This window comes from Pseudonocardia sp. TRM90224 (genome assembly GCF_021245725.1).
Taxonomy (GTDB): Bacteria; Actinomycetota; Actinomycetes; order Mycobacteriales; family Pseudonocardiaceae; genus Pseudonocardia.
Genome location: NZ_JAJGSX010000019.1, coordinates 1 through 55,793, shown reverse-complemented (window position 1 = coordinate 55,793; position 55,793 = coordinate 1). Strand labels below are relative to the sequence as shown.

Genomic DNA, 55,793 nt, shown 5'->3' with positions numbered 1-55,793 from the left:
CGTCGCGCAGCACATGGGCGTGCTCGACCGGGTCGCGTGCGTCATGAATTGGCATCAGCACTCCGAGCCTCATCGCCCTGTAGGCCGCCATCATTGCCCAGGTCACGGCCCGCAGCAAGGCGACACGTTGTGCGTGCAACGTCTGCGCAACGTCGCACTCCGTAGCTTCGCCGCATCACTTACGGCCCCCGAACGGAAATGTGAGGTTGCCGTGACGACCGACGCACTGCTCGATTCGCGCACACCGGTGCAGGGCTCCGGCTCTGTTCCCCCCGTCGTTCGCCGGACGGCGCGCGTGCTTCTGGTCGACGCCGAAGCCATCGTCCGGTTCGGGCTCCGCCAGCTCTTCGCCTCCGACCCGCAGCTCGCGGTGGTCGGCGAAGCCGCGTCGCCGCGCGACGCGCTGGTCGTCGCCGATCGCTGCCCGCCCGACCTGGTGATCATCGACATCGACCTCGGCCGCGGTGACGCCGCCGGCGTCGAGCTGGTCCGGATGCTGCTGGAGCGCCACCGCGGCGTGAAGGTGCTCGTCCTGACCGGATGCCGCGACCGCGACGTCATGATGCGCACCGTCCGCCTCGGCGTGCACGGCTACGTGCGCAAGAACGCCGAGACCGCCGACATCACCCGTGCCGTGCACGCGCTGCTGCGCGGCGAGAGCGTCTTCGACTCGCGCGCCAACGCCGTCGTCGTCGACGTCATGCGCGACGACGACCGCCCCGTCGCCCGCTCGCTCGGCGGCGCGATGCTCACCGAACGGGAGAACCAGGTGCTGCGCCTGCTCGCGGTCGGCATGTCCAACCGCGAGATCGGCCGGCGGCTGATGATCAGCGAGGCCACCGTCAAGTTCCACGTGCGCAACCTGCGCGACAAGCTCGAGGTTCGCCGGCGCACGGAGATCGTCTACACGGCGACGCGCCAGGGGATCGTCTAAGCGTCGACGACGACGTTCTGGCTGTTTGTGAGCGCTAACAACAGCCAAAACGTCGTTGTCGACGGGATCGGCGGCCCGCCGGATACGCTGCGCTCGTGGAGCTGCTGCCGATGGTGATGGCCAGCGGGTGGGCGAGTGGGGTCAACGCCTACCTGTGTGTCGTCGTGCTCGGGCTGTTCGGCCGCTTCGGTGGGATCGAGGCCGTTCCCGAGGCGCTGACCAGGACCGACGTCCTGATCGTTGCGGGCGTGCTCTACGCGCTGGAGTTCATCACCGACAAGATCCCGTACGTCGACTCGGCGTGGGACACGATCTCCACGCTCATCCGCCCGACCGCCGGAGCGGTGATCGGGCTGCTGATCGCGGGCGACGCGTCGTCGCTCGAACAGGCGGTGCTCGCGACGACGGGCGGTGGGGCCGCGCTGGTCAGCCACCTCGTCAAGGGCGGTCTGCGGCTGATCATCAACACCTCCCCGGAACCGGTGACGAACATCGGCGCGAGCATCGGCGAGGACGTCGCGGTTGCCGGGGTGGCGACGCTGACGGTGGTCGCGCCCGAGGTGGCGGCGGTCGTCGCCGGCGTTCTGCTCGTGCTGGGGATCGTGCTGCTCGTGCTGCTGTGGACGCGCGTGCGGCGCGGCTACCGCCGGTTCAAGGCGTGGCGGGAAAGGCGCGCGGCGATAGCTCTCGAGTAGTGGTCCTCAGGGGTGACCCTGAGCCGAAAGTAGGGGTCCGGGAGGACTTTCCACCGATGCCGGTGACCACGTGGCTGAATAACCTCGGATACATGATCGACGTCCTGCGGCAGCTGCTCGAAGGCACCATGGCATCGCCGTGGCTGCTGCTGGTCATCATCGGGATGGCCGTGATCGACGCGCTGATCCCGATGGTGCCGAGCGAGGCCTTGATCATCACGGCCGGCGTGGCCGCGGCCGCAGGCACCCAGGACCTCGCGCTGGTGGTGCTTGCCGCCGGCTTCGGGTCGTTCGTCGGGGAGTTCGTCGCCTACGCCATCGGCCGCCGGTTCGGGCCCGCCGTGCGCAAGCGCATGGTGCCCGGCACCGCCCGCGCGACGACGTTCGGGCACGTCGAGCGCACGCTGGAGACGAGCGGCGGGCTGATCCTGCTGACCGCCCGCTACATCCCGGCGGGCCGCACGGTCGCCGCGCTGGCCGCGGGTGTCACCGGCTTCCCGACCTCGCGGTACGTCGGCTACAGCGCCGTCGGCGCGGTGATGTCGGCGGCGTACGTAGCGCTGCTCGGCTACCTCGGCGGCGCCGCGTTCGCCGGCGACCCGCTGGTCGCGCTGCTGTTCAGCCTCGCGGTCGGCACCACGATCACCGCGGTCGTGGGCCTCGTGCGCCGCCGCCGCGCCGCGGCTCCGGCCGCTCTCGCTACGCCCGCCACGCAGCAGCAGCACCGCGTGCCCGCGCTCGCCGGCCACTGACCTGACGACGTCACACAGCCCGTGGTGCCGTCACACAAGTCATGACCTGTGTGAAGACACCACGGGCTTTGTGCGTTCGGCTCAGCCGAAGAAGACCTCGGCCTCGGCGTAGAGCGACGGGTCGACCGTCTTGAGCTCCTTGGTCGCCTCGGAGAGCGGCACCATGACGATCTCGGTGCCCTGCAGCGCCGTCATGTGGCCCCACTTGCCGGCCGCGACGGCGTCGATGGCGTGCAGCCCGAAGCGGGTCGCGAGCCAGCGGTCGCGGGCCGTCGGCGTGCCACCGCGCTGGACGTGCCCGAGCACCGTGGTGCGGGCCTCCTTGCCGGTGCGGGCCTCGATCTCCCTGGCCAGGTAGTCGCCGATGCCGCCGAGCCGGACGTGCCCGAAGGCGTCCTTGTCGCCGGTGAGGAGCACCTCCTCACCCTCCTTCGGCTTCGCGCCCTCGGCGACGACGATGATCGGCGCGTAGTCCATCCGGAAGCGCGACTCGACCCACTGGCACACCTGCTCGATGTCGAAGCGCACCTCGGGGATGAGGATCGCGTTCGCCCCGCCGGCCATGCCGGAGTGCAGCGCGATCCAGCCGGCGTGGCGGCCCATGACCTCGACGATCAGCGCGCGGTGGTGCGACTCGGCGGTGGTGTGCAGCCGGTCGATCGCCTCCATCGCGATGTTGACCGCGGTGTCGAACCCGAACGTGTAGTCGGTGCCGGAGAGGTCGTTGTCGATCGTCTTCGGCACCCCGACGACGTTGACGCCCAGCTCGTGCAGCTTGGTCGCCACCCCGAGGGTGTCCTCGCCGCCGATCGCGATGAGCGCGTCGACGCCGAGGTTCTGCAGGTTCTGCTTGATCCGGTCGACACCGCCCTCCACCGAGAACGGGTTGGTGCGGGACGAGCCGAGGATCGTGCCGCCGCGGGGCAGCAGGCCGCGGACGGCCGGGATGTCCAGCGGCTTGGTGAGCGCCTCGAGGGGCCCCCGCCAGCCGTCACGGAATCCGAGGAACGAGTAGCCGTACTCGGGGACGCCCTTACGGACGACAGCACGGATGACCGCGTTCAGTCCGGGGCAGTCGCCGCCACCGGTGAGCACGCCGACGCGCATGGGTTCTCCATCGATGCAGAAGCTCAACGAAGGGCTCACGGTAGCGGCAACGTCCCTGCGCCGCGACGCGGCCCGGTCGTGCAGCTCCCGCCTACCGCGAGACGTTCACGTTCCCGCCACGTGGTCGACGATCCCGTACGCCTTCGCCTCCTCGGCGGTGAACCAGCGGTCGCGGTCGGAGTCGGCGGTGATGGTCTCGAACGACTGCCCGGTGTGCGTCGCGATCAGCTGCGCGATCTCCCGCTTCATGTCGCCGTAGACGCCCGCGCGGATGGCGATGTCGGTGGAGTTGCCGCCCATGCCCGCCGACGGCTGGTGCATGAGGATCCGCGTGTGCGGCAGGGCGTGCCGCTTGCCGGGTGTGCCGGCCGAGAGCAGGAACTGCCCCATCGACGCGGTGAACCCGACGGCCCACGTCGCGACGTCCGGCCTGATCAGCTGCATCGTGTCGTAGATCGCCATGCCGGCCGTGACGGATCCGCCCGGCGAGTTGATGTAGAACGTGATGTCGCGCTCGGAGTCCTCGGCGGCGAGCAGCAGCAGCTGCGCGGTGATGCGGTTGGCGATCGTGTCGTCGACCTCGCTGCCGAGGAAGACGATCCGCTCGGCGAGCAGCCGCTCGATGACGGGGTCGCCCGCCGCCTGGGCGGTCGCCGCGTCCATCACGAGGCCGCTCGGCGCCTGCACCGGTGGTTGCGGGGTCGGGTGCTTCGGGACCGGGCGGTGCGGCAGTGGGAACGGCTCGGGCCGGGTCGAAATCATCATTCTTCGACGGTAGGCAGCCAGCCGGACGTCCAGGAGCGGTGTTCGCTGTCAGCGGCGGCTGTTCGCCGAGAGCTGCACGGCGATGTCCCCACCGTTTTGCCCATCTACACGGCCGATTCGGCGTGCAAATAGACAAAACGGTGGGGAACTCGGCGACTCACCGGCAGCGTTGCGCCACCGGGTCGCCGTCGGGGGAGCGGTGCTCGAACGACACGTGCACGTGGTCGAAGTGGTTCTCGGTGTCGCTGCCGCGGTCCTCCATCCGCTCCCAGCCCTGGCCGTAGTTCATCCGCTGCTTCCAGATGACGTACTCGACGCCCAACTCGTCCTTGTTGGCCAGCGCGCAGTCGGCGATCCGGTCGCCCTTCGCGCCGCGGGTCATGAGGTCGACGGCGTGCCCGCTGGTGTGGTCGGACGGCCTGCTGCGCTGCGCGACGCCGATCAGCTCGGGGTCGTCGTAGAGGCACGAGAGGAACGTGGCACCTGCACGCACCCACGGCTTCACCCGCCCGAGCCCGTGCGGCTCGCTGTCGCAGTGCGCGATGCGCGGGTCGTCGAGCAGGCCGCTCGCCTTGATCAGGTCCTGCACGTCCAGCAGCTCCGGCGGCTCCGGTTCGGAGGTGACCGGGACGAAGCTCGCCAGCATCGCCGTCGCGCCCGGCGCGTCCTCGTGGCTTTCGTCGGCGGCCAGCCGCATGGCGGCCGTGCCTGTATCGGCGGCCTGCGCGCCGACGACGAGCGCGGGGGCCAGCGCCGCGACCACACCACCGGCGACGGCGGCGCTCATGCCGCGGTGCACGGCGACCTCCGCGCTGTGCCGCGCGCCTCCGGCCCCCACGACGGGTCGGGGCCGGAGGCGGGGCGCACCCGCCACGAGGTGCTGCGGGGACGGCGCGGCGCGCGGGATCGTCCGCGAGCCGTGCCGACCGCCGCTGGGGGAGCGGTGCCGAGACACGTCCTGCCTGTTCCGATCGTGCGGCCCGGGCGGACGCGCCGGTCGGGGGGCCGGCGATGGATCGGGGAATCCAGGTCCGGCGGGGGAGCCGGGTCGCTGGTGCAGAACGTAACGGCTCAGTTACGGCCAGTCAGGCCACTGTCACGGGGTGTGAGATGGACGGCACGCTGCGTGCGGCGAGTTGCTCCGTTCGGCCTATCGGCAGCCGATCTGCGAGGACGGACTCCGGAGTCGGTCGCCGAGCGGTCGACGGGCTGTCGTAAACGACGAGCAGCCGCGACGGCGCGTCGTCGGCGAGCAGCGCAATCCCCTCCGCGTGGTCGACGCCCGCACCGTGCGGCAGCTCCCGCTCGACGCTGATCTCCGCACCGCGCACGACCCGCGACGTGTCGGTCGTGGCCGCGCCGTGCCACCGGTAGACCCGCACCGGGCCGGAGAGCGCCATCGACGGGCCCGCGAGCACCAGCAGGTCGTCGCCGTCGGGGCACAGATCACGCACGCCGAGGCCGTTCAGGTCCAGCAGGTGCTTGCGGAAGCGGACACCCTCCGGGAAAGCACCGAGCAGCAGCCGCGTGTCGTCGGTCGGGTCGGGCTGCGGCAGCACCTCGAGGACGACCGCCCAACCGCGCAGCACCGGGCCGCGCAGGCCGACGTAGAGCGTCTCGCCGTGCACCGCGAGCCCCTCGACGTCGAGCCCGTTGTCCTTCGACGGGATCGCGAGGAACGGGCCGAGGTGCTCGTCGGCGGCCAGCAGATCGGCGAGGTTCGTCGTGCCCGGCGCGCCGATGATCGCCGACTGCCGACCGTCGGGCGTGCGGCGCATCAGCTCGGGTCCGTCCTCGCCCTGGTGCACGGCCAGGCGGGCGATCACGAACCGGTTCGGTTCGCGGCGCACCTTCGCCAGCCTCCGGTAGGCCTTCGCGTCGTTGTGGTGCGGCTTGATCTGCTTGCGCACGAGGCTGTGCGAGCCGGTCGCCCAGAGCCAGCCGCCGGAACGTGCGATGCCTTCGAGGTCGGCCTCGGCGTCGGGCGGGCCGGGCAGGTCGACGAGGTCGTGCAAGAAGAAGCTGCGCTGTCCCTCGCCGACGGTCGGTGCGCTAGCGGAGTCGAGCGTGAGCCGCTCGAGCGTTGCCGTCTCGTCGCCGGCGAGCCAGAGGTGGCGACCCTCCGTGCGGATCGCGGAGAGGTTCACGTGGTTGCCGGTCTCGACCACGTGCCCGCTGAAGTGCAGGTGCACCTGCCCACCGAGCTCGCTGACATCGTTCATGGCACCGTTCTACCGTGCCGATCGCGACCACTGACATCACCAAAGAGACAGATCTCTGTATCTCGCTGGCCGCGCGCCCGAGCAACCTCGGAACGCGCTTCCACAACTTCCTGTACGCCGAGCTGGGCCTCGATTTCGTCTACAAGGCGTTCACGACGACCGACATCACGGCGGCGGTCGCCGGCATCCGCGCACTCGGGATCCGCGGCTGCGGGGTGTCGATGCCGTTCAAGGAGGACGTGATCTCGCTCGTCGACGAGCTGGACCCGTCCGCCGCGGCGATCGCCTCGGTCAACACGATCGTCAACACCGACGGGCACCTGCGCGCCTACAACACCGACTACCTCGCGGTCGCCGCGCTGGTCGACGGCGCGCCCCGGGACGCCGCGCCGGCCGTCCTCGGCAGCGGCGGCATGGCGAAGGCCGTGGTCGCGGCGCTGCGCGACTCCGGGTTCCCGCCAGGGGTCGTGGTCGCCCGCAACGAGCGGACGGGCCGGGCGCTCGCCGAGCAGTACGGGTTCACCTGGCAGGCGGCGCTCGCCGGCGAGCGGCCGCGGGTCCTCGTCAACGCCACGCCGGTGGGGATGGGGGGCGGCCCCGAGGCGGCGGACCTCCCCGTTGCGGCCGAGATCGTCGATTCCGCCGAGTTCGTGCTCGACGTCGTCGCCGTCCCGCCGGACACCCCGCTCGTGCGACGCGCGACCGCGGCCGGCGCGACCGTCGTCACCGGCTCGCAGGTGATCGCGCTGCAGGCGCTCGAGCAGTTCGTGCTCTACACGGGCGTGCGGCCGGACGCGGAGCTGGCCGAGCGGGCGCGGGAGTTCTCGCAGCGGTCGTAACCCTGGGTCTCCCCGGTGCTGGGGAGGGCAGGAAAGCCACTTTGCTGCCCTGTGAGGGCCGGAAAGTGGCTTTCCTGCCCTCGCGCCGGAGGCGTGGGGCCGAGCGGCGCCGTCCTCAGCAGGTGATCGGCTTGCCGCCCGCGCCGCTGCCGAACGAGACGTGCACGTGGTCGTAGTGGTTGGCGGTCGGGCTGCCCCGGTCCTCCATGGCTTCCCAGCCGCTGCCGTAGTTGATGCGCTGGCGCCAGATCACGTACGTGATGCCGAGCTCTTTCTTGTTGTTCAGCGCGCACTGGGCGAGCTGGTCGCCGGCCGCCCGGCCGATCATGAAGTCGATCGCCTTGCCGCTGGGGTGGTCGGACGTGCCGGCGCGGCCGGCGACGCCGTGCATCGCGGACGGCTCGTACTGGCAGCCGAGGAAGTTGGCCGCCGTGCGGACGTAGGACTTGACCGCGCCGAGTCCGCCGGTGGGCAGGCTGCAGTTGAGCTTGGCCGCGCGCTCGGCCTCGGCCTTCGCAGCGGCCGCCTTCGCCTCTGCGGCCTTCTCGGCGGCCTTCTTCGCGACCTCGGCCTCGGCCTGCTGCGCGGCTTTGACCAGCGCGGACGCGTCGGCCACCTGAGGCTCCGGGTCCTCGGGGACGACAGGCTCGATGGACGTGGTGATCTCGGAGATGGCGTCCTCGACGCCCTCGGTCAGCGACTTGCCGTCGCCATCGCCGTCGCGGTTCTCGCCGTCGCGGTCGGCGCGCTCGGCCGAGTCGCCGTCGAGCGCGAACGACGTCCCGACCGACTGCGCGGTCGGGACGATCGGCGTTCCGGTGAGCGGGAACGCGACAGCCGCGGCGCCGACCAGCGTGAACGCGCCGCCGGCAGCGGCGACGACCGCGGTGCCCCGCGTCAGCGGGACCGAACTCTTCGTGCTGGCCGAACGGCGCGCACCATGCCTGCGTCCGCCGGGGCGTGGAGCCACGAGCGGTACGGGCTGATGCGTGCCTCGGCCCCGGGGGGAGCGATGCCGAGCCACGACCTGCCTTCCGGATCGACGGCCTGGTTGGACGTCCGGCTTCGGGGAGCCGGCGGGTGGGGAGTCCCGTGTCCAGTTCGTGACCCTGCCGTCACTGATCCGAGAACGAAGCTAAGCAACCGGGGCGTTGGTTGCACGTCCCACGCGTGGTGATTGGGACGAATGTGCGGTGCGGCGCGACGAGCGGCGGGTTTTGTCATCCGCCAGGGGGAAGATCAACCGCTCGTCGCTGCGCCGTCCGGGGGCGGGACGAAGGGTCAGCTCTGCTCGTGCAGGCTGACCACCCGCCCGGCGAGCGGTTGCAGAGCCCGCGCGTCACCCTTGGGGAACAGCGACCGGAACCGCTCGATCGTCTCGCCCGCGATCGAGACGTGCTGCCGCAGCACCATCCACGAGATGTGCTCGGTGTAGGGGCTGGTGGTCAGCGAGCCGTCGTAGCGGAACGTCGTGAGGTCGTCCGGCAGCCCGGACGCGATGTCGACGCCGTCGACGTGCTCCTCCTCGCCGCACTCGACGGGCATCCGGTGCAGCACGCGGTCCTGCATGGTGTCGCCGTCGCCGCCGGCCTCGACGAACAGGCCGAGCACGAGCGTCTGACCGTCGGGGCCCTTGTGCACGAAGTGCTGCTCCAGCGGGAAGCGTCGGCGGTCGAGCACGTGCTCGGACGGCGTGTGGAAGTGGAACTGCGCCAGCTCGTAGCGCACGTCGTCGAGGTACACCGCGGCCGCGCCGCTGGGCACCTCGGCCTCGACGGTCTCCTCGCGGCCGCGATTCCCGCAACCGCTCGGGTCACCTTCGGGATCGCGGCTGACGTAGCGGACCCGCAGGGTGACATCGGAGGGATAGTCGACGACGAGGTCGGGCAGTTCCGGTGCCGGGCGCGAGCGGGCGACCCGCAGGTGGATGGGGCTCTGGTGGCGGGGGTGCGCCGGTTCTGCTGCTGCCGGGGTGGCGAGCCAGACCGGCGCGAGCAGTGCGGCGGCGCCGCCTGCAACGAGGAAGGTACGGCGGGGGTGCGGCATGTCGCATTCTCCTGCTCGGAGCGACTGATCAACGATCACGTTAGCCCCGTGCCGTCAGGTCGATCACGCAGGTATGCCAGCACCGCGAGCACCCTGCGGTTGTCGTCGGCCGCAGGTGGGAGCAGCAGTTTCGCGAAGATGTTCCCGGCGTGTTTGGCCACCGAGATCTCGCTGATGCGCAGGGCCGAGGCGATCGCCCCGTTGGTGCGGCCCTGCGCCATCCCCTCCAGCACGTCGGTCTCCCGCGGCGTGAGCGCTGCCAGCGGCGATGCGTCGCGGCGGGCCGCTAGCAGCCGCCGCACGACCTCGGGATCGATGACGACCGCGCCGCCGGCGACCCGCTCGACCGCCGCGACGAACTGCGGCACGTCCGCCACGCGGTCCTTGAGGAGGTAGCCGACGGCAGTGGTCGCGGTCTCCAGCAGCTCGGCGGCGTACGTCCGTCCGACGACGTGGCTGAGCACGACGATCGGCAGGCCGGGGTGGCGGCGGCGCAGCTCGACGGCGGCGGCGAGCCCTTCGTCGGTGAATGCCGGCGGCATCCGGACGTCGGTGACGACGAGGTCCGGCGCGTGTGCGGCAACGGCGTCGAGCAGCTCGGCGGCGTCGCCGGCGCCGGCGACGACCTCGTGGCCGGCGTCGGCGAGGATGTGCCGCAGGCCCTCGCGCAGGAGCGCCGAGTCCTCGGCGACGACCACCCGGAGGCCCTTCACACCTGGCACGGGACTTCCAGCACCAGCCGGGTCGGGCCGCCCGCGGGGCTGGCCAGCCGCAGCGTGCCGCCCACCGCGGCGGCCCGGTCGGCGAGCCCCTGCAGGCCGCCGCCGTCGACAGCGCTCGCGCCGCCCAGGCCGTCGTCGCCGATCTCGACGCGCAACCGCCCGCCGCCGACCCGCGCGGCGACGTCGACCGTCCGCGCCATCGAGTGCTTCGCGGCGTTCGTGATCGCCTCGCTGATCACGTAGTAGGCGCAGGCCTCGACGGACCGGCCGAGCCGGCCCGGCAGCACGAGGTCGGCCCGCACCGGGACCGTCGATGTGCCCGCGAGCTCGTCGACCGCCGCCACGAGCCCGCGGTCGGTCAGGACGTGCGGGTGGATGCCGTCGACGACCCGGCGCAGCTCGGCGAGCACCGTGGTGGCCTCCTCGTGGGCTCCGGCCAGCAGCGCGGCGACGGGCGCCGTGGCCGCGGTGGCGGGCAGCCGCGAGCGGGCGATCCCGAGCTGCACGGCCAGCCCGAGCAGGCGACCCTGCACGCCGTCGTGCAGGTCGCGTTCGATCCGGGCGCGCTCGGTGTCGAAGCGGTCGACGATCCGCGTCCGCGAGCGGCTGACCTCCTCGAACTCCGCGGTGCAAGCGTCTGACCGCGCACCGAGCACCACGACGGTCAGCCGCGCCCGCACGCCGGCCGCCGCCGTCAGCACGTACGCCGAGAGGAGTGCGAACAGCAGCCCGATGGGCGGGGCGAGCCACAGCCACCCGGCCACCGCCAGCTCGACCGCGGCCGGGAACGCCGCGGGGAACAGCGCCGCCAGCAGTGGCGCGAGCAGCGGGAAGCCGGTCATCAGCACGCACGACACCGTCACGATCAGCTCGAACGGCCACAGCACCGTGCAGCTGAGCACGGCGTGCGCCAGCTCGCGCCGGGTGCGCGGATCGCGCAGGCGGGCGCCGACCCAGGCCGTGACGCCCGGCCGGGACGGCGCGCGGTGCTCGGCCGACTCCACCGGGGTGCCGAGCCACGCCACCCGCCGACGCTCCAGCGCCGCGTGCCCGCCCGCCACCAAGAACAGGGCCACGAGCAGCGGGAACCCGGCCAGGAACGGCGAGAGGGCGAGCCCGGCAGCGACGGCGACCAGCAGGGCCGCGAGGCACAGCAGGTCGCACACCGCGCCGGACGCGAGGTAGCCGAGGCCGCGCAGCGGTCGGCCGGACCGCAGGAGCCGCACCGGCGCGTGCCACGGGATCTGCGCTCCAGGCACGAACAGGACGCTACGGCGGAGCTGCGGCCGGGACCATCCTGCTGGCCCTACCTCCGCCGGGAAGCTGGCTCCACCACACAACCCCCATCTCGCCGTGTTCCGGCAGGCAGCGACCATGGCGAGGCTTTCGGCATGGTCAGGAGAATCGGACGCAGGGGCAAGCACGTGCTCGACGTGCTGCACTACACGACATCCCTCGGCTGGCTGGGCGTCGGCTGCTGCCAGCTCACGCTGAACGTCGTCGCGCTCGTCACCGGCGATCCCGCGCTGCGGCACGCGGCGCACGAGATCACCCACATGTTCGACCGGTACCTGCTGATCGCGCTCGCGGTCGGGTCGATCACCAGCGGGGTGCTGCTGGGGATGAAGACGAAGTGGGGGCTCGTCCGGTACTGGTGGGTGCTGGTGAAGCTGGTGCTCTGCGTCGCGATGCTGATCTTCACGCCGATCTGGATGGGCGGCTGGATCGGCGACGCGGTGGCGCTGACCGCCGACCCGTCGGCGCTCGCCGACCCGGAGTACCTCGTCGTGCGACGGAGCCTGTTCACCGGCTCGGTCAGCATCGTCACGACCTTGCTGCTGATCACGGTGATCTCCGTGGTGCGGCCGTGGGGGCGGGTCCGCCCGAACCGGCGACCGCCGGTGCTGACACGGGGCCGGATCGCTGCGTAAGGTCGAACGTGGTTCTGGAATTCGTCGTTCACGGGGGGTAGCGATGACGCAGACGGCCGACACCGGGCTCGGGTTCGACCCCGACGCACTGCGCGCCAAGTACCGCGAAGAGCGCGAACGCCGCCTGCGCCCCGACGGCAACGACCAGTACCGCGAGCCGGACGGCGAGCTGGCGCGCTACCTGGACGACCCGCACGCCGACCCGACGTTCGAGCGCGAGCCGCTCACCGACCGCGTGGACGTGATCGTGATCGGCGGCGGCTTCGGCGGCCTGCTGACCGCGGCGCGGCTGCGCGAAGCGGGCGTCGCCGACGTCCGGATCATCGAGAAGGGCAGCGACTTCGGCGGTACCTGGTACTGGAACCGCTACCCCGGCGCCGCCTGCGACATCGAGTCCTACATCTACCTGCCGCTGCTGGAGGAGACCGGCTACCTCCCCGTCGAGAAGTACTCCCGCGGGCCGGAGATCCTCGCCTACAGCCGGATGATCGGCGAGCGGTTCGACCTCTACCGCCTAGCGTGCTTCCAGACCGAGGCCGTCGAGATGCGCTGGGACGAGGCCGGCGCCGAGTGGACGGTCACGACCAACCGCGGCGACCGCATGCGGGCCCGGTTCGTCGTGACGGCGGGCGGGCCGCTGCACCGGCCGAAGCTGCCCGGCGTGCCGGGCCTGGAGACGTTCGGCGGGCACAGCTTCCACACCAGCCGCTGGGACTACGACTACACCGGCAGCGCCGAGGACGGGCTGCCCGGACTCGCCGGCAAGCGGGTCGGCATCATCGGCACCGGCGCCACCGCCGTCCAGTGCGTCCCGCACCTCGGCGCGGCGGCCGGCGAGCTGTACGTCTTCCAGCGCACGCCGTCGTCGATCGACGTGCGCAACAACCGGCCGACCGACCCGCAGTGGGCGGCGCAGCTCGAACCCGGCTGGCAGAAGCGGCGGATGGAGAACTTCAACATCCTCGTCTCCGGCGGCCAGCAGGACGAGGACCTGGTCGGCGACGGCTGGACCGACATCATCCGGAACCTGTCGTTGATCGCGGTCCGCAAGGCGGGCGGCGACACCGACGCCGCGGAGCTCGTCCAGCTCGCCGACTTCACCAAGATGGAGCAGATCAGGTCCCGGGTCGACGCGGTGATCAGCGACCCGGCGACGGCCGCCGCGCTCAAGCCGTACTACAACCAGTTCTGCAAGCGGCCCTGCTTCCACGACGAGTACCTCGACACGTTCAACCGGCCGTCCGTCACGCTCGTGGACACCCGCGGGCAGGGCGTCGACCGGATCACCGAGCGCGGGGTCGTCGTCAGTGACCGCGAGTACGAGCTCGACGTGCTGATCTACGCGACCGGGTTCGAGGTGGGCACCGGGTACACCCGCCGGACCGGCCTCGAGGTGCACGGGCGCGACGGGCTCGTGCTCGGCGAGAAGTGGGCGGACGGGCCGGAGACGCTCCACGGCATGCACAGCCACGGGTTCCCGAACTACTTCATCGTGAGCGTCACGCAGTCGGGCCTCGCGCCGAACTTCCCGCACATGCTCGCCGAGCAGGCGGTGCACATCGCCTACATCGTGCGGCACTGCGCCGAGCACGACGTGCGGACGGTCGAGGCGACCGCGGAGGCCGAGGCGGAGTGGGTGGCGACGATCGTGCGGCTCGGCGAGCTGCGCAGGTCGTTCCAGGAGGAGTGCACGCCCGGCTACTACAACAACGAGGGCAAGGCGTCGCCGTCGGCGGCGAAGAACTCGCCGTTCGGCGCCGGCTCGGTGCGGTTCATCGAGATGCTGGAGAGCTGGCGGGCCGACGGCTCGCTAGCCGGTCTGCAGCTGCGCTGAAGGCGGCACCTGGGCGCTACTGATGGCCGCGCGCCGCGCCGCGCCCGGTGCGACGCCGATGACCCGCTTGAACGCTCTGCTGAAGGCCGCTTCCGAGCGGTAGCCGAGCCGCCCGGAGATCTCGCCGACCGTCATGGTGTCGTCGGCGAGCCAGGTCATCGCCGTGTGCATGCGCCAGCGGGTGACGTAGTGCATCGCGGCCTCGCCGACCAGTTCGGTGAACCGCGCGGCGAACGCCGAGCGCGACATCGACGTCTCCGCGGCCAGCGCGGCGACCGTCCACTCGCGGGCCGGGTCACGGTGGATCAGCGTCAGCGCCCGGCCGATCTGCGGGTCCTGCAGCGCGCCGAGCCAGCCGGTGCGGGCCGCCGGGTCGCTCTCGATCCATGCCCTGATCGCCTGGATGACGACGATGTCCGACAGCCGGGTGATCACCGCCTCCCCGCCGGGCCGCAGCTGCGTGACCTCGGCGGCGAGCAGGCCGAGCGTGCCCGACAACCACTCTGCTCCTGCGTTTTCGGTGGCGCCGATCCGGATCACCGGGGGCAGCAGCGCCACGAGCGCGCGGGCGGCCGGGTGGTCGAAGCGGACGGCCCCGCACACCATCGTCGAGCGTTCGCCGCCGCCGCCGTGGCGGAGCACGGCGTACCGCTCGGAGAGGAAGTCGTGCGGGATGTGGGAGGCGGAATGCATCGGAGCATCCGGGGCGCTGCGCAAGCCGTGGCCGGCGCCGTGCGGGACGAGCGCCAGCCCGCCGGGGGCGAGCGGGACGTCCTGCTCCCCGGTCGGTGGGAGCACGATGGCCGCGCTGCCGTGAGTCACGACGTGGAACCAGAGGGTGTCGGGCATCGGTGGGATCTCGATGCCCCACGGCTCGGAGAACTCGGCCCGGAAGTAGAACGTGCCGGTCATCCGCAGCAGGTGCAGCGCCTCACCCATCGGGTCGGACCAGGTCCAGAGCTCCGAGGCGGGCAGCATGCGGAGAGTCGAACACGGGAACCCCCAGACGTCCAGCACAGTGCGTCCGGCACCGGACGTCCAGCACGCCGGTACGATGCGGCACCTTTCCGACGGGAGACGACGTGCGAGCAGACGAAGGGCAGCCGGACGGCCCGCAGTACCCCGGCAGCGGCCGCGGGTCGTGGACCTGGAGCCGCACGGCCGAGACCCGCCGCGTGATCCTGGACGCGGCCCGCGACGTCTTCGCGGAGGTGGGGTTCGCCGACGCCAGCGTCGCGCGGGTCGTGGAGAAGGCCGGGTCGAGCGTCGGGAGCCTCTACCACCACTTCGGTGGGAAGGCGGAGCTGTTCCTAGCGCTGTACGAGGAGTGGCAGGGCAGCCAGGAGCACCGTGCGGCGTCGGCCGTCGCGCAGGCGAGACACGAGGGTGAGACGCGTCCGCTCGCGCTGTTCATCACCGGCGCGCGGGCCTTCCTCGCCGGCTCGTGGGAGGGCCGCGGCCTGGCCGACCTGTTCCTGGAGAAGGACGGGCCGCCCGGCTTTGAGCTGATGCGGCGCACCCGCGCGCACGCGTGGCTGCGACAGAACTCGCTGCTGCTGGAGGTGGACGACGACCCCATCGGCCGGGTCACCGTCGCCGTCCTGACCACGATCATCGGGGAGGCCAGCCGCGAGATCGTCACGAGCACGACCCGCGACGACGCCGACCGGATCACCGACGCCGCCGTCGCGATGATCGAGCGCCTGGGCGTCTTCGACACGGCGTAGGAGTTCCCCACCGTTTTGTGCACCTGCGCGCTCCCAGAGCGCGCAAATGCACAAAACGGTGGGGAAGTTCGGGGTCAGTCGCCGGCGACGGGGGTGGCTGTCGCCGGAGTGGTGGCCGGGATGCGCCGCCAGGGGCCCTTGAAGAACACGATCGCGATGCCGAACGCCGCGAGGCACACCATCGTCACGACGAGCCAGCCGTCCCAGCCGACCGCCGCGACGACGTGCGGCGAGACCAGCAGCACGCCCACTGCGATGATCTTGGTGGCGAACGAGAACAGCCCCCACGCCGTGCCCTGCAGCCGCGGGTCGATGTCCTCGGCGTTCTCCGAGTAGTTCGCCATCCACGGCGCGTAAGCCATCGCCAGCGCGCCGCCGAGCAGGCTGCCGGTGATCATGAGCGCGGGCACGGACGTGCTCTGCGGGTTCGCGGTCATCCAGATCAGCACGGCCAGCACCAGCAGCCCGAGAGCGGTACCCGCCACGGCGAACGGCTTGCGCAGCTGCAGGCGGTCGGAGATCCGCCCGATGACGATCAGCATGACCAGGTCGAGGATCCAGAACGCCATCATGATCTGCGACGCCTCGGCGGGCGTCACGCCGAACGTCGCCACGAGCATCGTCTGCCCGAACACCAGCAGCGTGATGTACAGGACCAGCCAGGACGAGATGCCGAGCAGGTGTGCCCAGACGACCGGGCTGCGCAGCAGGTCGGACATCCGCGCCGGCCGCGCGACGTCCGCCTCGCCGACGGCGTGCTGCTCGGTCTGGCGGATCGTCGCCTGCAGCGCTGGGGAGAGCTCGGCGATGTTGAACGCGATCACGATCGAGATGACCAGCGACAGCGTCCCCATGATGATGAACTGGGACTGCCACGTGCCGAAGTACGCCAGCGTCGCGCCGGCGATGGCAGCGGAGAGGAAGTTCGCGCCGACCGGGCCCCACGTCCAGAACCCGAACGCCGTCGCACGGCCCATGCGCGGCGAGAAGTCGCGCACCAGCGGCGCGGTGGCGGCCACCGCGATCCCGTCGACGAACGACAGCACGATCCGGGTGGCGAGCAGCTGCCCCGGGGAGTCCACGAACGCCATCGCGAAGCACAGCAGCGACGTGATCAGCATCGTCGGGACCAGCAGCCGGACCCGTCCGACCTTGTCGGTCCAGCGGCCCGCGATGATGCCGGCGATCGCGCCGGAGAGCGCCGAGGCGGCCGAGATCGCGCCGTACGTCGGTAGTGTCATGCCCAGGTCGGGGAGCAGCAGCGGGACAACCGGCGCGATGGCGGCCTCGTAGTTGATGATGAGGCTGGCCAGCACGGCCATCCCGAGCAGGAACGTCCTGCGCCGGCCCGTCGGGTATTCGTCGAGCTCTCGGACGTAGGACAGCTTCACGTCGCCTCCCGGGAAGTCGTCGTCGACCTGCTGAGGATGTGACCTACGTCTTAGAACGCTTTTCTAAGATCCAAGGCGCTGGTGGAGAAGTCAAGAGGAGTTGGAGATCGCATGGCACGGGTCGTCGGGCTCGTCACGTACCCGGTCAAGGGGTGCGCAGGCGTGCCGCTCACGGAGGCCGACCTGACCGAGGGCGGGCTGGTCGACGACCGGACGTTCATGGTCGTCGACGACGGCTACGTGTTCCGCACCCAGCGTCGCGACCCGACGCTCGCGGTGATCCGCCCGCGGGTCGAGGACGGCGGGGAGATCCTCGTGCTCGACGTCGCGGGACACGACCCGGTGACGGTCGAGGTCGACACCGACGGGCCCCGCCGCGACGTGCAGCTCTTCAACAACCAGTACCGCGGGATCGACCAGGGCGAGCCGGTGGCGCAGTGGCTCACCGCCGTGCTCGGCGTGCCGTCGCGGCTGGTCAGGGTGCCGTCCGAGCACCACCGCGTGATGCCGGGCCACGTCCCGGCTCGCTGCGGCTACGCCGACAGCGGCGCGACGCTCGTGATATCGGTGTCATCGCTGGAGGAGCTGAACACCCGCATCCCCGCGGGCGGGCTGCCGATGGACCGGTTCCGGCCGAACGTGATCGTCGACGGCTGGCCGGAGGCGCACACCGAGGACCGCGCCCGCACCATGACCATCGGCAACGCCGAGCTCGGCTACCAGAAGCTGGCGATCCGCTGCGCCGTGACCCGCGTTGACCAGTCGGCCGGCGTCGTCGCGGGCCCCGAACCGATCCGGACCCTCGCCTCCTACCGCCGCGCCGCCGAGGGTGGTGTGGCCTTCGGCGCGAAGTTCTCCGTGCTGCGGACGGGCAAGCTCGCCGTCGGCGACGACGTGACGGTGACGGAGTGGGCGGCGTCGGAGCTCTAGACCGGGGCGGGCCAGGTCGAGAGTGCCGGGAAAGCCACTTTCCCGGCCGGTGGCGCTGGGAAAGTGGCTTTCCAGGCAACGTATGCGTCGCGCACCTACTCCGAGCGGGCCGCGCGCCCCCTCACCCGCCCGCGAACACCGTCCGGTGCCAGCTCTTGCGCGCCTCGCCCGTGTTGTCGCTCATCACGTGCTTGACGGAGGTGTACTCCTCCAGCGCGTAGCTCGACATGTCCTTCCCGTACCCGGACGCCTTGACGCCACCGTGCGGCATCTCGCTGACGATCGGGATGTGGTCGTTGATCCAGACGCAGCCGGCGGCCAGCTCGCGCGACGCCCGGCCGGCCCGGTAGACGTCGCGCGTCCAGGCCGAGGCGGCGAGGCCGTAGCGGGTGTCGTTGGCCAGCGCGAGCCCGTCGTCGTCGCTGTCGAACGGCAGCACCACCAGCACGGGCCCGAACACCTCGTCGCGCACGATCTCCGCGTCCTGCGCGGCGCCGACGACGAGCGTGGGCTCGTGGAACGCACCCTCCGGCGCCCGGCCGCCCACGATCCGCGCCCCGGCGGTGGCCGCCCTGCTCACGAAGCCGTGCACCCGCTCGGCCTGCGCGCGGGAGATCAGTGAGCCGAGGTCGGTCGCCGGGTCCTCCGGGTCGCCCATCCGGACCGTGCCGAACAGGTCGGCGACCCCGTCGACGAACGCGTCGTAGAGCGGGCGCTGCACGTAGGCGCGGGTGGCCGCGGTGCAGTCCTGCCCGCCGTTGATCAGCGCGCCCGCAACCGCGCCGTGCATGGCGGCTTCGAGGTCGGCGTCGTCGAACACGACGAACGGCGCCTTGCCGCCCAGCTCCAGGTGGACGCGCTTCGGGGCCTGCGCGGCGAGCTGCGCCACCCGCTTCCCGACGGCGGTCGAGCCGGTGAACGACACCATGTCGATGCCGGGATGGCTCACGAGCGCCTCGCCCGCGACGGGCCCGGTGCCGACGAGCACCGTCAGCACGCCGTCGGGCAGGCCCGCTTCCGCGCACAGCTCGGCGAGACGCAGCGTGGTCAACGGCGTGATCTCGGCCGGTTTGATCACCACGGCGTTCCCGGTGGCCAAGGCCGGGAAGAGCTTCCAGCCCGCCATCTGCAGCGGGTAGTTCCACGGCGCGATCGACCCGACGACGCCCACCGGGTCGCGCCGGATCGCCGAGGTGTGGTCGGCCGAGTACTCGGCGGCCGCCTTGCCCTCCATCGCGCGTGACGCGCCGGCGAAGAAGGCGGCGTTGTCGGCCGTCCCGGGCACGTCGAACTCGCGGGAGAGCCGGATCGGTTTGCCGCACTGGCGGGTCTCGGTGAGCGCGAGCTCCTCGGCGTGCGCCTCGATGAGCGCCGCCACCCGCAGCAGGACGGCCGCCCGCTCCCCGGGCGCCGTCGCGCCCCACTCGCGCTGCGCCTTGCGGGCGCGGCCGACGGCGGTGTCCACGTCGGCCGCGGTGGCCGCCGGCAGCTCGGCGAGGACGTCGCCGGTTGCAGGGCCGGTGACGGTCAGCAGCTCGGTCATGCCGGCGATGCTGTCAGCCCGAGCGGTGGTTCTCAACAGTTTCCTCAGTCTCAACCGCTTCAGGCAACGGAAAAGGTTGTTCCTGGACGAGCGCCGTGCGATAAAGGGAGTGTCGCGCCGTCGCATCGAGTGGAGAGTCCTGTGACCGACCCCCAGACCGCCCTCTGGCCGCACTTCTCGAAGCTGGCGGCGATGCGCAACGGCTCGCTGCCGGTGATCACCCGCGGCGAGGGCGCGTACATCTACGACGAGACGGGCCGGCGCTACCTCGACGGCCTCGCCGGGCTCTTCGTCGTGCAGGCGGGGCACGGCCGCGAGGAGCTTGCCGAGGCGGCGGCGCGCCAGACGCGCGAGCTCGCCTACTTCCCGCTCTGGTCGCACGTCCACCCGGCCGCCGTCGAGCTGGCCGAGCGGATCGCCGCGACCGCGCCGGGCGACCTGAACAAGGTCTTCTTCACCACCAGCGGCTCGGAGGCCGTCGAGACGGCGTGGAAGCTCGCGAAGCAGTACTTCAAGCTCACCGGGAAGCCGGGCAAGTACAAGGTCGTCAGCCGCGCCAGCGCGTACCACGGCACGACGCACGGCGCGCTGACGATCAACGGTGTTGCGCCCTACCGCGCGCCCTTCGAGCCGCTCGTCCCCGGCGGGATCAAGGTCGCGAACACCAACTTCTACCGCGCTCCGGAGCACGGCGACGATCCCGCGGCGTTCGGCGTGTGGGCCGCCGACCAGATCGAGGCCGCGATCCTCGCCGAGGGCGCCGACACCGTCGCGGCCGTGTTCCTCGAGCCGGTGCAGAACTCCGGTGGCTGCCTCACCCCGCCGCCCGGCTACTTCCAGCGGGTCAGGGAGATCTGCGACCGCCACGACGTCCTGCTCGTCTCCGACGAGGTGATCTGCGCGTGGGGCCGCCTCGGGTACGCGTTCGGCGCGCAGCGCTACGGCTACCAGCCCGACATCATCACCTGCGCCAAGGGCCTGACCTCGGGGTACGCGCCGCTCGGTGCCGCGATCATCAGCGACCGGCTGGCCGAGCCGTTCCAGGCCGAGGACGCCGTCTTCCTGCACGGGTACACGTTCGGCGGTCACCCGGTCGCGTGCGCCGTCGCGCTCGCCAACCTCGACATCTTCGACCGCGAGGACCTCTACGGCGCCGTGCGCAGCCGCGAGGGCGCGTTCCGGTCGACGCTGGAGAAGCTCTCCGACATCCCGATCGTCGGCGACGTCCGCGGCGACGGCTTCTTCTTCGCCGTCGAGCTGGTGAAGGACAAGGTCACGAAGGAGTCGTTCACCGAGGAGGAGTCCGAGCGCGTGCTCAGCGGGTTCGTCTCGGCGGCGATCTTCGAGGCCGGGTTGTACTGCCGGACCGACGATCGCGCCGATCCCGTCATCCAGTTCGCGCCGCCGCTCATCTGCGGGCAGCGCGAGTTCGACGAGATCGAGAGCATCCTGCGTGACGTTCTCTCGAAGGCGCACGCGATGCTGTGACCCGAGCCGGTCCCGCGCGGGGGCCGCGCGGTGTCCGACACAGGGAAGTGGCGTTATGACCGGAGCAGCGCGCCAGCGGACCGACGACCAACGCGGGTCGCGCGGTCTCGACGGCACCGACCGCACGCTGATCTCGCTCCTGCAGCGGGACGGTCGGGCGTCGTTCACCACGCTGTCCAGAGCCGTCGGGCTGTCCGAAGGCGCGGTGCGCCAGCGCGTGCAGCGGCTGCTCCGCGACGGGACGATGCAGATCGTCGCGGTCACCGACCCGCTCGACGTCGACCTCGCCCGTCAGGCGATGATCGGCATCAAGGTCTCCGGCGACGTGCACGCCGTCGCCGAACGGCTCGGCGAGCTGCCCGAAGTGTGTTACCTCGTGCTCTGCGCGGGCCGGTTCGACCTGCTCGCCGAGGTCACGTGCAAGGACGACGCGCAGCTGCTGCGGGTGCTGAACGACAGCGTCCGGGGCATCGAGGGCATCACGAGCGCCGAGACGTTCATGTACCTCAAGTTGGCCAAGCAGACCTACGCCTGGGGGACGTTGACGGAGTGATCAGCGTCGGCCTGGCGTTCTGGCCGATCGCTCGTCGACATCGTTCCCGGTGCGCTGGGCCGGGACCTGGAGCGCAGGAGCCAGCGCCGGTGTGAGCTGCGGCGCGTGTCCCCGCCGGCGCCGTTCGAGGTGCGCACCCGCTGCGCGCAGCATCGGGCGGCCGAGCCGCCGCGCGAGCCGGCGGGGCGGGCTGACCAGCGTCAACCAGTCGCGGGCCGCACGTACGCGCTGCTTGATCCCGCTGTCGTGCACGCTGCGGTACGCCACCAGCCCGTACCCGAGCCCGCCCACCGAGACGAAGCCCGCGCGCCGCAGCTCGTAGGTCGCGCGCAGGTCGTCGTCCTGCAGGTGCCAGACGGTCTCCGGGGCCTCTTCGCGGATGTCGAAGTTGGCGATCAGCACCCCGCCGGGGCGAAGCGCGGCGTGCAGCTCGCGGCCCGTGCTCGCCAGGTCGGGGACGTGCGCGAGCGTGTCGATCGCGGTGATCACGTCGTACCGGTCGTTCGGCAGCGCCTCGGTGCCGAGATCGAGGTAGGAGGCGCTGACGCCGCGGCGTTCCAAGCGGAAGCGGGCGAAGCCGAGCAGGGTCGAGGAGAGGTCGGCGAGGGTGGTCTCGTAGCCGCAATCGGCGAAGAGCTGGCTCGTGACGCCCACACCGGAGCCGAAGTCGAGGTGCTTGCGGCTGTCCAGCGAGTAGTCGGTGTGCTGCCGCAGCCAGCGCAGCGCGATGACGTGCGAGGGGTCGGCGTGCCCCGTGGCTTGCAGATATGCCCACCACAGCAGGTCGAAGCCCCAGGACTGCATCGTGCGGTAGAACGCGACGGGGTCCTCCACGGCGGCCCATTCGGCGAGGCTGTCCTGCTCCCAGTCGAGGCAGCGGGCGCGGGCCTCCTCCGGGGTGATCCCGTGGAAGGTGGCGAGGTCGTCGAGCACCGAGGCGCGCACGTCGCGGTCGTCGAGCCGCAGGCCGGCGCGGAACGTCTCCATCTCCGGGCTCTCGATGGCCGCGGTGCACGTGGCCCCCCACGCGGACGGGTCGGGCGCGGGCTCGTCGATCGGGTCGATGTGCCGCCCCTGTTCGGCCTGCGGGACGGCTGCGGCGATGGCTGTCCGCAGCTTCCGGCGCAGTGTCGTGGTTACCCCCATACCACGAACGCTACGGTCAGCATAGTTATCAGAGCCGCTCGAAAAGGCAAGCTGATGGCAAAACATTTGCGCTTGCCTTGACGCCGGCGGCAAGGTTCTAGCGTCGCGGCATGTCGACCCGACCCGATGCCGCGATACCGGCCCCCACCAGCGGATCCGTCCCGCTTTGGCTCGGCTGCCTCGCCCTGCTGACCTTCGCCATCGGCACCGACGATTTCGTGATCGCGGGTGTGCTGCCGGCCCTCGCGACGGATCTTGCCGTCACCGAGCCGGCCGCAGGGCAGCTCGTCACGGCGTTCTCGCTGACGTACGCGCTGAGCGCTCCGGTGATGGCGGTGGTGACGGCCGGGCTGCCGCGCCGCGCGGTGCTGATCGGCGGGATGGCGGTGTTCACGGTGTTGAACGTCGCCGCGGCGCTCGCGCCGACCTACCCGCTGCTCATGGCGATCCGCGTGCTTGCGGCCGCCACGGCGGCGATGATGACGCCCGCCGCCTTCGCCACCGCGGCAACGCTCGCCCCGCCGGGCCGCACCGGCCGCAGCATCGGGGTGCTCACCGTCGGGCTGACGCTCTCGCTGGTCGCCGGCGTTCCGGCCGGCACGTGGCTCGGAGGCACGGTCGGCTGGCGCTCGACGATGGTCTTCGTGGCGGCGATCGCCGTGCTGGTGACCGTCGGGCTCGCGGTGTCGATGCCCGCGCTCGAACGGGCACCGCGCCAGACCGTCCGGGCGCGGCTGGCGCCGTTGCGGCAGCCCACGGTGCTGATCGGGCTGGTGGCGATGACGGTCGGTGCGGCCGGTGGGTTGATGCCGTTCGTCTACATCGCGCCGATCGCGGCCGCTCTGTCGGGCGCGGGCCCCGCGGAGCTGGCGGTGCTCATCGGCATCGCTGGTGTGGCCGGGTTCGCCGGCGCGCTGCTCGGTGGCCGCGGCACCGACCGGTTCGGTGCGGAACGCCTGCTCGTTGGCGCACTGGGCGGTCAGACCGCGGTCGTGGCTGCGCTGGCCGTCGCGGGCTGGGCGTGGAGCGGCGCCGTCCCGATCGTCGTGATCGGCGCGCTGATCGGTGGGTGGGGCGTCTGCGGCTGGGCGTTCAACCCGCCGAGCCAGGCCCGGCTGATGGCGGTCGCGGGCGAGTCGGCGACCGAGGCGATCGCGCTGAACACGAGTGCGATGTACCTGGGCATCTCCGTCGCCGGTGCGGCCGGTGGCGCGGCACTCGCGTGGTTCGGCGCGGCCGGCGTGCTCACCGCGAGCGCGGTGCTCGGGCTGGTGTCGCTGGCGATCTTCCTGGTGTCGTTCCGGGTGGGTGGGCGACGATGACGGACATGCGCATCGGCGAGCTCGCCCGTCGGACCGGCACGACGACCCGGGCGCTGCGGTACTACGAGGAGCAGGGCCTCCTGCACTCCGCGCGGGCGGCCAACGGCTACCGCGACTACGCGCCGGAGGCCGAGACGCAGGTCGCGAACATCAGGATGCTGCTGGCTGCCGGCCTGACCTCGGACGACATCCGCAGCGTCAGCGGGTGCCTCGCACACGACCTGGCCGGCGAGCCGGCGTGCGCCGAAGCCGTCGAGCTCTACGCGCGCCGGCTCGACGCGGTCGAGGACCGCGTGGCGGCGCTCCTGCACGTCCGCGGCCGGCTCCGGGCCGAGCTGCGCCGCCTGCAGGACGCCGATCAGACGTCCGCGAGTGCCCGGACCGGGGCCTCCACCGCGTCGGCGACGTAACGCAGGAAGCCGCCCGCGGTGCCGCCGTCGCACACGCGGTGGTCGAAGACGAGCGACAGCTGCGTGATGTGCCGCGGCACGATCGTGCCCTCGACGACCCATGGGCGCTCGATGATCCGGCCGATCCCGAGTATCGCGACCTCCGGGTGGTTGATGATCGCCGCGCTGCCGTCGACGCCGAGCACGCCGTAGTTGTTGAGCGTGAACGAGCCGCCGGACAGGTCGGTGGCGGTGGCGCTGCCGTCCCTGGCCGCGGCCGTCAGCCTGCGGATCTCGGCGTCGAGCCCACGGATGCTGAGCTCGTGGGCGCCGCGGATCGAGGGCACGAGCAGGCCGCGGTCGGTCTGTGCCGCGATGCCGAGGTTGACCCCGTCGAGGTGCTGGATCTCCTCGCGCTCGGTGTCGACGCGGGAGTTCAGCTCGGGGAAGCGGGCCAGCCCGGCGACGACGAACCGCGCGAGGATCGCCAGCATGCCCGGCGGCCGCTCGTCGCCGACCGCCATCGCGGCGCGCATCTCCAGCAGTGCGGTCGCGTCGACGTCGACCCAGGTCGTCGCCTCCGGGATCTCCGAACGGCTGCGGGCGAGCGTCTGCGTGACCGCCTTGCGGACGCCGCGCACCGCCACCCGTTCCTTGATCGGCAGGCCGGTGCGGGCATCGGTGGACGTGTTGGCCGGGGGTGTCTCCGGCGTCGCAGCGCGCTCGACGTCCGCCCTGGTGATGAGGCCGTCCGGGCCCGTTCCGGGCAGCGTCGCGAGGTCGATGCCGTGCTTGCGGGCCAGCTGGCGGACCAGCGGCGAGCGCACCCGGGGACGTTCCGCGCCCGCGGGCCGGGCCGGTGCGTCCGCGCGGCGGGCGCGGCGGCCCCGTCGGCCGGCGGGGGGCGCCGACGTCCCGTAGCCGATGAGGACGTTGCCGGAACCGGCCCGCTCCTCCTCGACGTAGGTCGCGGCAGCGGTGTCGGTGTCAGCTGCGACCGAGATCAGCGGCGCGCCGACGTCGATCGTCGAGCCCTCGGTGCCGTGCAGCTCGACGACCACACCGGCGAACGGTGTCGGCACCTCGACGCTCGCCTTGGCCGTCTCGACCTCCGCGACCACCTCGTCGATGGCCACGGTGTCGCCGACCTTCACCAGCCAGCGGACCAGCTCTGCCTCGGAGAGGCCTTCGCCGAGGTCGGGCAGCGTGAAGACCTGCGGGCTCACGATTCCTCCCACTGCAGGTCGTCGACGGCGTCGAGGATCCGGTCGACACCAGGCAGCTGGTGGCGCTCCAGCTTCGGAGCGGGGAACGGGATGTCGAACCCGGTGACCCTGCGCACCGGCGCCTCCAGGTGGTGGAAGCAGCGCTCGGTGACCCGCGCGGCGATCTCCGAAGCGACCGAGGCGAACCCCGGCGCCTCCGCGACCACCACCGCACGGCCTGTTGCGCGTACGGCCGCGCAGACCGTCTCGTCGTCGAAGGGGACGATCGAGCGCACGTCGACGACACCCACGTCGCGGCCTTCCGCCGCGGCCTGCTCCGCCGCGGCGAGCGCGACCGGCACCGAAGGGCCGTAGGTGATCAGTGTGGCGTCGCGGCCCTCGCGCCGGACTACCGCGCGTCCGATCGGCGGGACGGGGGCGGTGACGTCGACCTCCTCCTTGCTGAAGTACTGCTTCTTCGGCTCGAGGAAGATCACCGGGTCGGGGCTGTCGATGGCCGCGCGGAGCAGGCCGTACGCGTCGGCGTTCGTCGCCGGTGTGACGACGAGCAGGCCGGGCGTGTGCGCGTAATAGGCCTCCGACGAGTCGCAGTGGTGCTCGACCCCGCCGACCCCGCCCGCGTAGGGCACCCGGATCACCATCGGCAGCCGGACCTTGCCGCGCGTGCGGTTGGCCATCTTGGCCACGTGGCTGACGATCTGCTCGAACGCCGGGAACGCGAACGCGTCGAACTGCATTTCGATGACCGGGCGCATGCCGTTCATCGCCATCCCGATCGCCATGCCGACGATCCCGGACTCCGCCAACGGCGTGTCGAAGCAGCGGTCCTCGCCGAACGACGCGGTGAGCCCGTCGGTCACGCGGAAGACGCCGCCGAGCGGGCCGACGTCCTCGCCGAAGACGACGACGCGGTCGTCGGCGGTCATGGCGTCGCGCAAGGCGGTGTTGATGGCCTGCGCCATAGTGATCTTGGGGGTGAGCGTCGTCGTGCTCATCGGGCCGCCTCCAGGTCCGCCGTCAGCTCGGCTGCGAGCAGCTCGGACTGCTCCCGCAGCTGCGGTGTCGGCTCCGCGAACACGTGCCGGAACAGCTCGCTCGGATCGGCCGTCCCCTCGCCGGCCGATCCGGCCCTGACGTGCGCCGCCATCTCCTCGGCGACCTGCGCGAACGCGGCCTCCCGCTCGGCGTCGAGCACACCCTGCGCGGTCAAGTAGGCCTTGAGCCGCAGCAGCGGATCGCGGGGCAGCCACTTCGCGACCTCGTCGTCGTTGCGGTAGCGGCTGGCGTCGTCGGCGTTCGTGTGCGCCTGGATGCGATAGGTGTCGGCCTCGACGAGCGTCGGGCCGCCGCCGCTGCGGGCACGTTCGACGGCGGCCGCGAGCACGCTGGTGAGCGCGGCGAGGTCGTTGCCGTCGACCAGCTCGGCGGGGACGCCGTAGCCGACCCCCTTCGCGGCGAGCGACGGCGCGGCCGACTGCCGGGCCAGCGGCACCGAGATCGCGTACTTGTTGTTCTGCACGAGGAAGACAACGGGCGCGCGGAACACCGCGGCGAAGTTGAGCGCCTCGTGGAAGTCGCCCTCGCTCGTCGCGCCGTCGCCGCAGAGCGCCATGACCACGGTGTCCTCGCCCTTCAGGCGGGCCGCGTGCGCCACGCCGACGGCGTGCGGCAGCTGCGTCGCGAGCGGCGTGCACTGCGGCGCGACGCGCGTCGCGACCGGGTCGTAGCCGCAGTGCCACTCGCCCGCCAGCAGCGTCAGCACCTCGACGGGGTCGACGCCGCGGGTGACGACCGCGGCGCAGTCGCGGTAGGTCGGGAACAGCCAGTCGTGCTCGCCGAGCACGGTCGCCGCGGCGACCTGGCAGGCCTCCTGGCCGTGCGAGGAGGGGTAGACCGCGAGCCGACCCTGCCGGACCAGCGCGCTCGCCTGGTCGTTGAACCGCCTCGCGACGACCAGCGCGCGGTAGCCGTCGAGCAGGTCGGCGAGCGGGGGGAGCGTCGCCGGGTCGACGCCCTCGACGACGTTGCCGTGCTCGTCCAGCATCCGGGACAGCGAGTCGCTCACGGCTACCTCCTCGATGAAGACATCAGGAGCAAATAGTCCGCCGGATGCGGCAGTTCGACCAACATCCACATGGAAGATGAGATGGTTGTCGTGAAGCTGTGCTGGGTGCGTGCAGGATGTCCACCGTCGAGTGGATGCGGGTGTGAGGAGCGAGACAGATGGCCGACGTGCTGGACGACATCGACCGGCGGATGCTCGCCGAGCTCCAGGTGGACGGGCGGATGTCGGTGCGGACGCTGGCGGAGCGGGTGCGCGTCTCGCGGGCCAACGCGTATGCGCGGCTCGACCGGCTGGCCGCCGCCGGCGTGATCGTCGGCTACACGGTGATCGTCGATCCGGTGAAGGCGGGCCTCGCCACCTCGGCCTACGTGTCGCTCTCGATCCAGCAGAGCTCGTGGCGGCGGCTGCGCGAGCGGCTCAAGGGGATCGAGGAGGTGCGGCACATGGCGCTCGTCGGTGGCGACTTCGACGTGATGCTGCTGGTCCGCGCGGCCGACAACGCCGCCCTGCGGAGGGTGGTGCTCGACCAGCTCCCCGCGATCCCCGAGGTCATCGCCAGCCGCACGTCCCTGATCTTCGAGGACCACGAGAACAGGTGAGTCGCGCACTCCAGAGCGGTGAGTCGCGCGCCGCAGCACGCGAGTCCCACGTCTCAGCGGGCGAGTCCCCCGTTTCGGCGGGCGAGTCCCCCGTTCCAGCGGGCGAGTCCCGCGTTTCGGTGGGCGAGTTCTCCGTTTCCGCGGGCGAGTCCCACTTCCTGGGAGCCGTAACGGAGACTGGTGCCGTGCGTGTGGACCTCCCGATCACCGACGCGCGGCGCGAGTTGCGCGCCGACTGCGAGCGCTGCTTCGGGCTCTGCTGCGTGGCGCCGGCGTTCGCGGCGTCGTCGGACTTCGCGATCGACAAGCCCGCCGGTCAGCCCTGCCACAAACTGCAGGACGACTTCCGCTGCGGCATCCACAGCCGGCTGCGCGAGAGCGGCTTCGCCGGGTGCACGGTGTTCGACTGCTTCGGCGCGGGCCAGCACGTCGCGCAGCGGACGTTCGGCGGGCGCAGCTGGCGCGACGAGCCGGCTACGGCGCCGCAGATGTTCGCGGTGTTCGCGGTGGCCCGCCAGCTCGCGGAGATCCGCTGGTACCTCGTCGAGGCGATCGAGCTCCCGGCGGCCGCGGCGCTGCGTCCCGAACTGCAGGCAGCCGCCGCCGAGAACCGCAGGCTGCTCGATCTCGCGGCGGGCGAGCTCGTCGACGTCGACGTGGACGAGCACCGTTCCGAGATCAACACCCTGCTCCTGCGCACCAGCGAGCTGGTGCGGGCCGGCGCCCCGCGCGAGGGCGTCGACCGCAGGGGCGCCGACCTGATCGGCAAGCGGATGCGCCGCGCCGACCTGCGCGGGGCGAACCTGCGCGGCGCCTACCTCATCGGCGCCGACCTGCGTGAGGCCGACCTCCGCATGGCCGACGTCATCGGTGCCGACCTGCGCGGCGCCGATCTGCGTGGCGCGCGGCTCGACGGTGCCGTCTTCCTCACGCAGTTCCAGGTCAACGCGGCACGCGGGGACTCCCGCACCACGCTGCCCGCCGCACTGCTCCGCCCGCCGCACTGGGCGTGACGGAACACGCCACTCGCCCGGGAGAACGCGGGACTCGCGCACCGAGACGTGGGACTCGCCCGTTGAGACGTGGGACTCGCGCGCTGGAACGTGGGACTCGCCGCTGGCGCCTTACGTGCTCGGGTGGGTTGCGTGGATGCGTTCCTGCAGGAACTCCTGCTCGGCCGCGTTGCCGGAGAGGTCGAGGGCCGCGCGGTAGGCGCGGACGGCTTCGGTGTCGCGCCCGAGGCGGTGCAGCAGCTCGGCCTTCGTGGCGTGCAGGTACCGGTAGCCGCTGAGCCGGCCGTCGGCTTCGAGCGCCTCGACGGCGACGAGCGCGGCGGCCGGCCCGTCGACCTCGGCGACGGCGACGGCCCGGTTCAGCGCCACCACGGGCGACGCCCAGACCTTCAGCAGCTCGTCGTACAACACGAGGATCTGCGGCCAGTCGGTCTCGGCGTAGCTCGGCGCCTGCGCGTGCAGCGCCGCGATCGCCGCCTGCAGCGTGAACCGGCCGGGCGGGCCGGCGCGCAGCGCGGCGACGACGAGCCGGTCGGCCTCGGCGATCAGGTCGCCGTCCCACCGCGAACGGTCCTGGTCCTGCAGCCGCAGCAGCCGGCCCTCCGGATCGGTGCGGGTGGCCCGCCGCGCGTGGTGGACGAGCAGCAGCGCCAGCAGGCCGCCGGTGTCGAGCACCCCGGGCAGCAGCTGGTGCAGCATGCGGGCCAGGTCGAGCGCGCGGCCGGTCAGCTCGTCGCGCACCAGCTCGGCGCCGCTGTGCGCGGTGTGCCCGGCCGCGTAGAGCAGATGGATCACGGTCAGCGCCGCGTCCACCCGCGCGGGGAGGTCGGCGGCGTCCGGCACCACGTACGGGATGCGCGCCGTCGCGATCTTCTTCTTGGCCCTCGTGATCCGCGCGGCCATCGTCGTCTCGGTGACGAGAAATGCTTGCGCGATGTCGGGCGTCGCCACCCCGCAGACGAGCCGCAGCGTGAGCGCGACCTGCGCCTCCTCCGCCAACGCCGGGTGGCAGCATGTGAAGATCAACCGGAGCCGGTCGTCCTGGATCTCCGCCGCGGGCTCCGGTTCGAGCGCCTCCTCCGGCTCCAGCAGCAGGGGCAGCTTGCGCTCCAGCGTCCGCCTGCTGCGCAGCACGTTCAGCGCCCCGCGGCGCGCGACCGTGGTCAGCCACGCGCCGGGACGCTCCGGCACCCCGTCGCGGGCCCACGTGCGCAACGCCTGGAGGTAGGCGTCCTGGACGACCTCCTCGGCCTCGTCGAGGTCGCGGGTGATCCGCGCGGTCGCGGCGAGCACGAACGCCCACTCGCTTCGGTGCGCCTCCGCGACCGCGCTCTCGACGCCCGGGACCTCGACGGGCCCGGTCATTCGTCCGGCGTGACGTGGAAGCCCACGAGCGGCCGCACCTCGACGCCGCCGCTGACGATCGGCGTCAGCTTGGCGAGCGCCAGCGCGTGGTCGAGGTCGCGCGCCTCCAGCACGAACACCCCGGCGAGCGCCTCCTTCGTCTCGATGAACGGGCCGTCGGTGATCACGTCGCCGCGCAGCGATGTCGCCGTCGCGTTCGGTTCGAGCGCCATGCCTGCGACGATGCGGCCGCCGCGCTCGGCGACCCGCGCGGGCAGGTCCATGTGCGCCTGCAGAACCTCCGGCGGCAGGTCGGGCGCACCGTCGGCCGTCTCGCGCTCGAAGATGAGCACCGCGTACTGGGCCATCACGCCATCCTCCCGTCGGCGAAGACGCCGGCCAGCCACTGCGACCAGCCCTTGCCGTCGGTGCCGTCGTACAGGTGGTGCGCGACACCGGCCGGCCACCCCCAGTGGTCGCGGCCGTAGAAACGGTAGAGCGCGTTCGCGCTGCGCACGCCGAGGAAGACGGGCGTGGCGTAGTCGACCACACCGTCGATCGGTTCCATGCCCTCGGGGGTCAGCCGCACGGTGTCGCCGACGGCGGCACCGTCCGGGACGCCCAGTGCCCGCCGCATCTCGGCGAACCCGCCCTGCGCCGACGACTCCGGCCCGTCCGCCGCGACGTACGTGGCGCTGCGCCCCGCGAAGTGGCGCACGTACTCGCCGAGCGAGTGGTAGTAGAAGTCGGTGTGCTGCTTGCAGGCGTCGAGGTTCGTCTCGAAGTCGGTGGCGAACACCCCGCGGTGCGTGTAGCGCAGGTACGTGCCGCCGTTGCGCGGTTCGAGCACGTAGTCGAGCTCGTTGGTGCCGTCCGGCTCCGCCGAGCTGGTGGTGAAGTGCTGCTCGGGCTCCCACACCGTGACGGTGCCGGGCTGTCCGCCGAGCCCGTGTTCCGTGCCGCCCTCCCGCGGTTCGAACTCGATCGGCCACAGCCATCCGTCGGACCGCTCGGTGATCGCCGTCCACACCTCCCGCGGTGTCGCCGCGAGCTGCCTGTCCCACCGGATCTCGAACTTCTCGGCCATCTCAGCCTCCGTGTTGTCGTCGACCCTTCTACCGGGCCTTCTACTGGGCCGACACGCCACACCGACGGGAATCGACAACCCCGGCAGAAAAATCTCAGCGGGGCGGGCCGGCGTCGACGACCGCCAGCGACAGCTCGAGCGGGTCGAAGTGGATCAGCGACTCCAGCCACCACGTCATGCCGGCCTCGACGAGCCCGGCGAGGTCGACGTCGATCGGCTCGTTCCACGCGGGGCTGGCGTTGCCCCGTACCGCGACGTCGAGCGGCGATCCGGCCGGGCGACCGGCGGCGTGCACGGCCGCGACGGCGGTCGCCACCTCGTCCGGCGTGAGCACGTGGTCCTCGGGGTTGGGGAAGATCCCGTCGCACCCTGCCGCCCGGCGCGCGCCGGAGGCGCTCGGCACGCTGCTGCCGCACCAGATCGGGATCGGGTGCGGTTCCGGCGGCGCGGCGGCCAGTTCGACGTCGTAGCGGCCGCGGTGCCGACCAGGAGCCCCTGACCACATCGCCTTGACCAGCCCGATCCCCTCGTCGAGCAACACAGCGCGCTCGGCGACGGCGGCCGGCTCGCCGAAGCGGCTGAAGTCGCCCGACTCGTCGGATCCGAGGCCGACGCCGAGCACGAGCCGCCCACCGGAGAGGCGGCTCACCGTCGAGGCCTGCCGGGCGACTACCCACGGCCGTCGCCGGGGCAGTGGGGTGACCATCGGACCGATCGTGATGCGACTGGTGGCCTGCGTGATCGCGGCGAGCACCGACCACGAGTCGACGATCGGCAGGGCCGTCGTGACGACGTGGTCCCACAGGAACAGCCCGTCCCAACCCGCCGCCTCCGCGCGGACCGCGAGATCGACGAGCCCGGCCGGGTCGCCGAACGGCCCGAACGGGGGCAGGTAGAGGCCGTACCGGAGACCGTCGTCGGGCATGCGGCGGATGCTGCCAGCCGCCGCCCGACGCCTGTGAATTGGCCGGTCATGCCGGCAGCAGCCCGATCGCCTCGCGAGCCAGCGCAACCTTCGCGCCGGCCAGCTCCCGCGCCCGTTGCGCACCCGCGCGCAGCACGTCGCGGACGAGATCGGGCTTCTCCGCCAGCTCGAGACAGCGCTGCCGCACCGGCTCGACCACGTCGACGACGGCATCGGCGACCGCGGCCTTCAGCTCGCCGTACCGGTCGAACGACCGCGCCAGCCCGTGCGGGTCCGCGCCGGTGCACGCGCCCAGCACGGCCAGCAGGTTCGAGACGCCCGGCCGCCGCTCCGGGTCGAACACGACCTCGCCGGAGTCGTCGGTGACCGCCCGCATGACCTTCCGGCGCAGTACGGCGGGCTCGTCGAGCAGCCGCAGCGACCCGGCCGCCGAAGCCGTCGACTTGCTCATCTTCGCCGTCGGCGTCGCCAGGTCCATGATCCGCGCGGCGACGGGCGGGTTCACCGCGGTCGGCAACGTGAACGTCTCGCCGTAGCGGCTGTTGAACCGCGCGGCGATGTCCCGCGCGAGCTCGACGTGCTGGCGCTGGTCGGCCCCGACCGGCACCTCGTCGGTGTCGTAGATCAGGATGTCGGCCGCCATCAGGATCGGGTACGTCAGCAGCGACATGCGCACGTGCTGCTGCTGCCCGGCCTTCTCCTTGAACTGGATCATGCGTTGGGCCTCGCCGAAGCCGGTGGCGCATTCGAGCAGGTAGTGCAGCTCGGTGTGCTGCGGGACGTGCGACTGCACGAGGAACAGGCACGCGTCGGGGTCGGCGCCCGCCGCGAGCAGCAGCGTCGCGAACTCGGTCGTGCGCCGTCGGACCTCGGCGGGGTCGTGGTCGAGCGTCAACGCGTGCAGGTCGGAGACGAAGACGACGGTGTCGGCGGTGTGCTGGCGCTCGACGATCGGGCGGATCGCGCCGACGTAGTTGCCGAGGTGCAGGCTGCCGGAGGGGGTGAACCCGGTCAGCCGGCGAGTGGTTCGTGCGGACATGGAGGTGCTCCCTGGTGGTGCAGGAGCCGCCCCGGGCCGGGCGAAGGTGCGCGAACGCGAACGGCCGCCCGGTGGGGGCGGCCGCGTGGTGGATCGAGCAGTGGATCGAGACGCGGATGTGTGGTGCCGCCCGTCAGGGGCGCCACCAGCCGAGAGGTGCACCGGTCATCCGCATGCCACGAAAGTACCAGCGTCAGGCGTCGAGGCGCGCCGCTCTTTCGTTGAGGAAGCGCTGGTGTCGCAGGCTCGTCGTCAGCCGCGCGGCGGCGCGGTAGGCGTCCTGCGCGGCCGCGTGCGCGCCGGAACGTTCGAGCAGGTGCGCGCGTGCGGCGTGCAGCCGGTGCCCGCCGGCGAGCCGCTGGTCGCCGGCCAGCCCGTCGAGCAGCGCCAACCCGGCGGCGGGGCCGTCGACCATCGCGACGGCGACGGCGTGGTTGAGCGCGACCACCGGGTTGTCGCTGATGCTGCGCAGCACCTCGTAAAGCGCGCGGATCTGCGGCCAGTCGGTCGCGTCGGCGGTCGGCGCCTCGTCGTGCACGGCGGCGATCGCGGCCTGCAGCTGGTACGGCCCGGTCGTGCCGTGCGGGAGTACCGCGGAGATCAGTGCGATCCCTTCCTCGATGGCCGCGCCGTCCCAGCGACCGCGGTCCTGCTCGGCCATCGGCACGAGCTCGCCCGCGGGGCCGATCCGCGCCGCCCGGCGCGCGTCGGTGAGCAGCATGAGCGCGAGCAGGCCGGCCGCCTCGCCGTCACCGGGCAGCAGTCGGTGCAGCGTGCGGGCCAGCCGGATCGCCTCGGCGCACAGCTCGGCGCGATCGAGGCTCGTGTAGCCCTCCGTGAAGATCAGGTAGAGGACGTGCAGCACGGCCCCGAGCCGTGCCTCCCGCTCCTCGGCAGGCGGCATCCGGAACGGCACGCCGCTGTCCTTCACCGCCTGCTTCGCCCTGGTGACGCGCCGGGTCATCGTTGCTTCCGGCACCAGGAACGAGCGCGCGATCTGCGCCGTCGTGAGTCCGCCGACCGCCCGGAGGGTCAGCGCGATCTGCGACGCGGGGGAGAGCGCGGGGTGGCAGCACAGGAACAGCAGGACGAGGGTGTCGTCCTGCGCCACCGGCCGGTCGGCGGGCGGTGCGAGCCGGTTCTCCGGGAGCGTCCACTGCGTGACGGTGTCCTCGCGACGGCGCCGCGCCTGCTCGCTGCGAAGCAGGTCGGTGAGCCGCCGGGAGGCGACGGTGATCAGCCACGCACGCGGGTCGTCCGGCACGCCGTCGACGGGCCAGTGGGTCGCGGCGGCGAGCAGCGCCTCCTGGGTGGCGTCCTCGGCGGAGTCGAAGTGCCCGTACCGCCGCACGACCGCACCGAGCACCTGCGGCGCCAGACGGCGCAGCAGGTGCTCGACGGACGTCTCGCGGTTCACTCCTCGAACTCGGGAGCACCCTCGGCGATCGGACGGATGTCGACGTACAGCTCGTGGGTGAACTTCGCGCCCTCGGGATGCGGCTCGTTCGCCAGCTGCGCCGCGATGTCGGTCGCGCGGTCGAAGCTCTCGCACTCGACGATCGTGTAGCCGACGAGCACCTCCTCCGTCTCCGGGTAGGGCCCGTCGGTCACGACGGGCACACCCCCGCGCAGGGTCACCCGGCGTGCGTGCGCCGGTGCGCTCAGCCCGCGGGCCTCGACGAACTCGCCGGAGTCGACGAGCGCCTGGTTCCACGCACCCATGAACTCGTGCAGCTTCGCGGCAGCCTCCGCGGTCCACACCTGGTCCGGGGCGCCGTGGGCGGTCAGCGCGTCGATGTCCTGCTGCGATCCGTAGAGCATGATCATGTACTTCACGGCTGGTCCCTTCTGTCGGTCGTTGCACAGGAGACGACGGAGCCGGTGGTCGAACCCGGACACGAGTCGGGGGCCAATTGTGCGCTCGGTGGCCGGGGGAGGTCAGGAAAGCCACTTTCATGCAACGACGTTGCATGAAAGTGGCTTTCCTGACCCTGCCGTGCGCCCTCAGGAGGGCAGCGGCGCCTCCTTCGGCTGCGTGAGCCGCCAGTGGTTGCCGAACGGGTCGCGGAAGGCGGCGTCGATCCCGTAGAACCGCTCCTCCGGTTCCTCGATGAACTCGACGCCCTTCGCGGCCAGGTCCTTGTACGTCGCCCAGCAGTCGTCGGTGCGCATCGCGCCCGGCCCGAGCAGGCCGGTCGCGACGAGCGAGCGCATCTGCTCGCCCGTGGCCTCGTCGGTCACCGGCGGCCCGGGGACCACCAGCATCAGCGGCGTCTCCGGCTGGGCCGGCGGATAGACGACGAGCCAGCGGAACCCGTCGCGCACCATGTCGATGCTGACCTCGAAACCGAGCTTCCCGACGTAGAAGTCCTTCGCCTCGTCGAGGTCGAGCACGTTCACGCACACCAGCGCAAATCCGGTGATCATGGGATCTCCTCCGTTCAGAGCCAGCGAGGCCGGGAACCCGAGGCACACGGGTCTCAGCCGGTCAGGAAATCGCGGACGGCCGGCGCAAGCACGTCGCCCGCGACGTTGTGGTCCTGCCCTTCGAGCACATCGAACTGCGCGCCGGGGATCACGCCTGCAACGGCCTGCGCCGCTTCGCGCATCCACGCGGGGCTGGACGAGCCCGCCAAGAGCAGAGTCGGGGCGGAGATGGTTGCGAACAGGTCGGTCGGGACGGTTGCGTCGCCCATCACGGCGGCGTCGTAGGCGAGGGTCGGCGCGAGCCGTTCGCCGAGCGCCCAATACGGCGAGTGCCGCATGCCTTCGATCATCTCGTCGGGCAGTCCGACCCGCCGCATGAAGTGCTCGACGGCGTCGCCGTACCGCCCTTGCGCCAGCAGCGTGTGCAGTTGCTGCGTGTACTCCTTCGTCTCCCGCGCGCTGTCGGGATCGAGCACGAAGGGCGGCTCCCACAGCACGAGCGCGCTGATCGGCAGCCCGGCCGTGGCGGCGTGCGCGGCCAGTGCCGCACCGGACGAGAGCCCGAGCACGACGGCCGAGCCGCCGGCGGCGTCCAGGAGTGCCGCGATGTCCTCGATCTCCCGCTCGACGGCGAACGGCAGCGTGTTGCCGCTGTCGCCGCGTCCCCGACGGTCGTAGTTGAGCACCGTGAAGTGCTCGGCGAGCCCCTGGGCGATCGGCGCGTCGACGCCGCGGTCGCACGACGCCCCCGCCACCAGCACCAGCGGCGGGCCGGCCCCGATCTGGTCGAACGCGATGGTCGTCCCGTCCTGTGAAAGCACCGTTCGCATGTCCTCGCTCCTTCGCTCGATCTGCTGAGCAGGACGCTATTGCCGCAGGTGGGGCGGATGCTTCTCGAAAACTGATCAGCCGAGCGGGCGGGTCCACCGGCGCACGTAGCAGCCGGGGAGCAGCGCGAGGTCGGCGTGCCCGTCGCGCGCGCGGTAGGTGCTCGGGCTCTCGCCGACGAACCGGCGGAACTGCGTGCTGAACGATCCGAGGCTGCTGAACCCGACGGCCATGCAGACGTCGGTGACCGACAGCTCGCCGGCCCGCAGCAACGCCTTCGCCCGCTCCATCCGCCTGCTCATGACGTACTGGTGCGGCGTCTCGCCGAACGCGGCCTTGAAGCTGCGGCTGAAGTAGGCGGGCGAGACCGCGGCGCTGCGGGCGAGCGCGGCGATGTCGAGCTGCTCCGCGTAGGCGCGGTCGATCAGATCGCGCACGCGCAGCAGGTGCCGCGAGAGCGGGATCGCCGGACGGTGCACGCTGTCATCATCGCTGTTCCGACGGGGGCGGGGAGGGCAGGAAAGCCACTTTCCTGCCCTCACAGGGGCCTGAAAGTGGCTTTCCTGCCCTCCCGGCGGAGCCGGGAGCGCCACCACCTCAGGCCCGCCGCCCGGCCGTGCTCTCCCGCACCTCCAGCACGAACGGCGTCTGGATGAACGCCGACTCGTGCGGCAGCCCGGTGTCGATGCGTGTCGTGAGCCGCTCGACGGCGCGCTCGGCGATGGCGGCCTTGTCCGGCGCGATCGAGGTGAGCGTCGGGGTCGAGTAGGCGCCTTCCTCGCTCCCGTCGAACCCGACGACGGCGAGGTCGGCGGGCACCTGCACCCCACGTTCGGCCGCCGCGCGCAGGGCGCCGACGGCGAGCATGTCGTTGAAGCAGAACACCGCGTCGGGCGGGTCGGGCAGCTCCAGCAGTGCACGCATCGCCTCGGCGCCGTCGCGGCGGTGGTAGTTGACCGCAGGCGCGACCAGCTCGGCATCGGCCGGCATCCCGGCGTCGGCGAGCGCCTCGCGGTAGCCCTGCAGCCGCATCGCGGACGTGCCGCGGCGCGGGTTCTCACCGATGCACGCGATCCGGCGCCGGCCCAGCCGCACGAGGTGCTCGACGGCGGTGCGCGCGGCGAGCACGTTGTCGATGGCGACCCGGTCCAGCCGCGCCTCGACGGCGTGCTCACCCACCATCAGCACCGGCACGTCGGGCCCGAGCAGCGCGAAGTCCTCCGCCTCCAGGGCCTCCGGGCTGAGGATCGCGCCGTCGACGAGGTGCGGGCCGAGCGACGCGAGCGTCGACCGTTCGAGGTCGCGCTGGCCCCACGTCTGCTCGATCAGCACGTTGCGGTCGCGCTCGTGGGCCGCCGTGATGATCATCGCGGCCAGCTCGCCGAAGTACGGGATGCCCAGCTCGGGGACCATCAGCGCGAAGAACCCAGTGCGGCCGCGGCGCAGGTTGCGCGCGCCGATGTTGGGCCGGTAGCCGGTGGCGACCAGCGCGTCCTCGACGAGCTTGCGGTTGGCCGGCTTGACGAAGCTGTATCCGTTCACGACGTTCGAAACGGTCTTCACCGACACGCCGGCGAGCGCGGCGACGTCCTTCAGCGTGACGGCCATGCGATTCCTCTCTTGGCGAGCGCCGCACCGGCGTGGGGCGGGAGTGTAGCTAGCACGCACTTGCCTTTACAACGTTGCTCCAACGATGTAAGAAGTGGCGTCCGGGTCGCGCAGTGACCGTCGTCACGCCGACCGGGCTGCTGCAGCATCGGCCGAAGGAGTCCCATGTCCCTGCATCCACCGGCGCCGTCGAACCTCTTGATCCCGCGGGCGCGACGACGTGCCCGGGCCACCGTGCTCGCGGCGGCATCGCTGGCTGCCGTGCTCGCGGGCTGCGCGAACCCGGAGAGCGCGCCGAGCGCCCCCAGCGGATCGGGTCCGGCCGCGACCGCCGCCGCCGACCAGGCCGGCGGCCCGACGTGCAACCTCTCCCGCACCGGCTACGCCAAGGTCGACCTCTCCACCGCGATCGTCGGGTTCTCGCAGTCGGAGAAGGAGGGCAACCCGTTCCGGATCGCGGAGACCCAGTCGATCAGGGACGAGGCCGCCAAGCTCGGCATCCCGGCCGAGCGGCTGCTCGTCACGAACGCGCAGAGCGACCTGAACAAGCAGGTCAGCGACATCAAGTCGATGCTCGCGCAGGGCGCGCAGCTGCTGATCGTCGCGCCGCTCAACTCCGACGGCCTGCAGCCCGCGCTCGATGCGGCGCGCGAGAAGAAGGTCCCGGTCGTGACGATCGACCGCAAGGTCACCTCCACGCCGTGCACCGACTACCTGACCTTCATCGGCTCCGACTTCGTCGAGCAGGGCAAGCGCGCCGGCGCGGAGATGATCAGGGTGACGGGCGGCACCGGGAAGGTCGCGATCCTGCTCGGCTCGTCCGGCAACAACGTGACGACCGACCGCACCAAGGGCTTCAAGGACGCCATCGCCGGCACCCCGGGCCTCACCGTCGTCGCCGAGCAAACCGGCGAGTTCGAGCGCGCCAAGGGCCAGTCGGTGATGGAGCAGCTCATCCAGGCCAACCCGGACATCAGCGCCGTCTACGCCGAGAACGACGAGATGGGCATCGGCGCGGTCAACGCGCTCAAGGCCGCGGGCAAGAACCCCGGCACGGACGTCAAGATCGTCTCGATCGACGGCACCCGCAACGCCGTCCAGCTCGTGGCCGACGGCAGTTTCAACGCCGTGATCGAGTCGAACCCGCGGTTCGGCCCGCTCGCGTTCGAGACGCTGAAGAAGTTCGGCGACGGCCAGGAAATCCCGGCCTCGGTGATCATCTCCGACGACCAGTACAACGAGACCAACGCGACGCAGAAGATCGGCAACGCGTACTGACATGAACGCACCGGTACTGGAGCTCGTCGACGGGACGAAGCAGTTCCTCGGGACCCGCGCGCTCGACGACGTGTCGTTCGCGCTGCGCCCCGGTGAGGTGCACGCGCTCGTCGGCGAGAACGGTGCCGGGAAGTCGACCCTGATCAAGGTGCTGACCGGGGTGTACCGGCCCGACGGTGGCGAGCTGCGCCACCGCGGGTCGCCGGTGGTGTTCCAGCGTCCGGTGCAGGCGCAGCAGGCCGGGATCTCCACGATCTACCAGGAGGTCAACCTCGTCCCGCTGCGCAGCATCGCGAGCAACGTCTACCTCGGGCGCGAGCCGCGCCGGCTCGGCCTGATCGACTGGCGGCGCACCAACGCCATGGCCGCCGAGCTGCTCGCCGGCTACGGGATCCACACGGACGTGCGGCGCCCGCTCGGGACGCTGGGGATCGGCTCGCAGCAGATGGTCGCGCTCGCCAGGGCGGCCTCGACGGCGGCCGACGTCGTGATCATGGACGAGCCGACGTCGTCGCTGGAGCCGCGTGAGGTCGAGACGCTGTTCTCGGTGATCGAGCGCATGCACGAGGACGGCGTCGCGATCCTCTACGTGAGCCACCGGATGGACGAGCTCTACCGCATCTGCGACCGGGTGACCGTCCTGCGTGACGGCAAGCTCGTGCACACCGGGCCGCTCGCCGAACTGCCCCGCATCGAGCTGGTCTCGAAGATGCTCGGGCGCAGCGTCGGCGACCTGCGCGCGCACGGCGCGACCGAGTTCAGTGGCAATCACTTCGGGGGCGACCACACCGCCGCCGCCGAGCCGCTGCTGCGCGCCGAGCACCTGACCAGCACGCCGCGGCTCAGCGACGTGTCGCTCGACATCCGGCCCGGCGAGGTCGTCGGGCTGGCGGGGCTGCTCGGCTCGGGTCGGAGCGAGACGGCCCGCGCGATCATCGGCGCCTTCCCGCTGGACGGGGGCACGGTCCTGCTCGCCGGCAAGCCGGTGCCGACGAGCGTGCCGGGTGCGGTGCGCGCCGGGATCAGCATGCTCGCCGAGGACCGCAAGGCCGACGGCATCATCCCGGCCCTCTCGGTGCGCGAGAACATCGTGCTCGCCGCGCTGCCGCGGCTGTCCCGTTTCGGCGTGGTCAGCAGGGCGCGGCAGGACCGCGTTGTGGCGACGTTCATGGAGCGGCTGCGGATCAAGGCGTCGAGCCCCGACCAGCCCGTCGCGGAGCTCTCCGGCGGCAACCAGCAGAAGGTGCTGCTGGCCAGGTGGCTGTGCACCGAGCCGAAGGTGCTGCTGCTCGACGAGCCGACCCGCGGCATCGACGTCGGCGCGAAGGCCGAGGTGCAGGCGTTGATCGACGAGCTGGCCACCGACGGGCTCGGCGTGCTGCTGATCTCGTCGGACATGGAGGAGCTGATCGACGGCTCCGACCGCGTGGTCGTCCTGCGCGATGGCGCGGTGGTGGGCGAGCTGTCGGGCGACCAGGTGAACGAGGACGCGGTGCTGGCCGCGATCGCGGCGGTGGACGAGGGGGAAGCACCATGAACTCCACCGTCGCGGTGGTCGAGGGGTGCCGGGAAAGCCACGTTGCCGGCGCCAGCCGCCGGGAAAGTGGCTTTCCCGGCGAACGGGGGTGGGCGCTGTGAGCGTCCTCCCGGCTCGGCGGGTGGAGCGCGCCGTTGCCGCCCGGTGGCTGCAGGACTACGGCGTCTACGTCGCCGTTGCCGTGCTGGTGCTGTTCAACGTGCTGTTCACGGCCAACTTCGTGTCCGGTGCGAACCTGCGCACGCAGCTCATCCAGGCGGCGCCGGTGCTGATCGTCGCGCTCGGGATGGCGCTGGTGATCGGCACCGAGGGCGTCGACCTGTCGGTCGGCTCGCTGATGGCGCTCTCGGCGGCGCTCGTGCCGCTCTACCTCGGCTACGGCGCGCTGCCGGCGGTTGTGGTTGCGCTGGTCGTCGGGCTGGCTGCGGGCGCGTTCAGCGGCGTGCTCGTGGCCTACGTCGGCATCCAACCGATCGTCGCGACGCTTGCGCTGCTCGTCGGCGGCCGCGGGCTGGCGCTGGTGATCGCGCAGGGGCAGCTGCGCGACATCCGCGACCCGGCGTTCCTCGTGATCGGCACCGGCGACCTGCTCGGCATCCCGATCGGGGTGCTGCTGGCCGCGGTGCTCGCCGCGGTGATCGGGCTGGTGGTGCAGCGCACGGCGTTCGGGCGGCGGATCGTCGCGATCGGGGGGAACCGGCAGGCCAGCACGCTCGCCGGGCTGCCGGTGCGGCGCGTGCTGGTGGGCGTCTACGCGATCAGCGGGGTGCTCGCGGCCACCGCCGGCGTGCTCGCGACGGCGCGGCTCGGCGCGGGCGACCCGGCCAACACCGGCCTGCTGATGGAGCTCTCCGCGATCACCGCGGTGGTCGTGGGCGGCACGCCGCTCTCCGGCGGGCGGGTGCGCATCCTCGGCACCGTCATGGGCGTGGTGCTGATGCAGCTCGTCCGCGCCACGCTGATCAAGAACAACCTGCCGGACTCGACGGCGCAGATGATCCAAGCGGTGATCATCATCGTCGCCGTCTACGCGGCGCGCGATCGGAGCGGGCGATGACGATCACCAGAGCCGACGCTCCCGACCAGCCGGCGGCTGCGGCGCCGGAGGTCCGCCGCCAGCTGCTCGCGAGCGTCGTCCAGCGGCAGGGGGCCGCGGTCGTGCTGGCGCTGGTCGTGCTCGTCGCATGGCTGGTGCTCCCGCGGTTCGGCTCGGTCGAGAACCTGCGCGACATCGCGCTGCAGTCGTCGTTCCTCGCAGTGATCGCACTCGGCATGACGTTCGTGATCATCACCGGCGGGATCGACCTCTCCGTGGGCTCGGTGTACGCCCTCGGCGGGGTGCTCGCGGCCTACGGCGCGCAGTACGGGTTCGCCGTCGCGCTGCTGCTGCCGCTCGCGGTGTGCGGCCTGATCGGGCTGGTCAACGGGCTGCTGGTGGCCAGGACCGGGTTGGCGCCCTTCATCGTGACGCTCGCGTCGCTGCTGTTCGCGCGCGGGCTGCTGCTCGCGCTGACGGTCGAGGGCTCGCGCACCTACACGATCAGCGACCCCGCGTTCCTCGCGCTGGGCCGCGGCTCGTTCCTCGGCATCGGGACGCCCGTGTGGATCGCCGCTGCGCTGTTCGTCGTCGGCGCGGTGGTGCTGCGGCGCACGCGGTTCGGCCAGACCGTCTTCGCCGTCGGCGGCGCGGAGAGCTCGGCGCTGCTGATGGGTCTCCCGGTGGCGCGGACGAAGGTGCTCGTCTACACCGCGAGCGGGCTGCTCGCCGGGTTCGCGGGCGCGCTGACCGCGGCCTACCTGCAATCGGGTGTCACCGTGATCGGCTTCGGCACCGAGCTGGACGCCATCGCGGCCGTCGTCATCGGCGGCACCCTGCTGACCGGCGGCGCCGGCACGATCGCCGGCACCGCCGTCGGGGTGCTGCTGCGCAACGTCATCCAGAACGTGATCAACCAGGTCGGTGGGCTCGACAGCAACGTGCAGTCCGTGATCAGCGGAGCGTTCCTGCTGGTCGTCGTGGTGCTGCAGCGGACGCTGTCGGGTCGCGGACGGTCGGGACGCGGACGGTCGGGACGCGGACGGTCGGGACGCGGACGGTAGAGATGCGGACGGCGGCGGCCACCGGCCCCGGGCCTACGCTGTGATCGTGGTGGAGGTCCGGACGCAGAAGGTCATGGCGTGCACCCCCGACGAGTTCCTGGAATTCGCGATGGACATCGGGCGCTACGCCGATGTCGACGACAAGCTCGGCCCGTTCGACTGGGTGCGCCGCGACGGGGACCACGTCCGGTTCAAGTTCCGCCCCACGATGCCCGGACTGCCGGGACCGGCCCCGAAGATGGTGGCACAGGGGGTCCTCACGCCGGGGGAGCGAATCGATGTCAGCCTCCTCGCGTTGCCGCAGAACAAGGTGTGGAACCGCCTCATGACGTTCAGGGCGAGCTTCGCCTGCGAACGCGTCGGCGAGAACACCCTGGTGACCAGGACGATGGCGGTTCAGCTCAACCCGGCGGTGCGGTGGCTGGTCGAGCCGATCCTGCGGCGCACCCTGCCTGCGAACATCGAGATCGAGATCGAGCGGGCCAAGGCGTATGTCGAGGACCTCGGCGAGCGGACCTGACCCAGCGTCGGGACGCCGGCGCCGGGCGGCCGCTCGGCGAGGTGCCAGCGTCGTTGAACACGCTGGTCGGACGGCTCAGGCGTCGGCCTCGATCGTGAGGTCGCGCCCCCGCGTCTCCGGCATCCGGATCGCCGTGACCAGCGTGATCAACATGATCGACATCATGTACACAACGGCGCCGATCCAGCCTGCGAACCAGGTGACCAGCAGCCCGGAGACGAACGGCGCGATCCCGCCGCCGAGCACCGCCGAGAACTCGCGGCCCAGTGCCACACCGGCGTACCGGTAGCGGGAGCCGGCGAGCTCGGCGAAGGCGGCGGCCTGCGATCCGACCGTTCCGTAGGCTGCGAACACGAAGCCCAAGACGATCACGATGATGATCAGTGCCGGGTTCCCGGTGTCGAGCAGCAAGAATGCGGGAGCGGGAAAGACGACGAGGAACGACGCCACCGCGATGATGACCGGCCGGCGTCCGAAGCGGTCGGTCAGCAATCCGGTCACGAATGCCGATGCGCAGCCGAACAACGCGCCGATGAGCAGTGCCTGCGGGACGAGCCGAGGGTCGACGCGGACCGTCTCGATCAAGTAGCTGCCCATGAACACCTGGAATATGTACGAGTGCGCGTTCCCGCCGATGTTGAGCGCGAACGTGCGGAAGAACGGGCGTCGCCCGACCGTGAAAACGCTCTTGATCGGCGAGTCGACGACCTTGCTCTCCGCTTCCTGTTCCTTGCGTGCCTGCTCGAAGACCGGCGACTCGCGCAGCCTCCTGCGCAGGATGTAGGCGGCGAGCGTCACGAAGGCGCTGGAGAAGAACACCGCGCGCCAGCCCCACGCGTGCAGCTGGTCGGGCGGGAGCAGCTGCGCGAGGATCCACACGACCGCGCCGAGCGCGGTGCCGGCTGCCGCGCCGACGAAGACGAGTGAGGCGTACCGGCCGCGTTGCTCCCGCGGCGCCACCTCGGTGAGCAGCACGACCCCACCGGCCTGTTCGGCGCCGGCGCCGAAGCCCTGCAGCACCCGCAGCAGCACGAGCAGCACCGGCGCGAGCGCCCCGGCCTGCTCGTACGTCGGCAGCGCGCCGATGAGGAACGTCGAGATGCCCATCAGGAACAGTGTCGTGACCAGCACGAACTTGCGGCCGAGCCGGTCGCCGTAGCGGGAGAAGAACAGCCCGCCGACGGGGCGGGCGAAGAATCCGACCGCATACGTGGCGAACCCGGCGAGGATGCCGACAGCGGGGTCGAACTTCGGGAAGAAGATCGTGGTGAAGATGATCGAAGTCGCCGTGCCGTAGATGACGAAGTCGTACTGCTCGAGCGCGGTGCCGACCAGTCCACCCCACGTGGCGGTTCGCAGGTTCTTCCGGTCGACCTGTTGTCCGGACCCGTCAACCCGTTCCATCGCGGCCTCCTCGTCGAAGGCCATGATCGTAAGTCCGGCATGGGGCTTTTGCGCTCCGGGAGGACTCCCCGAGGACGGGGTGAGCATCGGTTTTGTGACATCACAACCCGGTCCGCGGCCCGACGCCGCTCCCACTCATCGCCTCGCACCGCACGATCCCCGCTCGGCAGCCCAGGCGGCCGCGCGGATCGCGGAACTGCGCAAGGAGGCAGCAGCTGTGGTCGCCGAGGTGGCCGCGTTGCTGGCCGCTCCGCAGGCCGGCGCAATGGATGCGTGGCGCGTCGGTCGGCGCGCCCGCAAGCTCGGGCGCGCGTTGGCGAACCTCGAGCGCCGCTTCCACGGCGGGCCCGGCGTCAGCACGGCCGCGACGCTGGCCACCACGCTCGGACAGCAGGTGCCGGCACTGGCCGACCCGCTGGCGTGGTACTCGCTGCACTGGTGGGTCGGTTCGCCGGCCGGGCTGCGTGGTCGGGTGGAGCTGTTATGCACCAACCTCGTGCGGCACGTGCACCTGATCACCGTCGACGACCGGCGGAAGACGGCGCGGCGTGATCGGCTTCGGTAGCCGGACGCGCAACCGCCACCAGCTGAGCAACCCGGACCACATGGAAGGGCAGCGCCGGTCGTCGACGACGGGCGCGTTCGGCGTCGCGGAGTCCACCCCCGCTTGGCGGCGCCATTCCTCGACCTGGACGCGCAGCAACGGGTGCATGTAGTGCTGACCTGGTTCGCTCATGGCAACAACGCTAAGTGCGATCGGACTGCTGGTAGCGTCCAATCCTGTGCCAGAATCCCAGACCAATCAGGCCTGGGACGTCTTGCTCGACGTGCAGGCCGCCCGCGGTGGCCCGCTGCACGAGCGGCTCACCGCCGCGCTGCGCGAGGCGATCCGCACGCGGCGGATCGCCGCGGGTGATCTCCTGCCGCCGAGCCGGTCGCTGGCCGCCGACCTCGGCTGCTCGCGCTGGGCCGTGACGGAGGCCTTCAGCCAGCTGATCGCCGAGGGCTACCTCGAGGCCCGGACGGGCTCCGGCACGCGGGTGCGCTGGTCGGGGGACGACGGGCCGGCGAGCGAACGGGCGCCCGTGCCGGCACCCCACGTCGACCCGCCGCAGTTCGACCTGGCTCCGGGTCTGCCGGATCTCCGGGCGTTCCCGCGACGCGCGTGGGCGAACGCCGTCCAGTCGCAGGTGGGTGCGGTCGCATTCACCGAGCTCGGCCACCCGCTGCCCGAAGGTCATCCACGCCTGCGGGAGCTCCTGACGGCGTACCTGCGGCGTTCGCGGCAGGCTGTGACAACGGCGCAGAACGTGACGTTGTGCAGCAGCGTCACCGACGCCGTCCGGAGGCTGTGCCGGGCACTCGCCGCAGAGGGCATCACCGCGATCGGCTGCGAGGAACCCGGCTGGACGCGCCTGCGCACCGTCATCCGCTCGGCCGGGCTGGAGACGGTGCCCATCCGAACCGATGAGCACGGCCTGCGGGTGACGGACCTCGCCGACCATCCCGGGCTGCGGGCCGTGCTGGTGACACCGGCGCACCAGTTCCCCCGGGGCACGGTGCTCGCGCCGGAGCGTCGTGCCGCGCTGCTGCGGTGGGCCCGGGAGACGGACGGGGTGGTGCTGGAGGACGACTACGACGCGGAGTTCCGGTACGACCGGCGCCCGATCGGGACGCTGCAAGGGATGGACCCGGCGCGGGTGGTCCTGCTGAAGTCGCTCAGCAAGACGTTGTCGCCCGCGCTCGGGATCGGGTGGATCGTCGCCCCGCAACGCTGGACCGCCCACCTGCGCGCGTACCCGGGGACCGCGCCGCCGGTGCTCGACCAGCTGGCGTTCGCGGGCATGCTGCAGGCCGGCGACTACGACCGCCACCTCCGCCGCCTGCGGCAGCGCTACCACCGCAGGCGCGACGCGCTGGTCGCCGAGATCCATCGCGCGCTGCCCGACCTGCGGGTCTCCGGTATCGCCGCCGGGATCCACCTCGTGCTCCGGCTGCCCGATCAGGTCGACAGCGCCGACGTGATGACCGCGGCGGTGTCGTTGCGGCTGGCGGACCTGCGCGGCTACCACGCCACCGACGATCCGGCGGCGAACGGGCTGGTGCTGGGATACGGCAACCTCGCCGACCCCGCCGTCGGCGACGCGGTCCGGGCGCTTCGCGACGCGTTGCGCAGCGCGGGTCTCCGGTGACATTCATGCGAGCGGAGCCGGGTCGTGGTACGCGGCGGCCTGCAGGGTGAACATCTCGGCGTAACCGCCGCCGGCGGCCAGCAGCTCGTCGTGGGTGCCGCTCTCGGTGAGCTGGCCGTGGTGCAGCACCGCGATGAGGTCGGCGTGGCGGACGTTGGCGAGCCGGTGGGTGATCAACACGGTGATCCGCTCGCCGGTGCCCTCGCCACCGTCGTCGTGGTTGGCGAGCTCGTGCAGCTGGGTGAACACCCGGTGTTCGGCCCGCGCGTCCATGGCGGCCGTCGGTTCGTCGGCGACGACGAGCGGCGCGTTGCGGTAGAGGCCGCGGGCGACGCTGATGCGTTGCCACTGCCCACCGGAGAGGTCGCGGCCGGTCTGGAAGTGCCGCGACAGCATGGTGTCCCAGCCGTTCGGGAGCTCCTCGGCGACGATGTCGGCACCGGAGCGCGCCGCGACGTCGAGCAGGCGGCGCCGCTCGGGGTCGTCGAGGTGGATGTTGCCGATGCGGATGTTGTCGGCGGCGGTCATGGGCCATTCCGTGGGGTTCTGCATGACGACGGCGACGCGGTCGTGAAGGGCGCGGGCCTCGACCGCGGCGATGTCGGTGCCGTCCCACCTGATCGTGCCGGTGTCGGGCAGGTAGAGCCCGGTGATCAGCTTGGCGAGGGTGGACTTGCCCGATCCGTTCTCCCCGACCAGCGCGACCGTCTGCCCGGCGCGCAGGGTGAGCGTGAGCCCGGCTATGGCTGGTTCGGGCTGATCGGGGTAGGTGAACCCGACGTCGCGCAGCTCGATGACCCGCGGCGCGCCGGCCGGGAGCGCAGCGTCGGCGGGGCGGGTGCGGGTGGTGGCGTCGAGCAGGCAGCGCTCGAAGAGCTCGAGGTAGAAGCTGGATTCGTACAGCCGGTTCGCGGAGTAGACGCTGGTGGAGACCGCGGAGGTGGCGGTGCGCAACGCGAGTGCCGCGGCGCCGGCGAGCGCGAGCGGCAGGGTGCCGGCGTAGATGAGAAGCCCGAGCACGAGGTAGGCACCGCCGGTGCCGAACCCGGCGAGGGAACGGCCGGTGAGGCGCACAGCGGCGGCGCGACGCTGGACGGTGATCGCCTCGGCGGTGAGCTGGTCGGTGATGCGGCGGTGCTCGCCGAGCAGGACGTCCTGCGTCGTGAAGGCGCGTACCTCCGCCGCGTCGGAACGGCTGGTGATCAGGCCCGCGGTGACGCCGAGACGACGCACGCGGGAGGTCATCTTGAGGAACGACGAGTACTGGATCTTCGCGACGCGGATGCTGGCCCAGCCCTGCGGAACGACGGAGAACAGCACGACGGGAGCAAGCGCGGGGTGCAGCAACCCCGCGGTGGTCATCGCGGCGGCCACGGAGACCAGGGACGCGAGCAGGTCGGCCGACGTGGTCGTGACCGAGCGCAGCTGGGAGAGGCCCGTCCCGGCGGCGCGCTGGACGAGCTCGGTGAAATCGGCGTCGTCGTGGGCGACGAGGTCGACCCCGATCAGCGCCGTGTAGAGGTCCGTCTGCGCGTCGCGCTCGACCCGGGGCGTCAGCGTGGCCTGCACGAGCCCGGTCGCCGTGTCGAGCAGGCCCGCCGCGGCGTAGGAGGCGGTGACCAGCGCGAGCGCCGGCAGCGCCGCGACGAGCCGGTCGGGGGTGGGCCCGGTGGTGAGCAGCGTGGTGAAGACCTGCGCGGTGGAGAGCAGCCCGAACGCGGTGACCGCCCCGGACAGCAGCTCGAGCAGGATCGTCGTGGCAGTGAGGACGGGCGCGGCCTGCCATGCCCTGCGGGTCGTCGTGGCGAGCACGCGGGGGATCGTCGCGAGCATGCGGCGGGTGGTGGCGGTGGCGACTCGCTCGTCGACCTGGGCCCAGTAGGGCGTGACGATGTCGTCGACGCCGATCAGCCCGGTCGGCGGCTCGTTCGACTTGCTCTGTTGCCTCGGGTGCCTCGGTAATGCAGGGCGGGTGGGTGAGGCGGTGTGGCGGGTCCGCATGCCTCGACGGTGCCTCGGCCCACCGACAGTTCGCGGGCCGTTCCGGCGGTCCGTGGCGGAATCAGCCGGACGGCGCAGCGAAGCGACCACGGACTGTCGGTCATCTGCTTGCCAAGCGGCAACCCCTGGCCGTGATCGGCGGTGCGCCGGCCTGTGTGAGCATGCGCGTCCATGCGAGCAAGCCCGCCGGTCGTCGTACGACCCGCTGATCATGCGGACAGCGTTGTCATCGCGCAGACGATCCGTGGTGCCTTCGCCGAGTACCGAGCCAACCTCGTCCCGGAGTCGGCGGCACTGCGCGAGACCCCGGAATCGATCTCGACGGAGCTGCGGGGCCGATCCGATGCGCTGCTGGCCGAGCGGGCGCGTGAGGTGCTCGGCTGCGTCATGGTGAAGCCGGTGGACTGCGACCTGTACTTCGGCCGGCTGGCCGTCCGGACTTCTGCTCGCGGGCAAGGAGTTGGGCGACTGCTCGTCGCGGCCGTCGAGGATCTCGCACGGCGGAGCGGACGCGCAGGCGTGCGGTTGGAAGTCCGCTTGCAGCTCGTTTCGAACCAGCGCTTCTTCTCCGCACTGGGGTACCGGGAGGTTTCCCGGTCGGCGCACGAGGGATTCAGCTACCCGACGTCCATGACGATGCGGAAGGCGCTGATGGACTCCTGAACCGGGGCACCCTGCCCTTGGTGTAAGCCTCGTGAAGTTGTCGTGTAACCGCGCCGACCCATCCTGGACGTGTTCGGTAGGACGGAGCCGGGGGGCGGCCCACGGAGACGATCGGCGAAGGCGGGCCCGAGTGTGGGGTGGCGGCTTTTCGGTGACGTCGCTGGTGGTCGTGGCTCCTGGATGTGCGCATCGGCCGAACCGGTTGCGGCTCCCTCGGCGGGCTCGGGTGTGTCGGGGGAGCTGCACCTGGATCGTCCGAACGGAGCGTCGAAGAATCGGGCTGGGCCGGTGAGAATGGTTTGGTAGCCGATCCCGGGACCGGATCATGAAATCGGACCTCGCCTTCACCGCGCTTCGGCGGGCCGGGGTGCGCATCCTGGTCTGCGCGCTCGTGCTCGCGTTGGTCGGGTTGGTCGGGTTGGTGACCGCGCAGACCGTGTCGTGGTTCATGGGAGGCGCCGGGCTGTTCGGCGGCGATCGCTGCGGCGTCGTGGGTGACGATTCGTTGCTCGCGACCGGCGGTGCTGCCGGGGCGACCGACGAGCAGCGCATCAACGCGTCCGTGATCGTCGGCGTCGGCCTGCGGATGCAGGTACCGGAGCGCGGCCAGTGGGTCGCGCTGGCCACCGCGATGCAGGAATCAGGGCTCCGGAACATCGCCTACGGAGATCGTGACTCGCTGGGGCTCTTCCAGCAGCGCCCTTCACAGGGGTGGGGGTCGCCGGCGCAGGTGATGGACCCGAGCTATGCCGCGACGCAGTTCTACAGCCGCCTGCTGGCCGTTCCCGGCTGGGTCGAGATGCCATTGTGGAAGGCCGCTCAGACGGTGCAGCGCTCGGCATTTCCCACCGCGTACAGCAAATGGGAGCAGGCCGCCGCGAAACTGCTCGCGGAGGTCGGCGACGACGTCTCTTTGGCAACCACGGACGTCTGCATGCCCCGCGGTGGCACCGGCGGGCCGGCAGCCGTCCCGTACGGCGGGCCGCCCACCGGGTGCGCCCTCGACGACCCCACCACCGCCGGATGCCTGACCGGTGCGACCCGGCACGCCTTGGACGAGGTGAGCCGCGTCTTCGGCGGCTACCGCGCAGGCGCCCTCCTGCAGGCGACGAGCTGCTGGGACCAGCACGCGTGGAACCCGAGCAGCGACCACCCGCGTGGTCGTGCCTGCGACTTCTTCCCCGGCACGGCCGGCCGGTTCGCCGCCGGCGACGACCTGGAGGCCGGCTGGCAGATCGCCGAATGGTTCCGGGCGAACGCCGACGCGCTGCGCGTCTCCTACGTGATCTGGCAAGGCCGCATCTGGACCGCGGGCGGCCACGACACCCCGTCCGGTTGGGGGCGGCCCTACGGCGGTGGCGGCATCTACGACCCCCACGAGGCCACCGGCGGCCACTTCGACCACCTCCACGTCAGCTTCACCCAATGATCGCCGAACCCCTGGATGCTGCAGCTGGCCCCATGATCGGTCCGGGGGCGCACCGTCTCGTTCGCGTCGCCCCGCCCGACGATCCTGGCGTCCATGAAGATCTTCCGGTGGGCGGCGGCCGCGACGGTGGTCGCGCTCGGTGTCGCGCTCGCAGCGTGCGGCATGGTCGTGGACAGCCGCGAGGGGCCTGACCAGGCCGGGCTCCAGCGGGACGCCGACGCCGTCCGCGACGTCGGGGTCACCGGCGTCCAGGCTCGCCTGATCACCGAGGACGGCACCAACATCGTTGCGACGAGCGGCGTCGGCGACACCACAACCGGCGCGCCGGTCGACGGCAACGGCTACTTCCGGATCGGCAGCGACACGAAGCCCTTCGTCGCCGCGGTGGTGCTGCAGCTCGCCGGTGAGGGCGCACTCTCCCTGGACGACACCGTGGAACGGCTCCTGCCGGGAGTGGTCGCCGGCAACGGCAACGACGGGAACACGATCACCGTCCGGCACCTCCTGCAGCACACCGGCGGCATCCACGACGACGACCCCGGTCTCGACACCGCGCAGCTCTACCTCGAGCGCCGCTTCCGCCCCTACCCGCCCGCGGAGCTGGTCGCTCGGGCGATGAGCCACCCGCCGGACTTCGCGCCGGGCACGGCGTGGGCGTACAGCAACACGGGCTACCTGTTGCTCGGCATGATCGTCGAGAAGGTCACCGACCGGCCGTGGTTCGAGGAGGCCGACGCGCGGATCCTGCAGCCGCTCGAGCTGGAGCACACGGTCTGGCCGGGCGACGCTCCGGGCCTCCCCGAGCCGCACGCGCGCGGCTACCAGCGGTTCGCGCCGGAGAGCCCGCTGCTTGACGTCACCGAGCTGGTCGAGGCGAACGCCGCGCACGGCATGGTCTCCACCACCGCTGACCTCAACCGGTTCTACCGCTCCCTCCTCGACGGCACCCTGGTCGATCCGGCGCAGCTGGCGCAGGCCCAGCTGACCGTTCCGGTGAGCGAGGAGGTCGAGCGGTTCTGGCCGGGCGGTCGCTACGGGTTGGGCCTGCGGATGCGGCCGCTGTCGTGCGGCGGCGTCTACTGGGGCCACAGCGGCGGGGTGACTGGCTTCATGACCGAGGGCGGTGTCACACCCGACGGTCGCCGCAGCGTCATCGTCTCGATGTCCAGTGCGCTCGCCGACTCGCTCGAGAGCGCCGAACGGCAACAGCAGGCTGTCGACCGGCTGGTCGACAACGCCTTGTGCGTCGGATGACTCCCGTCCTGGAGCGCACGTATCTCACCCGCCACCACACCCTCGCCGCGACGCTTTCCGCACCGTAGAGCCTGCCCACCACGAGTGCGCTATCCGGTTCGGGCGGCTGATGCCGGCCTTGGCCGGCCCGCGCCGGGCGAGATCGTGCGGAGCCGGGGGAGACCCGCCACGACGAGCCCGGGGCCCACACGACGCCGATCCCGGTGCCGGCCCGCTGACGCCGACTCGCTGATTCCGGCCGTCCAGACCGGTCAGGCGCCTTCGCTCACCTCAGCGCGAGCAGCCCGTGCGCACCTGCGGCGCCCGCACCGACGAACGTGATCCCCGCGATCTCGGCCACGACGGCTCCGGCGCCCAACGCGGCCGTGGTGTGCGTGTCGACGCGGTAGCTGCAGCCCTTGTGCATCGACCGCGAGCGAGGCCAGTTCACGATATTTCTTCGGACTGCGTCGCCGTCACGGAATGCGGCGTCGTGCAGCACCACGAATGCGCCGAACTCGGGGCGCGTGTACTCGCCCATTGCCGGCACCCGGTTCAGGTCGGACCGTTGTTGGTAGCACATGCACATATCGCAGCGCTTTCCAGCGGCAGCCGTCCGAGACCGTTTTCGTGGATGCCCTAGTTCCACGGTATCGTCGCAGCGTTGACCTGCGGCGGCTGCGCTACTTCTTCGCGGTTGCGGAGGAAGGCAACGTCGCCCGCGCCGCCCGTCGGCTGCACATGTCCCAGCCGCCGCTGAGCAGGTGCATCCGCGAGCTGGAGGCCGACCTGGGCTGCACGCTCTTCGACCGCACGCCGCAGGGCGTGCGGACGACCCCGCCGGCGTCGTCTTCCTCGCCGATGCCCGCGAGCTGATCACAAGCTCGACCAGGGCAGGGGAGCGGATCAGGGCCGCCGCCGGGTGGTCCAGCCGGCGCGTCGGAGTGCTCGGCCCCGGCGACGCCGCGATGTCGGGACGGGTACTGCGCGAGGAACAGTGCTTCCTCGCCGTCAGTGCCGCCGATCTGCTGGCCTGCCGCGCGATGATCACCCGTGCTGACCTGACCGCCGCCCGCTCCGTCCGGCTGCCCGACGACGACCCGCTCGCCGGAGCGCCGGTCGGCCGGCTTGTCATCGCTCGGCGGAGGGGCGACCGCTCGCCACTCATCAACACCTACGTCGACTGTCTCGCCGAGCGCCTGCCCGCAATCCGCCTGATCAGTTTCGTCATGCCGCATGACGGAAAGACATATACCTATTGCCTTCATTTTTGGTGAGAGCGCTCTCTTGACAATACGCTGACTACCGGCTTAAATGCGGCCCGCGCAGATGGTTACTGCCGGTCCTCGGCATCCATCTGCCGTTCCTCTGGCTCCGAATCAATTACCGAGAGTCGGGCAGAAACGCAGCCAGGTCCGTCGTCGAACACTGGAGCAGGGCAATGAGCAGTTCTCCGTCACCATCCGAGTCTGTGACTACCGCCGGAGCGGCGGCTCAGCTGATCCCGTCGGCGGTCGATTCTCCGGCCGGGCGCCCCGGCGTCGAACCGCCGACGGGGAAGGTCGGACCGGTATTCGTCACGGCATTCGCGATCGCCCAGCTCACGCTGTTCATCGCGTTGCTCGGTCCGGTGATGGTGAGCATGGCTCTCAAGGTCACCGCGCTCGTCGGTCCGTCCGAAGCCCCGACGGCGACCGGCTTGATCCTGGGTGTCGGCGCGATCGCAGCACTCATCGGGAACCCGCTGTTCGGGTGGATGTCCGACCGCACCACATCGCGCTGGGGGCGCCGGCGCCCTTGGCTGATCGGTGGCAGCATCGGCCTGGCCGTCTGCTTGTTCGCGATCGCCGTCGCCCCGAGCGTCCCGGTGCTGGTGGCTGCCTGGTTCGGTGCGCAGCTCGCCGCGAACGGTGCGTTCGCGGCCTATCTCGCAACCGTCGCCGACCAGGTCCCGCCCAAGCAGTCCGCCACGGTCACCGCTCTCGCAGGCGTCATGCAGAGCGTCGGCATCCTGCTCGCAGTGCAGCTCGTCAGCGTGCTCAGCCAGGACATGATCGGCATGTTCATGATCCCGGCCGCGATCGGCGTCGTCGGTATGACCGTCTACGCGCTGGTGCTGCCCGACAAGCGGCTGCCGGCCCGTCCGCCGTCCGGTGGCTGGCGCGCGATCGGGCAGATGTTCTGGCTCAGCCCGCGCCGGTACCCCGACTTCGCCTGGGCCTGGGTCTCGCGGTGCCTGCTCATCCTCGGCTCGTTCCTGTTCACCACGTTCCGCCTCTTCTGGATGATCGACGAGCTGGCACTGAACGAGACCGACGCGACCGCAGCCGTCGCGACGGGTGTGCTGATCTACACCGTCGTCCTCGTCGTCGTCGGCCAGGTCGCCGGGTACGTCTCCGACCGACTCGGCCGCCGCAAGGTGCTGGTGTTCGCCTCGACGGCGCTGTTCGCCCTCGGGCTCGGGCTGCTGCCGATGGTCCACACCGTGGGTGGCTTCTACATGATCGAGGTGATCCTCGGGGCGGCGTACGGCATCTACATGGGCGTCGATCTGGCGCTCGTCCTCGCGGTGCTTCCCAACCCGGAGAACGCCGCGAAGGACCTTGGCGTCTTCAACATCGCGAACGCGGCGCCCCAGTCGCTCGCACCGTTCCTCGGGGCAGGCCTGCTCTCGATCGGCGGCGGCCACAACTACACCCTCCTGTACCTGACCGCCGCCGTGCTCGTCTTCGTCGGGGCGCTCACGATCATCCCGGTGAAGCAGGTCCGGTGAGCTGGTCCCGTCCTACCCGCTGATAGCGGACGCCATCCAGGCCATCCCCTTTCGGACCGCCGACCTGGCTTCCTCGGGGTGCTTGCCGTCCTCGAACCCGTGGTCGGCGCCGGCGATCTCGATGACGTCGAGCGCCGCGCCCTGCTCCTTCGCCGTCGCGACGAAC

General features: G+C 71.6%; 57 protein-coding genes (1 of these 57 running past the window's edge). 27 read left to right on the top strand and 30 right to left on the bottom strand.

The features are described 5' to 3' along the window. Positions 1–55, bottom strand: the 5' end (the start) of a protein-coding gene (locus LL648_RS24395; RefSeq protein WP_232665028.1) for a helix-turn-helix domain-containing protein. 1,421 nt of this gene lie to the left of the window's left edge; only the first 55 of its 1,476 coding nucleotides appear in the window; it begins with the start codon at positions 53–55; its stop codon lies off the left edge, out of view. A gap of 156 nt (positions 56–211) precedes the next feature. Here LL648_RS24395 and LL648_RS24390 point away from each other — a divergent pair, with 156 nt between their 5' ends. From LL648_RS24390 to LL648_RS24380, 3 genes are all read left to right on the top strand, one after another. Continuing rightward, positions 212–934 (top strand): LuxR C-terminal-related transcriptional regulator, encoded by a 723-nt coding sequence (locus tag LL648_RS24390; RefSeq protein WP_232665027.1) that lies wholly within the window; start codon positions 212–214, stop codon positions 932–934. Between the two features lie 95 nt (positions 935–1,029). Next, a complete protein-coding gene (locus tag LL648_RS24385; protein ID WP_232665026.1) occupies positions 1,030–1,629 on the top strand; it encodes a DUF4126 domain-containing protein in 600 nt (199 codons plus the stop codon). Positions 1,630–1,721: 92 nt separating this feature from the next. Continuing rightward, positions 1,722–2,381 (top strand): DedA family protein, encoded by a 660-nt coding sequence (locus tag LL648_RS24380; RefSeq protein ID WP_232665025.1) that lies wholly within the window; start codon positions 1,722–1,724, stop codon positions 2,379–2,381. A gap of 81 nt (positions 2,382–2,462) precedes the next feature. Here the strand turns inward: LL648_RS24380 and LL648_RS24375 are convergent, their stop codons facing one another. The 4 genes from LL648_RS24375 to LL648_RS24360 form a co-directional block, all read right to left on the bottom strand. Continuing rightward, on the bottom strand, positions 2,463–3,488 hold the full coding sequence (locus tag LL648_RS24375; RefSeq protein WP_232665024.1) for a 6-phosphofructokinase: 1,026 nt from the start codon (positions 3,486–3,488) through the stop codon (positions 2,463–2,465). Between the two features lie 105 nt (positions 3,489–3,593). Further along, complete coding sequence (locus LL648_RS24370) at positions 3,594–4,151, bottom strand: ATP-dependent Clp protease proteolytic subunit (RefSeq protein ID WP_232665153.1); 558 nt, start codon at positions 4,149–4,151, stop codon at positions 3,594–3,596. Between the two features lie 259 nt (positions 4,152–4,410). Continuing rightward, positions 4,411–5,208 (bottom strand): hypothetical protein, encoded by a 798-nt coding sequence (locus LL648_RS24365; RefSeq protein ID WP_232665023.1) that lies wholly within the window; start codon positions 5,206–5,208, stop codon positions 4,411–4,413. Positions 5,209–5,338: 130 nt separating this feature from the next. Beyond that, positions 5,339–6,475 (bottom strand): DUF3616 domain-containing protein, encoded by a 1,137-nt coding sequence (locus LL648_RS24360; RefSeq protein ID WP_232665022.1) that lies wholly within the window; start codon positions 6,473–6,475, stop codon positions 5,339–5,341. Positions 6,476–6,489: 14 nt separating this feature from the next. On the opposite strand from LL648_RS24360, the gene LL648_RS24355 reads away from it, so the two are divergent. Further along, entirely contained in the window at positions 6,490–7,314 is an 825-nt protein-coding gene (locus tag LL648_RS24355; protein ID WP_232665021.1) for a shikimate 5-dehydrogenase, read from the top strand. 115 nt (positions 7,315–7,429) lie between these two features. Here LL648_RS24355 and LL648_RS24350 read toward each other — a convergent pair whose 3' ends face one another. From LL648_RS24350 to LL648_RS24335, 4 genes are all read right to left on the bottom strand, one after another. Further along, the gene (locus tag LL648_RS24350; RefSeq protein WP_232665020.1) at positions 7,430–8,284 is read right to left on the bottom strand and encodes a hypothetical protein; all 855 of its coding nucleotides are present in this window, start codon (positions 8,282–8,284) and stop codon (positions 7,430–7,432) included. A 311-nt stretch (positions 8,285–8,595) separates the two neighbouring features. Next, a complete protein-coding gene (locus LL648_RS24345; RefSeq protein ID WP_232665019.1) occupies positions 8,596–9,360 on the bottom strand; it encodes a carbonic anhydrase family protein in 765 nt (254 codons plus the stop codon). 35 nt (positions 9,361–9,395) lie between these two features. Next, positions 9,396–10,073: a response regulator transcription factor gene (locus tag LL648_RS24340; protein ID WP_232665018.1), complete on the bottom strand. Its 678-nt coding sequence runs from the start codon at positions 10,071–10,073 to the stop codon at positions 9,396–9,398. Beyond that, positions 10,070–11,341 carry a sensor histidine kinase gene (locus LL648_RS24335; RefSeq protein ID WP_232665017.1) on the bottom strand — a complete coding sequence of 424 codons (1,272 nt, stop codon included), beginning with the start codon at positions 11,339–11,341 and terminating at the stop codon, positions 10,070–10,072. Before LL648_RS24335 ends, LL648_RS24340 begins: the two co-directional genes overlap by 4 nt. Positions 11,342–11,473: 132 nt before the next feature. Here LL648_RS24335 and LL648_RS24330 point away from each other — a divergent pair, with 132 nt between their 5' ends. Then, positions 11,474–12,013, top strand: a complete 540-nt coding sequence (locus tag LL648_RS24330) for a hypothetical protein (RefSeq protein ID WP_232665016.1) — start codon at positions 11,474–11,476, stop codon at positions 12,011–12,013. Positions 12,014–12,056: 43 nt separating this feature from the next. Then, positions 12,057–13,847: a flavin-containing monooxygenase gene (locus LL648_RS24325; RefSeq protein ID WP_232665015.1), complete on the top strand. Its 1,791-nt coding sequence runs from the start codon at positions 12,057–12,059 to the stop codon at positions 13,845–13,847. Here LL648_RS24325 and LL648_RS24320 read toward each other — a convergent pair. Next, entirely contained in the window at positions 13,824–14,825 is a 1,002-nt protein-coding gene (locus tag LL648_RS24320) for an AraC family transcriptional regulator (RefSeq protein ID WP_232665014.1), read from the bottom strand. The two genes, LL648_RS24325 and LL648_RS24320, sit on opposite strands and share 24 nt — an antisense overlap. A 104-nt stretch (positions 14,826–14,929) precedes the next feature. On the opposite strand from LL648_RS24320, the gene LL648_RS24315 reads away from it, so the two are divergent. Then, positions 14,930–15,574 (top strand): TetR/AcrR family transcriptional regulator, encoded by a 645-nt coding sequence (locus LL648_RS24315; RefSeq protein WP_232665013.1) that lies wholly within the window; start codon positions 14,930–14,932, stop codon positions 15,572–15,574. Between the two features lie 74 nt (positions 15,575–15,648). On the opposite strand, the gene LL648_RS24310 is transcribed toward LL648_RS24315, so the two are convergent. Next, positions 15,649–16,965, bottom strand: coding sequence for an MFS transporter (locus LL648_RS24310; RefSeq protein WP_232665012.1), 1,317 nt, complete (start codon positions 16,963–16,965; stop codon positions 15,649–15,651). A gap of 111 nt (positions 16,966–17,076) precedes the next feature. Between LL648_RS24310 and LL648_RS24305 the strand changes: the two genes are divergently transcribed. After that, positions 17,077–17,895: an MOSC domain-containing protein gene (locus tag LL648_RS24305; RefSeq protein WP_232665011.1), complete on the top strand. Its 819-nt coding sequence runs from the start codon at positions 17,077–17,079 to the stop codon at positions 17,893–17,895. Positions 17,896–18,016: 121 nt separating this feature from the next. Here the strand turns inward: LL648_RS24305 and LL648_RS24300 are convergent, their stop codons facing one another. Beyond that, positions 18,017–19,438 carry a gamma-aminobutyraldehyde dehydrogenase gene (locus LL648_RS24300; RefSeq protein ID WP_232665010.1) on the bottom strand — a complete coding sequence of 474 codons (1,422 nt, stop codon included), beginning with the start codon at positions 19,436–19,438 and terminating at the stop codon, positions 18,017–18,019. 141 nt (positions 19,439–19,579) lie between these two features. Between LL648_RS24300 and LL648_RS24295 the strand changes: the two genes are divergently transcribed. Both LL648_RS24295 and LL648_RS24290 read left to right on the top strand, forming a co-directional pair. Then, the gene (locus LL648_RS24295; RefSeq protein ID WP_308190391.1) at positions 19,580–20,926 is read left to right on the top strand and encodes an aspartate aminotransferase family protein; all 1,347 of its coding nucleotides are present in this window, start codon (positions 19,580–19,582) and stop codon (positions 20,924–20,926) included. Positions 20,927–20,981: 55 nt separating this feature from the next. Further along, the gene (locus LL648_RS24290; protein WP_232665009.1) at positions 20,982–21,479 is read left to right on the top strand and encodes an Lrp/AsnC family transcriptional regulator; all 498 of its coding nucleotides are present in this window, start codon (positions 20,982–20,984) and stop codon (positions 21,477–21,479) included. On the opposite strand, the gene LL648_RS24285 is transcribed toward LL648_RS24290, so the two are convergent. Continuing rightward, positions 21,480–22,625, bottom strand: a complete 1,146-nt coding sequence (locus tag LL648_RS24285) for a class I SAM-dependent methyltransferase (RefSeq protein ID WP_232665008.1) — start codon at positions 22,623–22,625, stop codon at positions 21,480–21,482. It abuts the gene before it with no gap. Positions 22,626–22,735: 110 nt separating this feature from the next. Between LL648_RS24285 and LL648_RS24280 the strand changes: the two genes are divergently transcribed. Together LL648_RS24280 and LL648_RS24275 are read left to right on the top strand one after the other, a co-directional pair. After that, positions 22,736–23,947, top strand: coding sequence for an MFS transporter (locus LL648_RS24280; RefSeq protein ID WP_232665007.1), 1,212 nt, complete (start codon positions 22,736–22,738; stop codon positions 23,945–23,947). Next, positions 23,944–24,357: a MerR family transcriptional regulator gene (locus LL648_RS24275; protein WP_308190390.1), complete on the top strand. Its 414-nt coding sequence runs from the start codon at positions 23,944–23,946 to the stop codon at positions 24,355–24,357. The genes LL648_RS24280 and LL648_RS24275 overlap by 4 nt, the downstream gene beginning before the upstream one ends. Here LL648_RS24275 and LL648_RS24270 read toward each other — a convergent pair. The 3 genes from LL648_RS24270 to LL648_RS24260 are packed head-to-tail and all read right to left on the bottom strand — an operon-like array spanning position 24,306 to position 27,606. Continuing rightward, a complete protein-coding gene (locus LL648_RS24270) occupies positions 24,306–25,562 on the bottom strand; it encodes a dihydrolipoamide acetyltransferase family protein (RefSeq protein ID WP_232665006.1) in 1,257 nt (418 codons plus the stop codon). The two genes, LL648_RS24275 and LL648_RS24270, sit on opposite strands and share 52 nt — an antisense overlap. Then, a complete protein-coding gene (locus LL648_RS24265; RefSeq protein ID WP_232665005.1) occupies positions 25,559–26,557 on the bottom strand; it encodes an alpha-ketoacid dehydrogenase subunit beta in 999 nt (332 codons plus the stop codon). Before LL648_RS24265 ends, LL648_RS24270 begins: the two co-directional genes overlap by 4 nt. Then, positions 26,554–27,606 carry a thiamine pyrophosphate-dependent dehydrogenase E1 component subunit alpha gene (locus LL648_RS24260; RefSeq protein WP_255686366.1) on the bottom strand — a complete coding sequence of 351 codons (1,053 nt, stop codon included), beginning with the start codon at positions 27,604–27,606 and terminating at the stop codon, positions 26,554–26,556. Before LL648_RS24260 ends, LL648_RS24265 begins: the two co-directional genes overlap by 4 nt. A gap of 179 nt (positions 27,607–27,785) precedes the next feature. On the opposite strand from LL648_RS24260, the gene LL648_RS24255 reads away from it, so the two are divergent. Then, on the top strand, positions 27,786–28,226 hold the full coding sequence (locus tag LL648_RS24255; RefSeq protein ID WP_232665003.1) for an Lrp/AsnC family transcriptional regulator: 441 nt from the start codon (positions 27,786–27,788) through the stop codon (positions 28,224–28,226). Positions 28,227–28,411: 185 nt separating this feature from the next. Continuing rightward, entirely contained in the window at positions 28,412–29,239 is an 828-nt protein-coding gene (locus LL648_RS24250) for a pentapeptide repeat-containing protein (RefSeq protein WP_232665002.1), read from the top strand. Positions 29,240–29,350: 111 nt separating this feature from the next. Here the strand turns inward: LL648_RS24250 and LL648_RS24245 are convergent, their stop codons facing one another. The 11 genes from LL648_RS24245 to LL648_RS24195 form a co-directional block, all read right to left on the bottom strand. Then, entirely contained in the window at positions 29,351–30,604 is a 1,254-nt protein-coding gene (locus LL648_RS24245) for an RNA polymerase sigma factor (protein ID WP_232665001.1), read from the bottom strand. Beyond that, a complete protein-coding gene (locus LL648_RS24240; RefSeq protein WP_232665000.1) occupies positions 30,601–30,951 on the bottom strand; it encodes a YciI family protein in 351 nt (116 codons plus the stop codon). Before LL648_RS24240 ends, LL648_RS24245 begins: the two co-directional genes overlap by 4 nt. Continuing rightward, a complete protein-coding gene (locus LL648_RS24235) occupies positions 30,951–31,670 on the bottom strand; it encodes an SRPBCC family protein (protein ID WP_232664999.1) in 720 nt (239 codons plus the stop codon). Before LL648_RS24235 ends, LL648_RS24240 begins: the two co-directional genes overlap by 1 nt. Before the next feature lie 94 nt (positions 31,671–31,764). After that, positions 31,765–32,595: an LLM class flavin-dependent oxidoreductase gene (locus LL648_RS24230; protein WP_232664998.1), complete on the bottom strand. Its 831-nt coding sequence runs from the start codon at positions 32,593–32,595 to the stop codon at positions 31,765–31,767. 46 nt (positions 32,596–32,641) lie between these two features. Continuing rightward, entirely contained in the window at positions 32,642–33,634 is a 993-nt protein-coding gene (gene trpS, locus LL648_RS24225; RefSeq protein ID WP_232664997.1) for a tryptophan--tRNA ligase, read from the bottom strand. A 193-nt stretch (positions 33,635–33,827) separates the two neighbouring features. Continuing rightward, positions 33,828–35,051 (bottom strand): RNA polymerase sigma factor, encoded by a 1,224-nt coding sequence (locus LL648_RS24220; protein ID WP_232664996.1) that lies wholly within the window; start codon positions 35,049–35,051, stop codon positions 33,828–33,830. Next, positions 35,048–35,461, bottom strand: coding sequence for a YciI family protein (locus LL648_RS24215; RefSeq protein ID WP_232665150.1), 414 nt, complete (start codon positions 35,459–35,461; stop codon positions 35,048–35,050). The genes LL648_RS24220 and LL648_RS24215 overlap by 4 nt, the downstream gene beginning before the upstream one ends. Before the next feature lie 177 nt (positions 35,462–35,638). Further along, complete coding sequence (locus LL648_RS24210) at positions 35,639–36,061, bottom strand: VOC family protein (RefSeq protein WP_232664995.1); 423 nt, start codon at positions 36,059–36,061, stop codon at positions 35,639–35,641. A 53-nt stretch (positions 36,062–36,114) separates the two neighbouring features. Beyond that, on the bottom strand, positions 36,115–36,891 hold the full coding sequence (locus LL648_RS24205; protein WP_232664994.1) for an alpha/beta fold hydrolase: 777 nt from the start codon (positions 36,889–36,891) through the stop codon (positions 36,115–36,117). 75 nt (positions 36,892–36,966) lie between these two features. Then, positions 36,967–37,368 (bottom strand): helix-turn-helix transcriptional regulator, encoded by a 402-nt coding sequence (locus tag LL648_RS24200; protein WP_232664993.1) that lies wholly within the window; start codon positions 37,366–37,368, stop codon positions 36,967–36,969. A 118-nt stretch (positions 37,369–37,486) separates the two neighbouring features. Then, complete coding sequence (locus LL648_RS24195; RefSeq protein ID WP_232664992.1) at positions 37,487–38,497, bottom strand: LacI family DNA-binding transcriptional regulator; 1,011 nt, start codon at positions 38,495–38,497, stop codon at positions 37,487–37,489. Between the two features lie 165 nt (positions 38,498–38,662). Here LL648_RS24195 and LL648_RS24190 point away from each other — a divergent pair, with 165 nt between their 5' ends. The 5 genes from LL648_RS24190 (at position 38,663) to LL648_RS24170 (ending at position 43,932) form a co-directional block, all read left to right on the top strand. Beyond that, positions 38,663–39,775: an ABC transporter substrate-binding protein gene (locus LL648_RS24190; RefSeq protein ID WP_232664991.1), complete on the top strand. Its 1,113-nt coding sequence runs from the start codon at positions 38,663–38,665 to the stop codon at positions 39,773–39,775. Position 39,776: 1 nt separating this feature from the next. Beyond that, complete coding sequence (locus tag LL648_RS24185; RefSeq protein ID WP_232664990.1) at positions 39,777–41,312, top strand: sugar ABC transporter ATP-binding protein; 1,536 nt, start codon at positions 39,777–39,779, stop codon at positions 41,310–41,312. Positions 41,313–41,409: 97 nt separating this feature from the next. Continuing rightward, complete coding sequence (locus tag LL648_RS24180; protein ID WP_232664989.1) at positions 41,410–42,369, top strand: ABC transporter permease; 960 nt, start codon at positions 41,410–41,412, stop codon at positions 42,367–42,369. Then, entirely contained in the window at positions 42,366–43,412 is a 1,047-nt protein-coding gene (locus LL648_RS24175) for an ABC transporter permease (RefSeq protein ID WP_232664988.1), read from the top strand. Before LL648_RS24180 ends, LL648_RS24175 begins: the two co-directional genes overlap by 4 nt. Before the next feature lie 46 nt (positions 43,413–43,458). Beyond that, entirely contained in the window at positions 43,459–43,932 is a 474-nt protein-coding gene (locus LL648_RS24170; protein WP_232664987.1) for an SRPBCC family protein, read from the top strand. 75 nt (positions 43,933–44,007) lie between these two features. Here the strand turns inward: LL648_RS24170 and LL648_RS24165 are convergent, their stop codons facing one another. Beyond that, entirely contained in the window at positions 44,008–45,336 is a 1,329-nt protein-coding gene (locus LL648_RS24165; RefSeq protein WP_232664986.1) for an MFS transporter, read from the bottom strand. A 94-nt stretch (positions 45,337–45,430) separates the two neighbouring features. Between LL648_RS24165 and LL648_RS24160 the strand changes: the two genes are divergently transcribed. Next, positions 45,431–45,901 carry a hypothetical protein gene (locus LL648_RS24160; RefSeq protein ID WP_232664985.1) on the top strand — a complete coding sequence of 157 codons (471 nt, stop codon included), beginning with the start codon at positions 45,431–45,433 and terminating at the stop codon, positions 45,899–45,901. Between the two features lie 217 nt (positions 45,902–46,118). After that, positions 46,119–47,528, top strand: coding sequence for a MocR-like pyridoxine biosynthesis transcription factor PdxR (pdxR, locus tag LL648_RS24155; protein WP_232664984.1), 1,410 nt, complete (start codon positions 46,119–46,121; stop codon positions 47,526–47,528). A 3-nt stretch (positions 47,529–47,531) separates the two neighbouring features. On the opposite strand, the gene LL648_RS24150 is transcribed toward pdxR, so the two are convergent. Next, positions 47,532–49,529: an ABC transporter ATP-binding protein gene (locus LL648_RS24150; RefSeq protein ID WP_232664983.1), complete on the bottom strand. Its 1,998-nt coding sequence runs from the start codon at positions 49,527–49,529 to the stop codon at positions 47,532–47,534. Positions 49,530–49,700: 171 nt separating this feature from the next. Between LL648_RS24150 and LL648_RS24145 the strand changes: the two genes are divergently transcribed. The 3 genes from LL648_RS24145 to LL648_RS24135 all read left to right on the top strand — a co-directional run bounded on the left by LL648_RS24145 (position 49,701) and on the right by LL648_RS24135 (position 52,875). Beyond that, positions 49,701–50,192 carry a GNAT family N-acetyltransferase gene (locus LL648_RS24145; RefSeq protein ID WP_232664982.1) on the top strand — a complete coding sequence of 164 codons (492 nt, stop codon included), beginning with the start codon at positions 49,701–49,703 and terminating at the stop codon, positions 50,190–50,192. A 325-nt stretch (positions 50,193–50,517) separates the two neighbouring features. Further along, the gene (locus tag LL648_RS24140) at positions 50,518–51,621 is read left to right on the top strand and encodes a hypothetical protein (protein ID WP_232664981.1); all 1,104 of its coding nucleotides are present in this window, start codon (positions 50,518–50,520) and stop codon (positions 51,619–51,621) included. Positions 51,622–51,714: 93 nt separating this feature from the next. Next, positions 51,715–52,875, top strand: a complete 1,161-nt coding sequence (locus LL648_RS24135) for a serine hydrolase domain-containing protein (RefSeq protein ID WP_232664980.1) — start codon at positions 51,715–51,717, stop codon at positions 52,873–52,875. A gap of 265 nt (positions 52,876–53,140) precedes the next feature. Here the strand turns inward: LL648_RS24135 and LL648_RS24130 are convergent, their stop codons facing one another. Next, positions 53,141–53,395: a hypothetical protein gene (locus tag LL648_RS24130; protein ID WP_232664979.1), complete on the bottom strand. Its 255-nt coding sequence runs from the start codon at positions 53,393–53,395 to the stop codon at positions 53,141–53,143. An 89-nt stretch (positions 53,396–53,484) separates the two neighbouring features. Between LL648_RS24130 and LL648_RS24125 the strand changes: the two genes are divergently transcribed. The 3 genes from LL648_RS24125 (at position 53,485) to LL648_RS24115 (ending at position 55,627) form a co-directional block, all read left to right on the top strand. Beyond that, positions 53,485–53,730 (top strand): helix-turn-helix domain-containing protein, encoded by a 246-nt coding sequence (locus tag LL648_RS24125; protein ID WP_232664978.1) that lies wholly within the window; start codon positions 53,485–53,487, stop codon positions 53,728–53,730. Positions 53,731–53,822: 92 nt separating this feature from the next. Next, positions 53,823–54,131 (top strand): hypothetical protein, encoded by a 309-nt coding sequence (locus LL648_RS24120; RefSeq protein WP_232664977.1) that lies wholly within the window; start codon positions 53,823–53,825, stop codon positions 54,129–54,131. 194 nt (positions 54,132–54,325) lie between these two features. Then, positions 54,326–55,627, top strand: coding sequence for an MFS transporter (locus LL648_RS24115; protein WP_232664976.1), 1,302 nt, complete (start codon positions 54,326–54,328; stop codon positions 55,625–55,627). Positions 55,628–55,793 lie beyond the last annotated feature (166 nt).

Bases quoted from the DNA above. Each gene is read 5' to 3' on its own strand.
- LL648_RS24150 (WP_232664983.1), bottom strand. From the start codon at position 49,529: ATGCGGACCCGCCACACCGCCTCACCCACCCGCCCTGCATTACCGAGG.
- LL648_RS24370 (WP_232665153.1), bottom strand. From the start codon at position 4,151: ATGGACGCGGCGACCGCCCAGGCGGCGGGCGACCCCGTCATCGAGCGG.
- trpS (WP_232664997.1), bottom strand. From the start codon at position 33,634: ATGTCCGCACGAACCACTCGCCGGCTGACCGGGTTCACCCCCTCCGGC.
- LL648_RS24265 (WP_232665005.1), bottom strand. From the start codon at position 26,557: ATGAGCACGACGACGCTCACCCCCAAGATCACTATGGCGCAGGCCATC.
- LL648_RS24135 (WP_232664980.1), top strand. From the start codon at position 51,715: ATGAAGATCTTCCGGTGGGCGGCGGCCGCGACGGTGGTCGCGCTCGGT.
- LL648_RS24375 (WP_232665024.1), bottom strand. From the start codon at position 3,488: ATGCGCGTCGGCGTGCTCACCGGTGGCGGCGACTGCCCCGGACTGAAC.
- LL648_RS24285 (WP_232665008.1), bottom strand. From the start codon at position 22,625: ATGGGGGTAACCACGACACTGCGCCGGAAGCTGCGGACAGCCATCGCC.
- LL648_RS24380 (WP_232665025.1), top strand. From the start codon at position 1,722: ATGATCGACGTCCTGCGGCAGCTGCTCGAAGGCACCATGGCATCGCCG.
- LL648_RS24300 (WP_232665010.1), bottom strand. From the start codon at position 19,438: ATGACCGAGCTGCTGACCGTCACCGGCCCTGCAACCGGCGACGTCCTC.
- LL648_RS24210 (WP_232664995.1), bottom strand. From the start codon at position 36,061: ATGATCACCGGATTTGCGCTGGTGTGCGTGAACGTGCTCGACCTCGAC.
- LL648_RS24185 (WP_232664990.1), top strand. From the start codon at position 39,777: ATGAACGCACCGGTACTGGAGCTCGTCGACGGGACGAAGCAGTTCCTC.
- LL648_RS24120 (WP_232664977.1), top strand. From the start codon at position 53,823: ATGTCGGGACGGGTACTGCGCGAGGAACAGTGCTTCCTCGCCGTCAGT.
- LL648_RS24345 (WP_232665019.1), bottom strand. From the start codon at position 9,360: ATGCCGCACCCCCGCCGTACCTTCCTCGTTGCAGGCGGCGCCGCCGCA.
- LL648_RS24235 (WP_232664999.1), bottom strand. From the start codon at position 31,670: ATGGCCGAGAAGTTCGAGATCCGGTGGGACAGGCAGCTCGCGGCGACA.
- LL648_RS24360 (WP_232665022.1), bottom strand. From the start codon at position 6,475: ATGAACGATGTCAGCGAGCTCGGTGGGCAGGTGCACCTGCACTTCAGC.
- LL648_RS24260 (WP_255686366.1), bottom strand. From the start codon at position 27,606: ATGCTGGACGAGCACGGCAACGTCGTCGAGGGCGTCGACCCGGCGACG.
- LL648_RS24145 (WP_232664982.1), top strand. From the start codon at position 49,701: ATGCGAGCAAGCCCGCCGGTCGTCGTACGACCCGCTGATCATGCGGAC.
- LL648_RS24290 (WP_232665009.1), top strand. From the start codon at position 20,982: ATGACCGGAGCAGCGCGCCAGCGGACCGACGACCAACGCGGGTCGCGC.
- LL648_RS24175 (WP_232664988.1), top strand. From the start codon at position 42,366: ATGACGATCACCAGAGCCGACGCTCCCGACCAGCCGGCGGCTGCGGCG.
- LL648_RS24205 (WP_232664994.1), bottom strand. From the start codon at position 36,891: ATGCGAACGGTGCTTTCACAGGACGGGACGACCATCGCGTTCGACCAG.
- LL648_RS24305 (WP_232665011.1), top strand. From the start codon at position 17,077: ATGGCACGGGTCGTCGGGCTCGTCACGTACCCGGTCAAGGGGTGCGCA.
- LL648_RS24280 (WP_232665007.1), top strand. From the start codon at position 22,736: ATGTCGACCCGACCCGATGCCGCGATACCGGCCCCCACCAGCGGATCC.
- LL648_RS24255 (WP_232665003.1), top strand. From the start codon at position 27,786: ATGGCCGACGTGCTGGACGACATCGACCGGCGGATGCTCGCCGAGCTC.
- LL648_RS24230 (WP_232664998.1), bottom strand. From the start codon at position 32,595: ATGCCCGACGACGGTCTCCGGTACGGCCTCTACCTGCCCCCGTTCGGG.
- LL648_RS24130 (WP_232664979.1), bottom strand. From the start codon at position 53,395: ATGGGCGAGTACACGCGCCCCGAGTTCGGCGCATTCGTGGTGCTGCAC.
- LL648_RS24275 (WP_308190390.1), top strand. From the start codon at position 23,944: ATGACGGACATGCGCATCGGCGAGCTCGCCCGTCGGACCGGCACGACG.
- LL648_RS24140 (WP_232664981.1), top strand. From the start codon at position 50,518: ATGAAATCGGACCTCGCCTTCACCGCGCTTCGGCGGGCCGGGGTGCGC.
- LL648_RS24330 (WP_232665016.1), top strand. From the start codon at position 11,474: ATGGTCAGGAGAATCGGACGCAGGGGCAAGCACGTGCTCGACGTGCTG.
- LL648_RS24320 (WP_232665014.1), bottom strand. From the start codon at position 14,825: ATGCTGCCCGCCTCGGAGCTCTGGACCTGGTCCGACCCGATGGGTGAG.
- LL648_RS24325 (WP_232665015.1), top strand. From the start codon at position 12,057: ATGACGCAGACGGCCGACACCGGGCTCGGGTTCGACCCCGACGCACTG.
- LL648_RS24240 (WP_232665000.1), bottom strand. From the start codon at position 30,951: ATGGCCCAGTACGCGGTGCTCATCTTCGAGCGCGAGACGGCCGACGGT.
- LL648_RS24190 (WP_232664991.1), top strand. From the start codon at position 38,663: ATGTCCCTGCATCCACCGGCGCCGTCGAACCTCTTGATCCCGCGGGCG.
- LL648_RS24215 (WP_232665150.1), bottom strand. From the start codon at position 35,461: ATGATCATGCTCTACGGATCGCAGCAGGACATCGACGCGCTGACCGCC.
- LL648_RS24165 (WP_232664986.1), bottom strand. From the start codon at position 45,336: ATGGAACGGGTTGACGGGTCCGGACAACAGGTCGACCGGAAGAACCTG.
- LL648_RS24195 (WP_232664992.1), bottom strand. From the start codon at position 38,497: ATGGCCGTCACGCTGAAGGACGTCGCCGCGCTCGCCGGCGTGTCGGTG.
- LL648_RS24245 (WP_232665001.1), bottom strand. From the start codon at position 30,604: ATGACCGGGCCCGTCGAGGTCCCGGGCGTCGAGAGCGCGGTCGCGGAG.